Source organism: Bradyrhizobium sp. UFLA05-109 (assembly GCF_054185165.1).
Genome location: NZ_JBBIAR010000025.1, coordinates 57,672 through 114,501, shown reverse-complemented (window position 1 = coordinate 114,501; position 56,830 = coordinate 57,672). Strand labels below are relative to the sequence as shown.

Genomic DNA, 56,830 nt, shown 5'->3' with positions numbered 1-56,830 from the left:
CTTGCCCTGTTCGGCGAAGGCCGTGACCTGGTGCTCGTTGAGACGGCCGTCCTCGAACAGTGATTTCACCAGCGCGCGCGCCATTTCGGTCTGCCGCGTCATGGTCGCCGCGCGGACGCGCTGGGCCGCCTCGTGGACCGCGCCGAGCACAGCGTCGGACTGACCAGGATTGGCGGCTTCGAGCTTCCTGCGCACGCTCAAGGAGGCCTTCGCGATCAGTTTCAGATAATGATGGCGCGGCAGGTCCGGGCGCAGGCCCACGCAAGTTGCGAGGTCGTCGTCGCGTTCGGCGCGCCGGACGAGCTCGGTGAGGCTCATTTCCGTGAATTGCGCGCCGGGATTCTTGACCGTCGACTGCACCACCTCGTCGTTGCCGCGCGCCAACAGCACATCGGTGAGGACATCGGACAGCACGCGGCGCATCGAGATGGCCTTGAGATGTGCCTGGCTCTTGCTGCGCGCGATCTCGAGCAGGGTCGCCTCGTCCAGTCGCTCCGACTTCGAGAGTACAGGGCCGGCGACATCGATCACGTCGTCGAGTGCGAGCGTGCGGATGGTCATGGCCGGGGCTGCGTGGATCGGTGCCAGGCGCTCGGCGAGCAGCACCTTGGCCGAGGTCTCGATATGGTCGATCAGGCACTGGAAGACGTCGTCGAACACGGCGACCTGGTCATCGGAATAGTCCACCACGCCGCCGATGAAGAGGTCTGTGACGCGGCGCAGCGTCTCGACACGACGCGCAACCGTGCCGTGGGACAGCGTCGCTTGCAATTCGTCGAGCAGGTTTTCGGAAACCTTGGCGGATTCTTTGGCGGGTTTCGATCTCATGGCCCTGTCCTGGAGCGTTCGGTCCGGCGGTCTTTCCGCCGGGCTAAATGGATTGATCAGCTGGTCGCAATGCGGTTGCGTCCTTGCGCCTTGGCGGAATAGAGCGCGCTGTCGGCGCGCGCGAGAAATGTGTCGGCACTATCATTGTCGCGCAGCGCCGCAACGCCCGCGGAAATCGTCACATGCATGCTGGACGCGAACGCGCTCCAGTCGAGCTCGGCCACGATCATGCGCAGGCGGTCGAGCATGCGCATGGCTGCCTCGCCCGACGTGTCCGGCATCAAGAGCAGGAACTCCTCGCCGCCGTAGCGACCGAAGCGGTCGTTGGGGCGGATATTGGCGAAGATGGTGATGGCGAAGGTGCGCAGCACCTCGTCGCCGGTCGGATGGCCGTGGGCGTCGTTGATGCGCTTGAACCAGTCGAGATCGATGAGTGCGGCTGAGCAGGGGACGTTTGCCTCGCGCGCACCTGCGATCTCCTCCTCGAGCGCGCGCATGATCGAGCGGCGGTTGAGGGAGCCGGTGAGCTCGTCGAGCTCGGCAAGCTCCTCGATGCGCCGATAGGCCGCCTTCAGCTCGATGCTGCGCCGATACAGGATCTTGCGGAGCGTGCTGCCGAACAGGCCGAGGAAGGCGCACTGGCCGATCACCAGGACGAAGCACAGCATCGATGCGAGCCGCTCGAGCCGGCTCGTCACTGGCAAGCCGATCGGCAGGTCGGAGATCAGAAAGACGAAGGCGAGCCCTGTGGTCGCGAGTGCCCAGGTCAGCATCGCCTGCTGCGAGGTCATGCGCAGCGTGCCGAAGGCGAAGATCAGGAACAGCACGCTGATGAAAGCGATCCCGATCGTTGGCACCGCCAGCAGGAAGACGAGCTGGAGCGCCATATGCGCCGAGATCTGGAAGACGGTGAGGTAGTGGTCCCTGAATCGCTCGCCGACGCCGGCCTCCGACAGCACCGCGAAGCTTCCGATGATCATCAGCCCGACGAGCCAGAATAGCGACGGCACGATCATCGAGATCGCCCCGCCATAGGCGTAGAGCAACAGGACGGACGCGCCGAGCGAGTAGCTGGCGGCCTGGCCGATATACATCTGGCGCCGCTGCCGCATGCGGCGCGCGACGACCTCCGGCGTGGCCTGGTCGGCAGACAGGACGAGCTCCGCGACCTCTGCGGCATTCCGCTCCGGGATGGATATGGATGTCGCGGTCGTGCTCATGAACCTGCCATTGGTGAATGTCAGTCCAAAAATCTACGTGGCAAGCCTTTAGGTTTGGTATCCTCGCGGTGCGAATCCGGGCCCGCCGCCCGGGTAAGTGCTTTGATCCGACACTGAAATTAGCGAGCGATTAGGGATTGTCGGCGATAGGCCAGAGAATGGGCCACGGATAAGGTCAACGGTAAGGTCCAGAGATACAGTCAATTAGCTGGCGAATGCCCTGCTCAAGGCTGCGTTATGGATCGAGGCTTGGTAAGATCGGGCCGCGCCCGCGGGCGCTCCGCAAGGAAAAGTTATAGTATTATGTTACCGTCTTTGGCTGGCCCCCTAGGGCTGCAAGAATGCGCGCGTATGTGGGGTACATCACACATGTCCCCGTACGACTGCGGTAGGTTGAAGAATCTTGCTCCACCCGTCGAACCGCTTGCCGTTTCGACCCGACCAACTTTGCGAGACGGCCTTTGAGCGTGACACAGGCGGCTTCGGACGAAGTCCTGATCGCCCGGATCGCTCAAGGCGACCGGCTCGCTATGCAGGTGCTGTACGGGCGGCACCATGTCAGGGTCTATCGCTTCGGGCTTAGGCTCGTGCGCGATGAGCAGGTCGCTGAGGACCTGATCAGTGAGGTGTTTCTCGACGTTTGGCGTCAGGCCGGAAAGTTCGAGGGCCGATCCGCTGTTTCCACCTGGCTGCTGGCAATCACCCGATTCAAGGCCCTGTCTGCGCTTCGGCGCAGGAAGGATTTTGAGTTGGACGAAGAGGCCGCCAACGCGATCGAGGATACGTCCGACGATCCGGAAACGGCGGTGCAGAAGAAGGATACCAGTGAAGCGTTGCGAGAGTGTTTGACGTCACTGTCGCCGGAACATCGGGAAATCGTCGATCTCGTCTACTACCACGAGAAGTCCGTGGAAGAGGTGGCCGAAATCGTCGGAATACCGGAGAACACCGTGAAGACGCGCTTGTTCTATGCGCGCAAGAAACTAGCCGAGCTGCTCAAGGCAGCCGGTGTTGAACGAGGCTGGCCATGATGGCATTGAGCAAGAAGATGCTGGAGCAAGAGCCCAGTGAAATTGAGATGCTGCTGCCATGGCATGCTGCCGGCACGCTGAACTCGCGCGACGCACGCCGGGTCGAGGACGCGATCGCCCGCGATCCCGAATTGGCGAGGCAGTACGCCGCGATCCGCGCCGAGTACGAAGAGACCATCCATCTCAACGAGAGCCTCGGTGCTCCGTCCGCCCGCGCGATGCAGAAGCTGTTCGCCGCGATCGAGGCGGAGCCCGTACGCGAGGCCGGGGGGCTGTCGCTCTCGACACGCATCTCGACGTTCTTCGCGAGCCTGTCGCCACGCACGCTGGCCTGGTCGGCGAGCCTCGGCGCGGTCGCGCTGTTGCTCCAGGCCGGTGTCATCGGGGCCGTGCTGGTGAAGAACCAGAGCTCGACCTTCCAGACTGCCTCGCTCTCTACGGACGCGCCGATTACGCGCGAGCTTGGGGCCTCGCCTGTGGCGCCGGCGCCGGCCCATGCGCTGGTGCGCTTCACGCCGGATGCGCGGGTTGCCGACATCACCGCGTTGCTCGACAGCTACCAGGCCTCGATCGTCGATGGCGCCAGGGGCGGCATGTTCCGTCTCCAGTTCAACAAGGCGATGAGCAACGACGAGCTCGCCTCGCTGCTCGGCAGAATGCAGCGCGAAAAGGTCGTCAACCTCGCCGTGGCGGCGCCTTAAGCATCCGCGAGTCATGAAGCGTAAGTCCGAAAGCTTGTTGAGTGCGGGCGCCTGCGCCTCGTCGGTGGGCGCGGTTCTCTTGCTCGGTGCTTTCGGCGGCGAGGTCGCCCACGCGCAGGCGGTCATGCGGACGCCGACAATCAGCGTTCCCTCGCGCACGCCGACCATCAGCGCGACGGTGACGGGGCGCGGCAGTCCCGTCGTTACCGGGCGGGCGGTAGGCCGCGTCGATCGCGGACCCAGAGTGGTGCCCCGGCTGACGGCGCGCATGGCCCACACTGCGGTGCTGCCTTACGTGCGCTATTCGCCCAATCTCTATCCGGCCTGTAGCGCGCCCTCGGGCGACGCTGGCGGCGAATGCCAGGCGGATGCAGCCGGCGGCGGTTCGGGTAAATCGGGCAAGAAGGGCCCCTCCGGCAACTCGCGCCGCAATACGGTGCAGACCGTGACCACGTCGCGCAGTTTCGCCAACGAGTTCGTGGCCGAGCTCGACAGTAACCTTTCCACGGCCGATGCCGACGCGCTTGCGCGCAGCCACGGCCTAGCCCGCATTACGTCGGAGAGCTTTCCGCTGATCGGCGCCACCATCGGGCTGTTCCGTATCACCGATGGCCGGCCCTACGACACCGTGCGCCGCGAATTCGCTGCTGCGAATGGCGTGCGCTCGCTGCAGCCGAATTTCCGTTATATGCTCCAGGACCAAAAGGCGGGGGTGCCGGCGGAAGGCGACCCCGCGCAATATGCGCTGGCAAAGCTCCGCCTGCCGGTGGCGCATATGCTTGTGCATGGCGCCAACGTCACGGTCGCGGTGATCGATTCCGGGATCGACACCAGCCATCCCGAGCTTGCCAACTCGATCGCAGACAATTTCGACGCGCTCGGCAGCAAGGAAGGGCCGCACGTCCACGGCACCGGTATCGCCGGTGCGATCGTGTCGCATGCACGTCTGATGGGGAGCGCGCCCGAGGCGCGCATCATTGCGATCCGCGCCTTCGGCGGCACCACGGGGGGCGCCGAGAGCTCTTCCTACGTGATCCTGAGATCGCTGAACTACGCCGCCGAGCACGGCGCGCAGATCGTCAATATGAGCTTTGCCGGTCCGAAGGACGCGGTGATCGAGCGCGCCATCGCGGCGACCGCCGCGCGCGGGCTGGTGCTGATCGCCGCGGCCGGCAATGCCGGCGCGAAATCGCCGCCGCTTTATCCTGCGGCCAATCCCAACGTGATCGCGGTCAGCGCCACTGATGCGCAGGACAAGCTGTTCTCCGCGTCCAATCGCGGCAGCTACATCGCGCTCGCCGCGCCCGGCGTCGACATCTTCCTTCCGGCGCCGGATGGCAAATACCAGATGACGTCGGGCACCTCGTTCTCGGCGGCCTATGTTTCCGGCGTCGCGGCGCTGCTTCTGGAGCGCAATCACGCTTTGAAGCCGGAGGCGCTGCGCCTTACGCTTGGAAACACCGCCCGCGATTTGGGAACGCCGGGCCGCGACGATCTGTTCGGCGACGGCGAGCCCGATGCTTACGCCGCGGTCATGGCGGTTGCCGTCGATGGTGCGACGCCGGTCGCGGCGGCGCCGGGGACAACAAAACGTGAAGATGCGTCGGAACGTCGCGAAGAGCCTGGAACGCGCGCGCTGGAGCAACCCTCGCTTTCCAGTGCCGGCGATAAATCCACGCTTTCTCAAGCGGATAGACCTGCCGCACGATAGTTGCCCGCAAGCGCGCGCGGACTGCAAAGGTTAAAAAATCACGCGATGGGTTTTGAACGTTCGGCCCTGTGCCACGACCAAATGATGTGGGAGCGGTCATCCCTCCCCATCAGTCATATCAGGCGCGAGCGCCCATCCACCCCAAGCGCCCATATGGCTTGACCCGTCCGGTTGTCCCCCCGGACGGGTCTTTTCTTTTTGGGGCTCTCGAACTTCCGAAGCGCTTCGCCCTTCACCTCCGGGTTGAGACCGCGCGGATGATCGTTTGCGAATCGCCCCGCGCGTTGCACCGCAAGACCGTCATGCTTGCACGGGGCTTGACGATGAAAGCCTGCGAAAACTCCGCTCAAATACGGAGTCCGGCCTCGAAATTTTGTGTCGTAGCTGGACAAGTCAAAACTTTTCCACAAAATAATCCCGTCACGTCTAAATTGATTCGTCTGCGTTGCGTCCCGCGTCCGTTGTTCTCTCCTGACGGGCTGATTCATGACACATCGCCAAGGCGTGGCTTGCGGTCGCGATATCGCGGAGCGCTGGTGCGCACTCGCCGAGCAGCGGCTGGAACATCTCACTGAAATGTTCGAGACCGGACGCTGGCGTCGCTATCACTCCGAAGTCGCCTTTCTCGAAAACATCCAGGAAGCTAAACGCGCCGTGCAGACGTGGCGGGCGCTCGCCGACGGCGCTGATGTGCCCGCGATGAGCCCCGTCGGGACGTTTGCATTGGGCTGGTCGCCGGCGGCCTTGTCGCGCGAAACGGTGCGGCACGAGCGCGCCCAGACCGTGCAGCCGAAGGCCGTGCACATCGTACCGGAGACGGTCGTGCCGGTCGGCCGAGCCAGCATGCCCGAACGGCTCGCCAAGATCGCCGAACCCTCGATCGCCCCCGAGCTACCGCCCGCAATCCCCGAGCGCGTGGTCGAATTCATCTTCAGCCTCGACGGCATCGAAGCGAAGTATCCGCTGCTGCGGAATGCGTTTTAGGTCCGCATCCTCCGTCATCGCGAGCGCAGCGAAGCCATCCAGATTGTCTCCGCGGAAAGACTTTGGATTGCTTCGCTGCGCTCGCAATTACGGTGTGGCTCGCACCTCAGGATGACGGCAGTGTGCGTGTTGTCAACAGTCCAAGAACTACAGCAGTGCCTACCGCCTCACCGCATTCCCACCCACTACCACCTGCGCAAACCGCTGCGCACTGTCAGCCGACAAATCCGTCGTCACCGTTCGCGCGTGGTCGAGCCCTACGACCGCGCCGAGCGGAGTTTCCGAGATCATGTTATTGTTGACGAGCGCAGTGCCGGCGCCCGGCACCACGGACACGCCGACGCCGGCGAGGGCCTTGCGGATCACGTTGCCCGAGATCGCGACGTCGCGCAGATACTTTCCCCAGCCGGCGACGATGCCGTAGGACGGCGCGTTCTCGATTACGTTGCCGGTGACGGAGGTGTCAGCCTCGACATAGATGCCGATTCCGGCATCGTCATCCGGCGCGGTGCCGATCGGCCGTTTCGGGATCAGGTTGCGGATGATGTTGCCCTGGACAACCGCGATGCGGCCGCCTTCGTTGAAATTGCAGACGGAGACGCCGATGGCGGCGCCATCGACCGTGTTGTTGGCGACCACCGCGGCCTCGAACGAGAACTCCGAATAGAGCGCGACCTCGCGCACGTCGCTGATGCTGTTGCCTGATATCTGGATGTTGGAAGCAGAATTGCCGCGCACTGCCGAGTAGTCGCAATTTTTTATGCGGTTGCCGCGGACGATGACGTTGCCCGCGCGGAATGCGTTGATGGCGTTGCCGTATTGTCCGGAGCCGCCGGGGCCGGCCTTGATGTCCTCGATGCGGTTGTCGGCGACCAGCGTGCCGTCGTCGCCAATGGCGGTGCGCAGGATCTCGATGCCGTTGTCGTTGGTGCCGAGAATCGTGTTGCGCGAGACGATGAGTCCCTTGGCATCAAACGAGACCACGGCCGTCACGGCGATGTTGGTGAAGATATTGCCCGAGATGTCGCCGGCGATCTGCTCGAGCCAGATGCCGCTCCCGCCGGAGCCCGTGATCTCGCAATCGAGAATGCGGACGTCGCGTCCGCCGAGACAGTGGATGAGGCCGCGGCGCGTCGGCAGCGCTATGCCGCTGCCGTCGAAGGTGATGCCGGTGAGGCCGATCGAACCGGCGCCTTCACTGAGGACCATCGAAGCACCACCGGTGAAGATCAATTTCGTGGCGCCACGCACGCCAACGAGTTGCGAGCCGTTTTGCAGCCGCAGCGCACCGGTGCGGTAGATGCCGGGCGGCAGTGCCAGCGGCACCTGCGTACGCGCAGCGTCATCGATGGCGCGCTGGAGTGCGCGCGTCTGGTCCTCGCTGCTACCGGGCCGCACGCCATATTGCGTGGCGTCGCGCCCCAGGACAGACGTCAAGGGTGCTGCGCGCGCCGCATCGACAGGCATGGCGAGCGCACCGGCAATGCCGACTGTGGAAGCTCCGATGAGATGACGGCGATCGAGGTCCACAACGCGTCCTCCGGCGGACGCGGGACGCATCCGCGAGCGTTAGGTAGCGCAGAAATGGGGCAGGGCGGGCGGTCGTGCAGCGATTGTTGCTGGTAGGGTTAAATGTTTACGCAAACGCGGTGCGGTAGGGTGGGTTAGCCGAAGGCGTAACCCACAATAATCTCACCGCGAGTACGGAGCGCGTGGAAGCCAAGATGGTGGGTTACGCTGCGCTAACCCACCCTACGCAGCCATATCGCGGCGCGCCAACTTCACCATTTCCAACAGCATCGCTTCGCTTGCATCGACCAGCTCCTCCAGCGTGATGCGCGGCGCTCCCTTGCGCCGTGCTGCGCCACTGCGCGCCAGCAGCGGGATGTGGATGAATGCGGCAAGCTTCGGCCCGCCGGCGTTCACGCTCTCGATCGCGCGCCAGCTCAGGTAGTTGCAGAGATAGGCGCCGGCATCGCGCGAGGCCCGCGCGTCGATTCCGGTCAATCGTGCGGCCCGCAGGAGCTTTGCAGTGTGTGCGCCGAACATCATCGCGTCCGCGTTCGCCGCGATTGCCCCTTTGCGGGAACGGGTATTGGCGGCATCGGGCCATAGCATGGTGACGGCGTTGCGCGCGCGAGTCTCGATGCGCAGGTATGATGTGCGTGCGGCGAGGCCAAACATCAGAAGCGCATCGGGTCTGACCTTCGCGAGGACCTCCGGCAATTGCCGGTCGACCGCGGCATAGGTCACCGGAAAGATGTGGGTCGCAAGCTCGACGCTGTCGAACGCGGGACGGCGCAGCCGTGACAGCCGCGCGACCAGCGGCTGGGTCGGATTGTAGGGTGCGCCGGGGAACGGACCGAAGCCGGTGAGGAGGACGCGGAGCTTGCCGCTCATTGCAGGAGCTCCATGATGTGCTCGGCGGCGAGTGCCGGCGTGACGCGGCCATCGGCCACCTCGGCCTCGATCTTCTTCACCTTGGTGCGGACGGAGGCCTCGGTGCGCAGCCGCGACAGCATGCGCTGCTCCAGCATCGACCACATCCATTTCACCTGCTGCTCGCGCCGGCGCGCGGCGAAATCGCCCGACGCGTTCATCGCCTTGCGATGATCGAGGATCTTTTGCCAGAGCTCTGCGATGCCGTTGCCGGTCAGCGCCGAATAGGTCACGACCGGCGGATGCCAATGTTCGGAGCGCGGCGCTAGAATGTGTAGTGCGCTGCGATAGTCCGCGGCAGTCATATTGGCACGCTTGAGGTTGTCGCCATCGGCCTTGTTGATCGCGATCATGTCGGCGAGCTCGACCAGACCCTTCTTGATGCCCTGCAATTCGTCGCCGCCGCCCGGCAGCATCAACGCGAGAAAGAAATCGGTCATGTCGCAAACGGCCGTCTCGGACTGGCCGATGCCGACGGTCTCGACCAGCACGACGTCGAAGCCGGCCGCCTCGCAGAGCAGCATGGCCTCGCGCGTCTTGGCGGCGACGCCGCCAAGCGTGCCCGAGGACGGCGATGGGCGAATATAAGCGTGATCGGACGCGGATAGGTGCGCCATCCGGGTCTTGTCACCGAGGATCGAGCCGCCGCTGCGCGCCGAGGACGGATCGACCGCGAGCACCGCGACCTTATGGCCTTGCGCGATCAGATAAGTGCCGAGCGCATCGATGGTGGTCGACTTGCCGACGCCCGGCGAGCCGGTGATGCCGACGCGAACCGCCTTGCCGGTATCCGGCAGTAGCTGCTGCACCAGCTCGCGCGCAGCTGCCTGATGGTCGCCGCGCCGGCTCTCCACCAGCGTGATGGCGCGGGCGAGCGCCGCACGGCTGCCGGAACGGAGGTCCCGGGCGAGGGCTTTGACGTCGAGCGAAGCCTTCTTCTGAATCATGCCCTGCTTTACAACGCCCGGGCGGGACAGGCGAGGGTCGGGCCGGGATCAACGCGGCCGGCTTCACCCTGCTCGACACGTCACGTCTTGGCGAGGCCTGCGGCTTTCATCGCGGCGCCCATCTGGATGTCGGCCTTGTCCATGAAGTCGGCGAACTGGCCGGCATCGCGCCACGCCATGCCGAAGCCGCGATTGGCGACGAAGGCCCTGAACTCCGCGGAATCGAAGATCCTCTTTGCCGTCGTCGTGAGCTTGGCAGCGATCTCCGGAGGCAGGCCCTTCGGTCCGCCGATGCCGCGCCAGCCGCCGGTCGAATAGTCGATCCCCATCGCTTCCTTCAGGGTCGGCACGTCGGGGAAGACGGGGTTGCGGGCAGGTGCCATGATGGCGAGGCTGCGCGCTTTCCCGGCTTCGATCGTCGCGCGGGCCTCGGGCACCGAGCAGGTGGCGAGATCGATGTTGCCAGCTGCGAGATCCTGCATCGCGGGTGCGGCACCGTTCGAAGGCACCCAGGCGACCTGGTTGGCCGGCAGTCCCATCGCCTGCATCCAGCCGACCAGTGCGAGATGCCAGATGCCGCCCTGACCGGTACCTGACGCAATGAACTTGCCGGGCGGCGCGTCCTTGATGGCCACGGCCAATTCCTTGGCCGTCCTGTAGGGCGAGGAAGAGGAAACCTGGATGCCTGGCGCGTCCTCGTTCATCATGGCGAGCGGCGTGAAGCTTCGCGGCGTCAGGTCCGTGAGCCCCTGCCAGTGCATCATGGTGAGCTCCACGGTCAGCATGCCGATCGTGTAGCCGTCCGGGGCTGCGGTCGCGATTGCGGTGTGGCCGACGACGCCTGAGCCGCCCACCCGATTGACCACGTTGAAAGGCTGGCCGAGTTCCTTCTCCAGCATTGCCGCGAGAACGCGCGCAGTCGCATCCGTGGCGCCGCCCGCGCCCCACGGCACGATCATTGTCACGGGCCGCGCCGCATAGGTCTGCGCGCGCGCGGACCTCAGTCCAAGAGCGGCGGCAGCGACAGACGATGCCGCAAAAGCGCGGCGCGTGATGGCAGACATGAGCACCTTCCAGCGGCGCCTGTAACGTCGGACGCCCTGTCTATAGCGCCAGTTTTGGCAGCTTTACAGCAGCGCGGCAAGCCGGCCGGACCAGTTGCGCTGTGAGCAATGCGTCGTTCATGCCGCGACGAATCACTGGCCGTCGTCTTCGTCGCCTTTCGGTCGCGCGCCGCCGAAAATCCGCGCGCCTTCCGGCGTCAAGTAAGGTTTCAGCGTCTCCCACGACGCGAAGGCGACATATTCGCCCTCGGCGTAGGGGCCGACCGCATAGGGCGGATAGTGGAAGGTGAGACCGGAGCTCTTGCCCGCTTCAGTCGAAGGCGCGAGCGTCACGGCGCCGATCTTGAGCAGGCTAGGCTCGACGCCCTTGAACCACTCGTTGGTGGCCGTCTCGCCCGCATCGCGCTTCTTCTTCTCGATTCGCAGCGAGGCGATTACGGCCTTCTGCATCGCCTTCATCGTTGCTCCGTTGTCGGCGGTCTCGGTGAAGAACGGGCGGATCGATATGCGCTTGGCTTGCGCCTTGTCCCACAGGATGGTGTCGACGTCGGAATTCGGATGCGCGCCGTGGGTGTCCATGTAGTCGGCGCGGATCAGGCTGACGTAGCGGTCGGCAACAACCGAGCGGATCGTGTATTTGCGCTCGAAATCCCAGCCGCCGTTCTGGAAGAATTGCGGATCCTGCTTGCGCGAGGTGGCGGCATCGGCCGCATTCTTCTCGAGCCACTTCTTGCCCTCGACGAGGCAATCGGCGGCGAGCGCGGGATCGGCCTTGATCTGGTCGTCGAGCAGCACGCGGGCTTCGATGGTCCTGTTCTTGATGATCGCATCGGGCTTGGGATCAGCCGCATGGGAGGGGGTGGCCATGGAGACCGCCGCGACGGCCGAGAGGATTGCGATGGTCCGCATGAGCAGCCCCGCGCGCGTTGTTGCACGATAGTATGTCACGTCAATACCCATGAATTCATGTTCTCTTCCGGGGCCGCCGGAATGGTCGAGCCCGGACACCTTCGACGGCATAGACTCGGTAAGATGAACCGGTGCGGAACGCTTGATCGATACACCGGATCGTGAAGGCTGGTCGCGGCAAGGCGCCTGCAGGTTCTCGGCCCGAAAGCGCCTGATTGTGCCGAACTACTCCGCCGCCTCGTTGTGCCCCAGCCGGGCGTTGAGCTTGTGGATCAGCTCCTCGGCGGCATCAGCGATCACGGTGCCGGGTGGGAAGATCGCCTCCGCACCTGCTGCATGGAGAGCCTCGTAATCCTGCGGCGGGACCACGCCGCCGACGATGATCATGATGTCCTCGCGACCGTGCTTCTTCAGCGCCGCCTTCAGTTCCGGCACAGCGGTGAGGTGGGCGGCGGCCAGTGAGGAGACGCCGAGGATGTGCACGTCGTTCTCGACTGCCTGGCGCGCGGCTTCATCGGCGGTGGCAAATAGCGGCCCGATGTCGACGTCGAAGCCGATATCGGCGAAGGCCGACGCAATCACCTTCTGCCCGCGGTCGTGGCCATCCTGGCCGATCTTGGCGACGAGAATGCGCGGACGGCGGCCTTCCGCCTCCTCGAAGGCGTCGATCAGCGCCTGCACCTTTTCAACCTGGCTGCCCATGGCGGACGCCTCCCGCTTGTAGACGCCGGTGATGGACTTGATCTCGGCGCGGTGGCGACCGAACACCTTTTCCATCGCGTCGGAAATTTCGCCGACCGTTGCTTTCGCGCGGGCCGCGTCGATCGCGAGCGCGAGCAGATTGCCGTTGCCTGCGCCCGCCGAGCGCGTCAACGCGGCGAGCGCGGCTTCGACGTCCTTCTGGTTGCGCTCGGATTTGAGTCGCGTCAGCTTGTCGATCTGCAAGCGCCGGACATTGGTGTTGTCCACTTTAAGGATCTCGATCGGCGCTTCATCTGACGGCTTGTACTTGTTGACGCCGATCACCGCCTGCCTGCCCGCATCGATCCGGGCCTGTGTCTTGGCGGACGCCTCCTCGATGCGCAGCTTCGGCACGCCGGCCTCGATCGCCTTGGCCATGCCGCCGAGCGCCTCGACCTCCTGGATATGGCCCCAGGCCTTCGCAGCGAGATCGCGCGTCAGCCGCTCGACATAATAGGAACCGCCCCAGGGATCGATGATGCGCGCGGTGCCGCTTTCCTGTTGCAGGAAGAGCTGGGTATTGCGCGCGATGCGCGCGGAAAAGTCGGTCGGCAGCGCGAGCGCTTCGTCGAGGGCGTTGGTGTGCAGCGACTGGGTGTGGCCTTGCGTCGCGGCCATCGCCTCCACCGTCGTTCGCATCACGTTGTTGAAGACGTCCTGCGCAGTCAGCGACCAGCCGGAGGTCTGGCAATGCGTACGCAGCGAGAGCGAGCGCGGATCCTTCGGACCAAACGGCTTGAGCAGCTTCGCCCAGAGCAGGCGCGCGGCGCGCATCTTGGCGACTTCCATGAAGAAGTTCATGCCAATCGCCCAGAAGAACGACAGGCGCGGCGCGAAGCGGTCGACGTCGAGCCCTGCAGCGAGACCCGCACGCAGATATTCGACGCCGTCGGCGAGCGTATAGGCAAGCTCGAGGTCCTGGGTCGCGCCGGCCTCCTGCATGTGATAGCCGGAGATCGAGATCGAATTGAATTTCGGCATCTTCTGCGAAGTGTAGGCGAAGATGTCGGAGATGATCCGCATCGATGGGCTCGGCGGATAGATGTAGGTGTTGCGCACCATGAACTCTTTCAGGATGTCGTTCTGAATGGTGCCAGATAGTTTTTCCGGCGGCACGCCTTGTTCCTCGGCGGCCACCACGAACAGAGCAAGGATAGGCAGCACCGCGCCGTTCATGGTCATGGACACGCTCATCTGGTCGAGCGGGATGCCCGCGAACAGCGTGCGCATGTCGTAGATGGAATCGATCGCGACACCGGCCATGCCGACGTCGCCGCCGACGCGCGGATGGTCGGAATCATAACCGCGATGGGTCGCAAGATCGAAGGCGACCGAGAGGCCCTTCTGTCCCGCCGCGAGGTTGCGACGATAGAAGGCGTTGGAATCCTCCGCCGTGGAGAAGCCGGCATACTGCCTGACCGTCCAGGGCTGGTTGACATACATGGTCGGGTAGGGACCGCGCAGGTACGGCGCGATGCCCGGGAACGTCTCCAGAAAATCGACGCCGGCGAGATCGGCTTCGCCATAGGCGCTCTTCACCGGGATGCCCTCGGGGGTCAGCCATGGCTCGGCATTGCCGGTCGGAGCGGCGGTTGTAGCCCGCTCGAAGGCGACATCGGCGAAATTGGGAATGCGGCTCATCTCTTGGAGTCCTCAAAGCTGCGATGGTGCTCGATCAGCCTTTGCACATTTTTCTTGTAGACCGGATCGTCCAATCGGCTCTCAGTCATCACACCAGTTCCGCTCCAGAGCAGCCGCGCGAGCAGCTTTCCGAGCTTTAACTCGGCCAAACCTAGCAACGTCCCTCCGAACAATCGAAGCATGGTATAGCCTATCAGAGTTGCCGCCTCGACATTTCGCCCTCAATCATGATCCGGGTGCTGATAGCTGACGATGGTCGCCACCTTCTCCGGCCCGTAATTCTGCTGCGTGGTCTGGCTCGGCAGGTTCGCGATTCCGACGACCCAACCGAGCCGGGATTCAGTTCCGTATTGTCGCGTCGGCACCACGTGATCCGGGCGGTCGAACGCGCCGGTCATGATCTCGATCCGCTCGCCGTCGATGCGGCCGAAACTCAGCGGCGTGCCGCAGGCGGCACAGTAACCACGCTCGGCGATGGTGGATGAGCGGAAGAACGACGGCCGGCCCTTGGTCCAGGAAAAATCCGTCCTGTTGATCTCCGCGAAGGAGGCGAATGGCGCGCCGCTCGCCTTCTGGCACATCCGGCAATGGCAGATGCTGATCTTGTTCGGCGCGGCCGCCAGCGCAAAGCGGACCGCGCCGCATTGGCAGCCGCCGGTGAGAACGGGTCTGCTCGTCTCCTCGCTCATGCCTGCTCCATCCGTCGATAGGCGTCTTGCAGCATGGCCAGTGCATCGGCACCGGCGAAGATGAATCCACTGACGCCGGCTGCGCGCAACGCAGTCTCGTTCTCACCCGGCCGGCCTGCCAGATAGATATGCTTCGTATCAGCGCTTTGCAGGGCCTTGGCGGCGTCTTCTGCATGGGCCACGTAGACCTTGTCGCTGGAACAAACGCAGGCGAGCTCTGCGCCCGACGCCTTGAAGGCGGCAGCAAGCGCTGCCGGATCGGCAAAGCCCTCGCTATCGACGGCCAAGATGCCTCCCGCCTCGAAGAAGCTCTTCGCGAAGGTTGCGCGCGCGGTGAAATCGGCCGCCGTGCCGAGATTGGCCAGAAACACCTTTGGCCGCGCGCCGCCTGCCTTCAGCTTGGCGTCGGACTTGTCCCGCAGCGCCTCGAAAGGTTCCGCAAGGCGGATCGGCGCAAGCGGGTCGAATTTGAACTTTTGCGCGCCGTAAGGCGCAAGCGCGACCGGCGTCGCCGGCAGCACGGCCACATCGTTCTCCTGCAGGTTCGGAAACTCGCTCGCGCCTGTCAGCACGTCGCGGCGCTTTGCAATGTTGGCCGCGCGCGCCTTGCGCGTTGCGGCAACCTTGCCCTGGATCAGGCCTTGCTGAAGCGCGGCGAAGGCGCCGCCGGCTTTTTCGGTTTCCTGGAACAGCGCCCAGGCCGCCTCGCAAAGCTGCGCCGTGAGCTTCTCGATGCCGCCTGCGCCCGCGGCGGGATCGGAGACCTTTGCGAGATTGCTCTCCTCGAGCAGCACCAGCTGCGTGTTACGCGCCACGCGCCGCGCGAATGCGTCGGGAAGCCCAAGCGCCAGCGTGTGCGGCAGCACTGTGACCGCATTGGCGCCGGCAAGGCCTGCGGCGAACGTGGCCATCGTGGCGCGCAGCATGTTCACGTAGGGATCGCGCTGCGTCAGCATGCGCCATGCGGTATCGGCCGCGATGAACAGTGGCTTCGGCGTCAAGCCGCAGGCCTGCTCGATGCGCGCCCACAATAGCCGCAGCGCGCGCAACTTTGCCATGGTCAGGAACTGGTCGGCGTCGGCCGCGAGCCGCGCATAGACCATGCCCTGTGCCTGCTCCAAGGGAGTGCCGGCGCCTTCGATCGCGCGCAAATAGGCGACGCCGCAGGCGAGCACGAAGGCGAGCTCCTGCACCTCCGATCCGCCGGCGTCATGGATCACGCGTCCGTCGGCGGAGGCAAACGGTCCCTTGAAGCCGAGCGCTGCGAGGCCCTTGATCCCAGAGGTCACCGCGGGAACGATCTCCTCCCAGGCGTAGGGACTGTGACCCCAGACGGCGCAGGCCGCGAGTGGATCGAGCCCGAAGCGAATGTCGCAGGCCGCAGGATCGATGCCCTTGCTCTTCACGTATTCCGCAACATGGATCGCCGCCATCCGCGATTGCGGGCCGACCTGAAGCTCGATGCCGATGCCGGCATCGAGGTGAATGTCCTTGAGGACCTTCGCGACAGCATCCGCCGTCGGTTCCAGGCCAAAGCCATGGCTGCCGTTGCCGCCGGCAAATACCAGCGTCAGCCCCGTCGCGCCATTCTCCAGATCGGTGAGCGCCTGCGCATTCGCGAGGACCGCATTGGGATGGTCGATCCGCTGCATCACCTGCCAGGGCGCGGCCGCAGGCCGACCCGCCATGGGCGCGACATCCCTGGCGCGCGGATAGAGGGGATCGATCTTCAGCCCGTCGTAAGTCTTTCCGACGAGCTTTTCGAACGGCGCGCCCTTCAGCACGCCATCGACCAGCTTGCGCCAATCCTCGTAACTCGCCTTGGGGAAGTCCGCGGCCAGCAGCAGATCGTCAGTCACGGCGGTCATTCGGCAGGAAACTCCCGGACATGTTCGTTCGCGTCGTTGGGGGCGAAATTGCCACGGCCGGCAGCCCCTGCAAACGGTTGTTTTTGGTTAACCGGTATCCGAAAGCCGCTCGATTCCTTGTGTTGAGACGCTGGCGAGGCCGTCGCGCACGCGGATGCCGCCGATCACGCGGTCGGCTGCGATTTCGGCGAGCGGCACCAGCACGAAGGCGCGCTCGAACAGGCGCGGGTGCGGCAGCGTCAGCTCCGGCGTTTGCAAGGACACGTCGTCATAAGCGATCAGGTCGAGATCGAGCGTGCGCGGTCCCCAGCGCCGCTCCTTGGCTCGCGTGCGGCCAAAGCTCTGCTCGACCCTTTGCAGCACAGACAATAGCTCATGCGGATCGAGGCTCGTCTCGATCTCGATGCAGGCGTTGATGAAAGAGGCCTGGGCCTCGTCGCCCCAGGGCGGGGTGGAGTAGTCGGACGAGCGCGCGATCAGCCTTCCGGGCGCCGTGCCGCAGATATCCGAGATCGCGTCCTTGAACGTCTCGCGGACGTCGCCGACATTGCCGCCGAGCGCGATGATCGCGCTAGCCATGGTTTGGGTGCCGCGAGCGCGTCAGCACCACGCCGACGTCATCGAAGATGGCGGCGATCGGCGCATGCGGCTTGTGCACGGTGACCTTCACCGCACGGATGCGCGAAAAGTGCGACAGGATGGCATCGGCGACCGCGCCGGCCGCGCGCTCCAAAAGCTTGTAGTTGGTGTTCTTGAACGCAGCCGTCGTGGTCGCGACCACGTCGGCATAGGAGACGGTGTCGGCGAGCCGGTCGGTGCGCGAGGATTCCTGGAGATCGGCGTAGAGCTCGAGGTCGATGACGAAGCGCTGGCCGACCTCGGTCTCATGCTCCATCACGCCGTGGCGGGCATGGATCACGAGGCCGGTGACGAAGATCGTATCGGTCATTGCTTGCTCTCGATGGCGGTGGCGACCCGCAGGGCTTGCAGGGTCTCGGCGACGTCATGGGTGCGGATGATCCGTGCGCCGCGCTGCGCGGCGATGAGATGGGCAGCGATCGAACCGCCGAGCCGCTGCTGTGGCTCCGACGGCGATACGGATGCGATGAAGCGCTTGCGCGAGGCGCCGACCAGCACCGGCAGGCCGAGGACGCTGAGCTCGTTGAGGCGCGCCAGCGCCGTCATGCTCTGCTCCGGCGTCTTGCCGAAGCCTATGCCGGGGTCGAGCACGATGTGGTGCTCGGCGATGCCTGCCTTCGCCGCGATGGCGAGTGAGCGCTGGAAGAACGCGATCATGTCCTGCATGATGTCGATGGCGGGGTCGACACTATCGCGGTTGTGCATCACGATGACAGGGACTTTTTTCGTCGCTACTACCGCCGCCATGCCGGCATCGCGCTGCAGGCCCCAGACGTCGTTGGCGATCGCGACACCCTGGTCGAGTGCGAAAGCCACGACCTCCGACTTCATGCTGTCGATCGAGACCGGCACACCGAGTGCGACCACTTCCGCCAGTACCGGCGTCAGCCGCTGTAGTTCCTCCTCCGCCGTAACCGGCTGGGCGCCCTTGTAGGGTCGGGTGGATTCGGCGCCGATGTCGATGATGTCGGCGCCATCGGCGATCATGGTGCGCGCCCGCGCCAGGGCCTCGTCGGGTGCGATGAATTGCCCGCCGTCAGAGAAGGAATCCGGGGTGACGTTGAGCACGCCCATCACGGCCGGGACCGGCCTGGCCAGCAGCGTTCGCAGCCATGCGGCCGTGGACGGGGCAGGGTGCGAGGGCAAGGCGCTCATGCGGTCGCTTTGCGCGGTCGGGGCCGACGAGTCAAGACGGGAAGGGGAGCGCGGGCGTCCTGTCCCGGATGCCGCCACACTCTCAATGTCATCGCCCGACTCGATCGGGCGATCCAGTACGCCGCGGCGGCTGTGATGAATCTCGATGTCTCTGGAATACTAGATGCCCCGGTCAAGCCAGGGCATGACAACCGTGTGTAGCTGCGGCGGAGCTGAGCGCCTAATACGAAATCTTTGGCGGCAGCTTGCGGGCCTTGGCGATGAGGTCGCCGACGGACTTTTCCGACGGCAGCACGCGAACCAATTTCCGCTTCTCGTTCACCGCGCGCATGTTCTGCGCCAGCCGCGACGGGTTGCGATAGGCGAGCTCGCGGACGGTGGTGACGCCGGCGGCGCGGACGAGGTTGACCTTGGCCTTGCCCATGCCGGGAATGCGCATGTAGTCGGAGACGTTGGCCCATTCCAGGAGCTGCTGCTCGCTGATGCCGGTCCTGGCGGAGAGTGCCTTGCGGCCCTTCAAGGTGCTGGCGGCTTCGAGCAGCGCGACGGTGGTGCGAATGCCCTGCGCCTTCAGCTTGCTGGCGGCGAAGGCCGATAGGCCGTCAATCTCGGAGATGGGATATGTCATGGTACTCGATATGAAGTGCGAAAGCCTCAGGCGAACTGGCCGAGGCCCGGCGTCCCCGCAATGATCTTGCCCATCTCATCCGCTCCGATTTTGTCTCGACCGAAGCGAAAAAGTTCACGAGCGATCATTTGAATGTCGGACATGCCAAGCCCAAGGCCCATCAGCCGGGTACCGACGGCCATCAGGCCGCCGCCCATCAGGCGTGACAGGCCGCCGCCGCTTTGCGACGCGGCAATCGCGGCTTCGGCACCGGGAATGTGGTCGATCAGAGCCTGGACGCCGTCGGAAGGACCTTCATTGCGCAGGAAGCCCAGGACAATGCCGATGGTTTTTTCAGCGACAGCACTATCGATGCCGGCGTTTGTCGCCAGCCGCCCGATCAGCTCGTCCATCTTGCCTGCCCCCCAGCCGGTTCAAGTCCGGAGTCTTGCTTCTCAAAATGATCTTGAGCCGGCGCGTTAAGAATTACAAGCGACGAACGCACGCGCGGCGACGAATCGCGCGGGGAGTGTTGCAGCCATGCAAGAGCAAATGATGGAATCCACGAAAAATTGCCGCGGTGCGAACGTATCGTTTCGACTTTTGGCGAAGAGACACACACACCTTATCTCTCACGATGTCGCATATGCGCGCCTCACGAGATGTGTTGACCCGTTCAATCGGCACCTAACTTACGTTAAGCTACGGAACCAAAAGTTCGCATTCCCTACCAAGGCAAACAGTAATGGCGACACAAGACATCGAGCCCGGCGATACCAGCGACAAGATCTTCGTCGGCAAGGGAGACGAGACTGCCTGGCTGACGCTTGCGCTGGCCAATCGCCACGGCCTCGTCACCGGTGCAACCGGAACCGGCAAGACGGTGTCGTTGCAAGTGATGGCGGAAGGATTTGCGCGTGCAGGTGTCCCGGTCTTCGCCGCCGATATCAAAGGCGACCTTTCGGGCATCTCCGAGGTGGGAGAGGCCAAGGATTTCATCGTCAAGCGCGCCGCTGACATGGGGCTGACGTTCCAGCCCGACCAGTTCTCGACGGTGTTCTGGGACGTGTTCGGCGAGCAAGGTCATCCCGTGCGTGCAACCGTCACCGAGATGGGCCCGCTTCTCTTGGCTCGCATGCTGGACCTCAATGACGTGCAGGAGGGCGTCCTCAACGTCGCCTTCCGCGTCGCCGACGACAACGGCCTGACCTTGATCGACATGAAGGACCTGCGGGCGCTGCTCGACGCCATCGTGCCCGACACCAGCAAGAAGGGGCCGGATGCCGGAGAAGATCCGCTGGCGCCAATCCGCAAAGCTGCCCAAGGTTTCGGCAACGTCACCAAGGCAACCGTCGGGACCATCCAGCGCCAGCTCCTGGTGTTGGAGAACCAGGGCGGCGCGAAATTCTTCGGCGAGCCGGCACTGACGCTGAAGGACTTCATGAAGACCGATCGCGACGGCCGCGGCATGATCAACATCCTGGTCGCCGACAAGCTGCTCCAAAGCCCGCGGCTTTACGCGACATTCCTGCTGTGGATGCTGTCGGAGCTGTTCGAGGAGCTGCCCGAGGCGGGCGATCTGCCCAAGCCAAAGCTGGTGTTCTTCTTCGACGAGGCGCACCTTCTGTTCAACGATGCGCCCAAGGCGCTGATGGACAAGATTGAGCAGGTGGTTCGCCTGATCCGCTCCAAGGGCGTCGGCGTCTATTTCGTCACGCAAAACCCGATCGACGTGCCCGATCGGGTGCTGGGGCAGCTCGGCAACCGCGTGCAGCACGCGCTGCGCGCCTTCACCCCGCGCGACCAGAAGGCGGTCGCGGCCGCCGCGCAGACCTTCCGGCCCAATCCGAAACTCGACACCGCCAAGGTGATCATGGAGCTTGGCAAGGGCGAGGCGCTAGTCTCCTTCCTCGAAGGCAATGGCACGCCGTCGATGGTCGAGCGCGTGATGATCCGTCCGCCCTCGGCGCGGATCGGGCCGATCACGCCGGAGGAGCGCAAGGCGATCATGGATGCAAGCCCGGTGAAGGGCAAATACGACACCGCGATCGATTCCGAATCCGCCTATGAGATCCTGCAAAAGCGCATTGCCGGCACCGCGGCGACCGCGGACGGTTCTGCGAACGGCGGTGGAGGCGGCATCCTCGGCCAGATCGGCTCGATCGTCGGCACCATCTTCGGCACCAATACAGGGCGCAGCCGGCTCACCACCGGCCAGCGCGTCGTGCGCGACGTGACGCGCTCGGTCACAAATCAGGTGGTCGGCGGCGTCGTCGCCGATCTCGGCAAGTCTGTCGGCGGCCAGCTCGGCGGCTCGGTCGGCCGCGCTTTGGTGCGCGGCGCGCTGGGCGGATTGCTGCGTCGGTAGGCAGGGACTTTTGTCGAAACGGTTTTCTGTGTAGCCGTAGCTCTCCTCGCCCAGTTTGCGGGGAGAGGAGGGAGCCTACTTGCAGCTGGAGTTTTCATCCACATCTATCGAACGTTTTTGTTTGGCTTCAGATTGAAGGCATTGTGACCGCCACCCATTCCCCCACCAAACCCGGCGCGCTCAGGTCTCCGTCGTTGCGCGCCCCGCTCGATTTGCTCTTCCTCTTCTGCTGCGTCCTCTTGACCGCCGACGTGCTCGTTCCCGAAATATTCGGTCACGGCAAGACCAAGGATTATGCGCTTTGGTACTGGGCGGGCGAGCAGGTACTACAGGGTGGGGCGCTCTATCCTGACGTCACACAGATGTTTGCTTATATCTACCCACCGCTGCCGGCGATCCTGCTCGCGATCCCGAGCTGGTTCGGCAAGATCCCACTCTATGTCGTGCTGTCGATCCTGAACGCGGTAGCGTGGTGGTACACAGGAATTCTCTCGAATGCCATGACCGGCTCCGGACACACGCCCGGTCGCTGGCTGGAGGCGCTGCCCGCCTTCGTCACCATCACCTTCGTGTTCGACATGTTCGACCTCGGCCAGCCGAACCTGCTTCTGCTGGCGATGATGCTCTACGGCTTCTGGAGCCTCCAGCACCAGCGGTCCTGGCTCGCCGGCTTCATGTTCGCGCTCGCCACCGCCATCAAGGTTTTTCCGGTTGCGGTGCTGCCTTATCTGGTTTGGCGCCGGCAGTGGGCGGCCGTCGCGAGCACGATCGCTTGCACCGGCATCCTTCTCTTCGTGGTGCCGGCGCCGATCCGCGGCTTCGACCACAACGTCAACGAGCTCAAGACCTGGTACCAGGCTATGGTCGGCTCGAGCTCGGAAAAGGGATTTGGCAAGCGCGACGAGCAGAACTGGTCGTGGGTCAACCAGTCGATCATTGCGGTGACGCACCGGCTGGTGCGGCCGGTCAACTGGAATCAGGACGATCCAAGCAAGCCGCCACGCACGATGAATGTGATCGACGTCGAATACCAAACTGCGAACTGGATCGTGCTCGCGGTGTCGGCGGCGCTCGGGCTCGGCTTCCTCGCTGTGATGCCTGCGCAGCGGCGGCGAACCGAACGGTCGGACGCCGAGGAGCTCGGCATCCTGTTCTGCCTGATGACGGTGGCCTCGCCCCTGGCGCGACAATATTACTTCATGTGGCTGTTCTTCCCGATAACGGTGCTGATGCATCGCGCCGCCTTCGACGAACGCCTCCGCGTGCGGCTGGGAACCTGGCTCGCGCTGGCGGCGGCAGGCATCCTCATGCTGCTGTCGCTGCCGCCGTTTCCCCTGGTTTTGCAGGCCTGGGGTAACAACCTCGCCGCTACCGCCGTTCTTGCGGGCGCGCTGGTCTGGCACATCAGGCATCCGCCAGATGCGTCTGGCTCGAAAGCTGCGGCGGAGCTAAAAGCAGCAGCGCCTTGAGTCATCGCAAGTCAGGAACGAGAACAATGTCCAATGCACAGCTCCAGCCCGTGCTCGATCACATCGACAAGGATTTCGACAACAGCCTGACGCGCCTGTTCGCGCTGCTGCGCATCAAGTCGATCTCGGCCGATCCGGCCTTTGCCAATGATTGCAAGGCGGCGGCCGAGCATCTCGCCAAGGATATCGCAAGCCTCGGCGTTGCAACCGAAGTCAGGCCGACCGCGGGCCATCCCGCCGTCGTCGGCAAGAGCAAGGCGAGCGGACGTCCGCACGTGCTGTTCTATGGACACTACGACGTGCAGCCGGTCGATCCGCTGGATCTCTGGCACCGCCCGCCATTCGAGCCCGTTGTCACCGATCATGCCGACGGCCGCAAGATCATCGTCGCGCGCGGCGCCGAGGACGACAAGGGGCAGGTGATGACCTTCGTCGAGGCCTGCCGCGCCTGGAAGGCGGTGACGGGCTCGCTGCCGATTGACGTCACCTTCCTCATCGAAGGCGAGGAGGAGGTGGGCTCGAAGAACTTCGTGCCGTTCATCGAAGCCAACAAGGACGAGTTCAAAGCCGACTATGTGCTGGTCTGCGACACTGGCATGTGGGATCGCAACACGCCGGCGATCACGACGTCACTGCGCGGCCTGCTCTATGAAGAGGTCAAGATCACCGCCGCCAACCGCGATCTGCATTCCGGCGTGTTCGGCGGCGCGGCGATGAACCCGATCCGCGTGCTCACCAAAATCCTCGGCGGGCTGTTCGACGATGACGGTCACATCACGATTCCCGGTTTCTATGACGGGGTGAAGGACCTGCCCGCCGATATCCTGGAGCAGTGGAAGAAGCTCAATCTGACGCCAGAGACGTTCCTCAAGCCGATTGGTCTGTCGATCCCGGCTGGCGAAAAGGGACGGCTGCTGATCGAGCAGGCCTCCTCGCGCCCGACCTGTGACGTCAACGGCATCTGGGGCGGCTACATTGGCGAAGGTTCCAAGACGGTGATCCCGTCACATGCATCCGCAAAAGTCTCGTTCCGACTGGTCGAAGGGCAGGATCCCGCGAGGATCCGCAAGGCCTTCCGTGACTATGTGTCGGCGCGCATTCCGGACGACTGCAAGGTCGAGTTCGGCGACCATTCGGCGGCCCCCGCGATCGCGCTCGACTGGAACATGAAGCCGCTCGCCGCCGCCAAGAAGGCGCTGACGGACGAATGGGGCAAGGAGACCGTGCTGATGGGCTCGGGCGCCTCGATCCCGATCGTCGCCGATTTCAAGCGCACGCTTGGGCTGGACTCGCTGCTCGTCGGCTTCGGCCTGGACGACGACAACATCCATTCGCCGAACGAGAAGTACGATCTGCAGAGCTTCCAGAAGGGCATCCGCTCCTGGGCCCGCATCCTCGCCGCGCTGGCGGAGGTGAAGTAGCTGCGGGGTGAGTAGCGCTGCGTAGGGTGGGCAAAGGCGCATTTGCGTCGTGCCCACCATCCCTCCAGAATTTGCGACAGAAGAGGTGGGCACGCTTCGCTTTGCCCACCCTACGAAGGCGTACCAAAATAAAAACGCCGCCCGGAATTGGGCGGCGTTTCATTCCAAAACGTGCAGAGGTCGTTCGCAGAAGATCCTACACGAATCCTCGCAAATCTCAAGTCCGGTAGCCCGGATTGACGCGGTCGAGCTTGCGCAGCAGAGGCGGCCACACCAGGTTGGTGGCGCGGAGCTCGGCGCGATCGCGGTTCGACAAGAGCTCGGTGTTCTTCTCGATCGCGATCTCCTCGACCGGGTAGACCGGCGTGCCGAGCGCACGGGTGCGCACCTGCATCGAGCAGGCGCGCTCGAGGTGATACATGCGCTCGAACGCGGAGGCGACCGAGCGGCCGACGGTCAGCGTGCCGTGATTGCGCAGTAGCATGTGGTTGTGGTCGCCGAGGTCCTTCTGGAGCCGCGGCCGTTCCTCGTGATCCAGCGCGATGCCTTCATAGTCGTGATAGGCGAGATCGTGCGTGACGAGCTGCGCGGTCTGGTTCAGCGGCAACAATCCTTCCGCGCTGCTCGACACCGCGGTGCCGTCGAGCGTGTGGAGATGCAGCACGCAGATCGCGTCCTCGCGCACCTCGTGGATCGCCGAATGGATGGTGAAGCCGGCGGGGTTGATGCTGTAGTCGCTCTCGGTAAGCTGGTTACCGTGCAGGTCGACCTTGACCAGGCTCGATGCGGTGATCTCGTCGAACATCAGCCCGTAGGGGTTGATGAGGAAGTGATGCTCGGGGCCAGGCACGCGGGCGGAGATGTGGGTGTCGACCAGGTCGTCCCAACCGTAGAGGGCGACGAGGCGATAGCAGGCGGCGAGATTGACCCGCTGTTGCCACTCGGCCTCCGTCATGTTCGACGGCACGTCCTTCAGGCGCGCTTCCGCTGGCGACATGGCAAAATCTCCGAACCTCGTTGTTGCGGGGCGGGAGCCTAGTCCTGCGAGGAAGTCGCAGCAAGGCGCGCGATGCGCAGCAGTCAAGCGTAACCCGCATGGAGCGACTTGTCCGCCGTAGCTCGAAGAGCGAAGGCGGAAGCGCAATGCGGGGAGTCGCCAATCCCGGATTTCGCTTCGCTCCGTCCGGGCTCAGGTCAGGAAAGAAATATCAAGGCGCCGGGATCGACAGCAGGCTTGAAATGCTGCGGCCGCGGATGTCGTAGACGCGGGCGAAGACCACGTCGTCGCGCTTGATCTCGACCATGACCGGCGCGGTGAGGCCCTTGCAGTAGAACTCGCCGAGCGTCATGGCGAAGTCTGCAGCGTTGGAATCCCAGCCGATGGTGAAGTCGGGACCGAGCGCCACTTGCGCCGGCCGCTGCGGGCCGCACACCGCGACCTTCCATTTGCGATTGCGCGGCGGGATTTCCTGGCGCTCGATGAGCTGCTCGCGCAACTCGTCGGAGGCCTGCTTCAGGGCAAGGCCCCAATAGTCCAGCATGAAGCGGTCGTCGGCGGCGCGCACGGTGCCGGCGATGTGGTTGAAGTGCGTGTATTGATAAGGATGCAGCCGGATCATCTCGGCGAGCGGCAGCGCGAGGCCGAAGCAGAAGGTAGCGAGCACGACGGGCTGCCAGGCGCGGTGGTTGGTCCGCAGACGCTCCATGGCCCAGGCAAGGGCGACGCCGCCCAGGACGGCCATTGGCGGAATGACGAAGACGAAGTGGCGGATGCCGTTGTAGAGCGCCGGCCGCTTTACCATCGCGATCACGAGCGGCAGCGTGGCTGCGAGCGTCAGCATCAACAGGATGGTCTTGCGTCGGGCCGGAACCTCGCGGCGTGGCAGGATGGTCATGGTGCCGGTGACGGCGCCGATCATCAGCACGAGCATCACTTCGGGCAGTTGCAGCGCGAACAACGTCGGCAGATAGGACCAGGGCATGTCGGGCACGGACACCAGCGCGCCGTCGAACATCTCCTTCCAGGGCTTCTCGAAGAAATGCGAGAAGTAGGTCAGCGCCTGGAACGGATTGCCGGGCTCCATGATCGACCACGGCCAGATCAGGCCCATGATCAGATAGCCGAGCACCAGGCCGGGCAGCAGCACGTAGACGACATGGGCGAAGCGGCGGATCGCTTCGCGGGGGCCTTCGACGCGCAGCTCTTCCAGAAACAGCGGCGTGAAACCGATCATCGCATAGACGAGCGAAAGGCCTCCGAGAATGCGCGTGCCGATCGAGAGGCCGGCGCCGAGGCCGACGATCAGAATGGTGCGCGGCGAGGGCTGCGGATATTCCTCGGCCAGTCGTACCAGGCCGAGCATCAGGATAATCATCGCCACCGCGAACGGCGCATCCTTCGGGTTCATGAACATGTGCCCGTAGAAGATCGGGCAGAGCGCGAGCAACAGGAGTGCTGCAAGGCCGGCGAGCGGTCCGCCGACGCGGCGAGCGAGCCGCCAGGTCACCGCAAGCCCGATCACGCCGACGACGGCGCCGACGAGACGGCGCGTCTCGAACAACTCGAGCGGCATGACCTTGTGCAGAAGCGCCGCGACCATGTCGAAGCCGCCGCCATACATGTAGAGATTGGCGAAGGAGAGCGCCGCGGTGTCCTTGAAGCCCGACCCGAACATGCGCAGCAAGAGGTCGGCATATTCGGCGTGGGTATAGTCGTCCCAGCCAAGCCCGTAGTCGCGGAAGGTCAGCCCCGCGATAACCGCGACTGCCGCCAGCACCAGCATGGCAAGGTCATCGCAAGTCCGCTCAATCGAGCGCCCCAGAGGCGTATCGATCGCCGAAGTGGTGATGGATGTCATGGCAGTCGGTGACCCGGAATCCCCTCTCGGCCGTGCCGGCGCGCATGGCCCTTTTTCCCGGGAACCCTATAGCGCAGTTCCATTTCCAAGTAATTGCGCATTATGGCTAAATTCCTGATGCAACGCAGCAATTTCGAATTCCTGGAGCTTTGCTAGAGCTAGCGAAGTATTGCTGAAGGGAATGTGAATAAGTCTCTGATTTCGCTATTTTAAGGAACGGCTATGGCAATTGGCCGTTGGCGAGGCGTGCGGTATGACGGTATCGTGGCGTAGGTGGTGTCGCGCGCTCATGCGCGGCCGGGGGTGAATTCGATGACGCTGGCAATGCTGATCGCGGGGATTTTCGCCTTTGTGGCGGGTCTCCTCACGGTCCTTTGGGGCATCTCGCTCAAGGAATTCAGTCTCGGTAGTACCCTCATACTCAGCGGGACCATCGGCGTCTGCTCCGGGATGTTACTGATGGCCCTGTACGCCGTCGTCCAGGAGCTGAAGGGCATCTCCCGCAGGCTCGCCGCAACGACAGCACTGTCCGAGGTTCGGGTCAGGCCGGTGCTGCCGCCCGGCCTTGCGACGGCGGGCGTGCCTGGGCCGGAAGCGGTTCCTGCCGAGGCCGGTAAGGTCGAGCCGCCGATGCCGGTGTCTCCGGCTGCGCCGCCCCCTTGGCTGGATGAAGCAGCGGCGCGTACGCGCGCCGAAGTGCCGCCGGTGCCGGAAGCGCCTGAAGCACCGCGCCGGCGCAATCTCTTGTTCGCTTCGACCTCGCGCAAGGAGCGCGAGCGCGCGCAGGCCAAGGCCTCCGAGGCCGCACCGGGTGAGGAGCATCCGACACCCGAGCCTGCCGAACCGCCGCCGGCAAGCTTCGACGATGCCTGGCCGAAGCCCGAACGGATGCGGCCGCCAGAGGCAACGCCGCCGCGCCGACCGCCGCGTGCAACCTCGACCTTTTCGGAAGCTGCGCCGCCGCCGGCACCTGAGCCGCGTCCGGCGCCACCGGCCGAGCAGCCGGCCGTCACCGTGCTCAAATCGGGCGTGGTCGACGGGATGGCTTATTCGCTCTATTCCGACGGCTCGATCGAGGCGCAGATGCCTGAAGGCATGATGCGCTTCGCCTCGATCGACGAGCTGCGCACGCATCTCGACCAGCGGTCCTGAGGTCCATCCGTGTCAGAAGCTGCGGGTAAAAACTTCATCGAGCTGACGGCGAACATCGTCTCGGCGTATGTCAGTAACAATCCGACGCCGGCGGCAGAGATTCCGAACCTGATCAGCCAGGTGCATGGCGCGCTGGTGCGGGTCTCTTCGGGGCGGAACGAGGCGCCGCTCGAGCCGGCAAAGCCCGCGGTATCGCTGAAGAAGTCGATCGCGCCGGACTATCTCGTGTGCCTCGAGGACGGCAAGCGCTTCAAGTCGCTGAAGCGCCATCTGCGCACCCAGTACAGCATGACGCCCGAGCAATATCGCGAGAAATGGGGTCTGCCGGCCGACTATCCCATGGTCGCGCCGAACTATGCGGTGGCGCGCTCGCAATTGGCGAAGAAGATGGGGTTGGGGCAGCAGCAGAGAAAGCGCAAATAGCGTTCCGTCACGAGGCTTCCGCGAGCGCCTCGCGCGCATCGGTGCGGATGCGTTCCACCATCGAGCGCAGGCCGTTGGAGCGCTGTGGCGTCAGATGGTCTCGAAAGCCGAACTCGTCGAACACCGCGAGCGCGTCGGTGGAAAGAATTTCCTGCGGCGTGCGGTTGGAATAGAGCGAAAGCAGGATCGCGACCAGCCCGCGCACGATATGGGCGTCGCTATCGCCGCGATACTTCAGGACCGGCGTGCCATTCCCGCGATCGATCCGCTTGGACAGCCAGACCTGGCTGACGCAGCCCTGCACCTTGTTGTCGGCGGAGTGTTCCGCCTCCGGCATCGGTTCCAGGGAGCGGCCGAGCTCGATGACGTACCGGTAGCGGTCGTCCCACTCGTCCAGAATCTCGAAATTATCCCTGATTTCGTCGATCGTCGTCATGATGGCCCGCGTGTGATCTCACGGCCAATATAGGGACGCAAGGACGCGAAATCGATAGGGTTTGGGCGCTAATTCGCCGTTTCCGGCCCGCGCCATTCGAGCGCCAGGTCGTCCTGGGTCAGGGTGTCGCGCTGTGCCGGAGTGGGGTCGAGATCGGCTTCAGCCATGCTGCCGATCGAGCCGGTGTGGTCCGGCGCCTTCTTGTCATTCTTGTTGTCATTCTTGCCGTTGGTGATCTGCTCCTTCTTGTCATTGATGATCTGGTAGAGCTTGCGCGCTCCGTCCTGCGCCCGCTGGCCGATGATGGTCGCGGCCTGTCCGCCGACTTCGCAGGCCGCCGGCTGCCGCTTGCAGAACTGGCTCATGTCGGAGACGGCCGCGGTCGCAGCCGAGACTGCCTCGGCGGCGCCGACCTGCGGCAGCTTCTCCGATTCGAGAGTCTTGTCTCGCGGCAGGAGTACCAGCACCAGCCCGAGCCAGAATGTGATGCGGAGCAGAAAGCGCATCTTGCGACCTGTGTGTTAGATCCAGCCGGCGGCACCCCCGCGGGCCTTCGACCTAGCAACTCTCGATAAATCGCAAGTGATTGCGTTGAGCTTAATTCGGCGAAAATATGTGTGGGATTTGAACGAATCGAAAGCCTCGTAAATTTTCGATTGATGCAGGCTCGCGATCGCCGGTTGGCGCCCTTGCACCAATTCGAAACCATAAGGCGGAGGATGCGGAAACCCCGCGTTCACCATCCGCGCGAATGAAACCGTCAAATCGCGTAAAATTCCTCGCAATCACACGGTGTTCTGCCGCATGCGCCACCGCCTTAGCGTTCGTTTAATGTCACTCTGACACGGTGGCTCAACGACAAGGAGGCGTTCCGGCGCGTCTTTTCGATGCATGAGCCGAAGCGCGAGACCCGTGACAGTTTTGAGTATCATCCGCGATTGTCTCGATGCGCTGCTACATCCCTCGGCGCGTTATGACGCGCTGACGCGGGCACGCCATCGGGCTTTCATGGCCCCCAGGCTCCTCGGCAGTCTCGCCGCCTTTGCCGCATTCCCGATTTATCTTGCCATGCGCGGCGCACCCAGCGCGATCGAGGTCGCGGCCTTCGCCTGGCTGATCGCGCCGATTCTTCTGTCGTGGTTCCTTTCGCGCACCGGCCGCTATGAAGGTGCCCATGTGCTGTCGTCGCTGGCGCTCGCCGGGCTGATCATGGCCGTGGCGGTGACCACGGGCGGCATCGAATCGTTTGCCGCAGTCTGGCTGGTCGTCGTTCCCTTGGAGGCTGCGCTGTCGGCCTCGCGCCGTGTCGCGGCCTTTGCTTCGGTGCTGGCGCTGTCCTGCGTGGCGCTCCTGATCCTGTTCGGTCATCTCGACTGGTTGCCGCTCGACCAGGCCAATGCGGCCGAACGCGGCATGTTCACCGCGTTCGGCGTTGCGTCCGCGACGCTTTATGCGACGGGTCTTGCTTTCGGCGCTGAATCGCTGGCGCGCACCAGCGTTGCGCTGTTGTCGCGCGAAGAGGAGCGCTATCGCCTGCTGGCGCGCAACATGAGCGACGTCATCTCGCGCCATCGGCGCAACGGCGCAGTCCAGTTCATCTCGCCGGCTGTCGAGGCCATGCTCGGCCTGCCGGTCGCCCAGCTCACTGGTCACGGCCTGTTCGACCGCGTTCACGTCGCCGACCGTCCGGCCTATCTCACCGCGCTGTCGGACGCCGCGCGCGGCGACGTGCGCAGCGTCGAGTTCCGGCTGCGGCGGGAGATCGGCGGCAGTGAGCGCGGCCAGGTCGATTTCATCTGGGTCGAGATGCGCTGCCGGCCGCTCGACCAGGACCTGGTTGACAAGGATTTGGTTGACCGGGATTTGGGCCGCGACCTGACGCGCGAGCCCGAGGTCGTCGCCGTGATGCGCGACATCACCGATCGCAAGATGCAGGAGCAGGCGCTCGATCAGGCCCGCAGCGCCGCGGAAGCGGCCGATGCTGCCAAGACACGCTTCCTCGCCACCATGAGCCACGAGTTGCGCACGCCGCTCAACGCCATCATCGGCTTCTCCGAGATGATCGCGCAGGAGCAGACCCTGATGCTCGGTGTGGCCCAGCGCAAGGAATACGCAGAGCTCATCAACGCTTCCGGTCAGCACCTGCTGTCGGTCGTCAACGGCATCCTCGACATGTCGAAGATGGAATCCGGCAAGTTCGAGATTTCGCCGGAACCGTTCGGGCCGCGCGCCGCGCTGTTGCATTGCTGCAATCTGCTCGCGCTGAAGGCGCGCGAGAACGGCATCGATCTCATCACCGATGCGCCGCAGGATTTGCCGGTGATGACCGGCGATCCGCGCGCCTTCAAGCAGATCGTGCTCAACCTCGTCTCGAACGCAATCAAGTTCACCGAGCGTGGAGGGCAGGTCACCGTCGCCGCCACGGTTTCGCCATCGCACCTGTTCCTTCGCATCAGCGACACCGGCGTCGGCATCGCGCCCGACGACCTGAAACGGATTGGCGCGCCGTTCTTCCAGGCCGGCAAGACCTATCAGCGTCGTCACGAGGGCACGGGTCTCGGATTGTCGATCGTGAAGAGCCTCGTCGCCTTGCATCTCGGCGAGTTGACGATACAAAGCAAGTTCGGCGAGGGGACGGCGGTCACCATCAAGCTGCCACTCGTCTGCACGCCGCCACAAGGACGGCTGAGCGAAAGCAAGATCGCGACGCTGATGCCGCCGCCGCGCCATGATGTTCAGGACCAACCGGCTTTGGTGAAGAAAAGTGCCTAGAAAATCTGCAAGGGATGGGGATGCTCCGCGCCGCCGTGGCGCCAAGGCGGCGGTCGTCGACGTCGAGACCGAGCGCAATCTCGCGATGCGGATCCTGCTGCACAGCCCCAAGGATACCCTCGCCGGTCTCGTTGCCTTCGCCGCGGTCAGCGCCATCGTCGCCAACGCGCTGTTCCTGCAAACCGGCCGCCATCCGGCGCCGATGTTCGGCACCGTGATCAATCTGCCGGCGCCATCGGCCGCTGCGTTGTCGAGCCCGCTGCCGCGGCCGCGCCCGCTCGGGGCCGATTCACTGCCGCTCGAGCCGAAGCCGATGGAGTTCCGCATCGCTGAGCCCAAGGCGGCGGAGAAGCTGCCGGTGCCCGAGAAGGCTGCCGAGGCAACGGCCTCGACCTCCAGATTCGCCGATCCCCTGACCAATCTCGTCAAGGCCACGGCGACAACGCCTCCGTCGCAGTCGGTCGTTGTCGCGCGCCCGCCGGCGCCGATCCCGGCGCAGCAAAGCCCCGCCATGCGTCGCGTCGCCGCCGTGCAGCGCGCGCTCTCCGAATATGGGTACGGGCAATTGAAGGTGACCGGGTCGATTTCCGGCGAAACCCAGGCCGCGATCCAGAAGTTCGAGCGCGAGCACAAGATGCCGGTGACCGGTCAGGTCTCCGACCGCCTGTTGCGTGAGCTTGCGGCCGTGATCGGACATCCAGTCGAATAATCGCCATTGCTTGGCGCGGACACTGGTGTGGTCTCCGCGGCTGGCCTATCGTCTTGTCCATGCGATTGAAATCGAACATATGGGTGGCGGCCTACTTGCGCCGCTGCCAGACTGAAGGCGTGTTCGGCGCGGTGCGCCGGCGCGGCGCCGAGGAGGCGGGGGCCGTCTTCGTCAAGGTGTCGCTGCTTGACGGAAACGCGATGCTGTACGTGCCCGCGCCGCAGACCGTCTATGACGACGGCCGGCCGGTCGACCGCTTCTTCGTGCCGATGGCGCCGCAGCCTTTGCCGGAGCCTGCGGTCGAGGAGCGGCTCACCAAGGAAATCCGTTTCGACCCCGACGCCTGGATCGTGGAGACCGAGGACCGCGCCGGGCGGCATTTTCTGGAGTTGGCGCGCGCCTGAGGATCTAAAGCGCGATGTGATTGGGATGAATCGTCATCGCGCTTTAGGTTGTTGTTTGAGCATGATCTCCGCGCAAACGCGTTCCGCGTTTGTCGCGAGGGAAAACCGCTGCACACTTTTCCGGACCATGCTCTAGCGCTCCGACCCGCCGGTGCCTGTCCGCATCGGCGGGATCGCGCCGGGCTGCACCAAAGGCCGCGGCTGGCTCGCGCCGCTACGCGCGCGCTGGCGTTCGCCGTCGTAGAGCGACGACTGATATTTTGCGCGCGTCAAGGCGAGCGTCGAGCCGCGCCAGGCGGCGAGCATCACCAGCGCCGAGCGATCGCTGAGCCGGTCATAGAGCCGCGACAGCCGGTAGACGGTGTTCACGGACATTCCGATCTCCGGCTTGAAGAACAGGAGGATGCGCTGGAAGTTGGGACTCGGCATGTCGAGCGCGCGCGCGGCAACCGCAAGCGCTTCCCCACCGGCATCATCCACGATCTGCGAGGCCACGCGCGAGGGCAGGATCAGGCTCTCGCCGAGCTCCAGCGTGAAACTCTCGGTGTCCTCGGCATAGGCCGCCCACTCCAGCGTCTGGATCGCGCGCGTGGCGCGGGCGGTCGGAATGCGAGGCGCGGCCTTCAGGGGAGTCTGGGCGAGATTGTGCAGGATCAGCGCGCGCTCCGAGGCCGTCGCACGGAAGAACATGTCGTGGATCTCGGCGGCATCCTTTGGCTGCATCGCCATGTTCGCGGACATGCGCAGTTCCGCATCGGTCGGCGTGCGAGCCGGCGCGGCCGCTTCGGGCGGAGCGGGGATCTCGCGCGCCAGCGGAATCCGGCGGCCCTCATCCACGGGCAGCAGCCCCAGCCTCTGCATGATCGGCGCAGGGGTTGCAGGATAGATCGCAAGACGAGCCTTCACTGCGGCGCGCGTCGCATCGTCGACCTGCTCGATCAGCCGCGAGGCGAGCTCGACGAATTGCCGCTCCTCGTCGCCGCTATGGCTCTTCGCCTGCACGTAAAGATCGGTCAGCACGCGCAAAAGCGTGGGTCGAATATCGACGCCTTCGCGACGGGACAGGGTAATGAGCCCGTCGAATGCTGGAAATAGCGGCTTGGTCATGAGGCGTACGCAACTCGGGAAAATCGTCTGCATCAGCCTATCGCGGGTTGTTTTAAAGGCTCGTTAAGGAAAACGAGGCGTGAAGCCGGTGCTGCGGTTTCAGCTGTTGTCGTGCCGCAACGGGACGGCGCGTCTGACCCGTGAGGTTACGGTCCGGCTGGCGCGTTTACACCCCGTTAACCATGTGCTGATCTTAATGGCACCCATGTTGTGAGGACCGTTCGGTCGCGCGGCAATAGAAGAGAGCTGACATGGGGACCATCATTGAATTTCCGGCCGGTCGCCGGCTGGACTCATCGGGGGATGTCGCTCCGCTCGCAGAGACGGGGAGGGTGTTGATCCTTCCCGTGATCCGCATCGAGCGTGAATCGGACGAGACCAGCGGCGGTCGTGGACCGGCAGAGGGCACCGCGCCGGGACGCCGCCGCAGGCGTCGCTAAAAGTCCGGCCTTCGTGCAAATGCCGAACCCACATCACAAGATCCGGTGTTTCGCATCGGCCCTGTTGCTCGCGCTGACCGGCGCGACGCTCGGTGCCTGTAGCGGCGGCGATTTCGGTCGCACCCGCGAGGACATGCGCAGCGACGACATGCACCGCTGGCTGGGTCTTGAGGTGACGGGCAGCCTTGGTCTCAGGGCTTCGCAATTCCAGCTCACCGACGACGAGCGCCAGCTTCGCGACCTCGCCTATCCCATGATCGAGCCGCCGCTGTCGCGTCCCGCCTGGAAGAGCGTGTTCGGCGACTACAAGGCGTTGCCGTCGCCCTGGCAGCAGAAGGTGGTGTTCGACCGCACCATGTACGGCCGCACCCTGATTGACGAGCCACACCGCTCGCATTCCTCGCGCTATGCGCAGCTCATCGAGGACGTGCGCAACGACATCACGCGGTTCGAGCCGTTCTTCGCCAGTGCGATCCGCGTCATCGATCTCGACAAGAAGCGCGATGCCAGCATGGCGCGCGTCTCCGAGCTGTCGCCGAGAGAGAAGGCGGATGCGGTCGCGCGCATGCAGGAGAACTCGCTGATCGTTCAGTGGGTGCAGCAATGCCTGGAGCAGCGCGTCTCGTCCTATCGCTGGGCGCTGGAGCGGCTGGTGATCCAGGCGCCCGACGGCATGGCGGCGGACGCCGACCGCCTGATCGGCGAGCTCGCTGCGCAGACCGCCAATCCGCCGGTCGCGGCCCAGCCGCCTTACGGCCGCGCAGTCGCCGTGCGCGGCTGAGCAGGTCGTGCACCGTGATCAGGGGGCCCGGGTCACGCCTGATGTGTGCTGATCCGCCAATAGCGGCACGATAGCAGACCTCGCCGGGGGGCACGGAAGGCCACGAGGAGACATGGCGTGCTCGAGAGCGCTTGCGCCTCAGAAATTCGCTTCGAGTCGGCCGACCACAGCTCAATTTAGGCCAGCGAGAATTGCGCGGATGAACGGCTCTTTGGCGGCGAGATACTGTTGAATGCCGCTGGTATTCTCACGTTCCAGCTTAAGCTTGAGTTCTTGGTACCTCATCCGATCCGCTGGGTGCTGTCGCAAATGGTCTCGAAATCGCAGCATTCTCGCGATTTGCGCGTGACCTTCCCGGCAGATATGAAGCTTGTGTGTCCGGATACCGGCAACATCGCGTTTGAAGAAATGATGGCCCTGGGACAGATCGCCACCGCGTCGATAGCCCATCTCTTCAAACGATCGGGTCCAATCTTCGATCGCATCGGTGAGATTGATCACCGCAAGTATGTCGATTTCGCCTTTCGCAGCTAGTTCGGGCACGGCGGTGCTCCCAACGTGATGGATCGCCACCAAAGCTGGCCCGAAGATAGGCCGCAGGCGCGCCTCCTCGTTTGCATATTCTTGCGGCCACCTGGGATCGTAAGGCCTTATCGGGCTCGTGAGCAGCATGCGCAAACGTTAGCCGAGATGTGGACCCGGAGAAAGGATAAGAGTTAGCGGCTTCCCGCTTCGGGTCAGGACACGGAAGTCGTGGCCAGTCCGAGCTATGTCTTGTTTACTCTTAGAAACGGCGGAAAAGCGGACGTGCCAAAATCGACGCTCTGGGCCAACAGCGGAAGTCGACGGCTTGCTATTGCTCGGTCGGCCGCAGCCTCAATAACTGACGTGCCCCGCTGGCGAACAGTTTTACCAGCAACGGGCACGGAAGCGATCGACTCGAACCTCGTCGACGTGGAATTGGCCCCAGGGAGTTCCTTTGTGACGCCGCGCGCTTGGGTCTGGGTCTGTCAGTCGAGGCTCCGGCGCCAGGCGCCGGGACTGTTGCCGATCATGCGCGTAAAGACGCGTGTAAAATGACTTTGATCAACAAAACCGCAGGTCAAACCCACCTCCGAAAGCGAAAGAGTTCGGTCGCGCATCAGGCGCTTTGCTTCATCGATCCGGCGCCGCAACAACCATTGATGGGGCGACAACCCTATTGACCGGCGGAATGCTCGGGCAAAATGACTAACCGACACTCCGCAATCGGCTGCAAGGTCCGCCAATGATAAGTTAGCGTCAAGATTGGCCGCCAGCTTTTCTTCCGCTCGCTTGATCTGCCACGGAGCCAGCCCGCCTCGTTGCGGGCGGACCACCAATTGCATGCCGCCATAGGTCTTGGCGACGTGAATGCCCACTGCCGTCGTCACTTGCTCGACAAAAATGCGGCAGGTCTCTTGAGGCGATTGAAAGGCTGGCAGGAGCGAAGAAACCAAAGCCTGCATCACATTGTCATTCACGCCAACACCCGGTTGGTAATGCAGTTCTTTGATGCGCGGTGCCTCGACATGATCCGCGATGGCGTTCAAAGCGGTGCGCGGGAAGTAAAAGTGGACGCAATGAATGGACTTGTTGATATTAAATCGTGGGTCACGCTTTAGATCGTACAAGGTCGTCTGTCCAGCTCTCAACGCTTTCATTGGAGTGGCGCGTTCATCCTCAAAATATTCATGGATCGGATAATCGACGAGGTGATATCCAACGAGATAGGCGTCTTCACGAGCAAGCTCCGCCGATATGCCGTGCTCTGGATTGTCGGAACGGAGCTCGGTGACTGCGATGTTACCATTTTTAAGCGAGCGCGAAACAAATGCGGTCGCTTCTGAGCGCAAGGCCTCGCCGAACCGCTTTCCGAAGGCAGTGCTTTCCTGCATTGTTCGTCTCGGCTGATCCGAAAGATGCTGCGGCTTGTTGCGTGTCGTTCAGTACGAACTCGCAACATCCGCAATACCCCCGCGGCTACTGTGCAACAACCGAAACTATTGAAACTCATCGTTTCCAATTATTACAGGTGCGGCTGAACTCGCTCACTCTTGGCTAGGTCCATCCCAAGGAAAGTATGATCGTACAAGTGGCGTGCGGCGACGTAAGGCTAATCAGGGCGACGGGGCTTACATGAATGCATGCAACGTGGCCCATCCCTCACGATTGCTCCTCTTTAGCCAAACCTCAGCCAATCAAACAGCGTCCACCATGCCAACTGCTCAAACGAGAGCCTGCGCGATCCTTGTGGAGTTCGAAAGGGCTCAAACCGAGCTTGTTGGCAAAGCGATAACTCTGACTAACGGAACGGCTGGAACAGTGGACAGGCTTTGGCTTGATGAACTCCACGGCCTTCGAGTTTCTATCCGAAGCCAGTGTGGCAACTGGCCGGTCTCCACAATAAAACTTGCGGAGAAGTAGGGAGGTTCTGGCGGATCGCGCAACCGTCCTGCTGCGACCCAAGCAAGACAGCTCCGGGTCAGAATGCGAAGAACTCACGAGAGCAAATCTCGTCCGCTGTGCCTCGCTAAGCGGACCTCGACGAGGCATATGCCACTTCGCTCATGTGCTGATTCGGACATTGTCCTAACTCGCTTGGTGCTAGGATCAACCATAGAATCCGGAGAATACCTTTTGCCTTGAGTGGATCAGCCAGGGGAGGTTCCGACGGTGCTTACCCTAACCGAAGCAGCAATCGCCAGGGTTTTGAAATACGAACAACTCATACCCGCAATGGAAGAGGCGCTGTCAGCCTTTTCAGGCGGGCGCGTCATTCAGCCAGTGCGCAACATGCTCACGATCGAGGAAGGGAAACGCTTCCTGGGCATCATGCCCGCCGTGGCGGAAGTTGGGATGGGCGCCAAGTTAGTCTGCTTCTTTCCGAAGAACGCTGGTACGAACGTGCCGACACATCTGGCCGTGATCATGTTGTTTGAACCAGAAACAGGGAAGCCACTGGCGTTTTTGGATGGGCGGCTCATTACCGAAATGCGAACAGCGGCTGTCTCGGCAGCGGTGACAAAATATCTCGCTCCCGATGGCAGTAAGGTTCTGACGCTGCTCGGAAGCGGAGTGCAGGCGCACGCGCATCTGCACGCTCTACGGCACGTAGGTAATTTTGAAGAAGTGAGAGTATGGAGCCGGACGATGGATCATGCGCGTCGCTTTGCCGAACTGCATAATGCAGTAGCGATGGACCTCGAACCGGCTGTGCGAGGTGCAGATGTCCTGGTGACCGCAACAAACGCTGTAGAACCCTTCTTGAAGGGCGAGTGGCTGAAGCAAGGTGCACACGTGAACGCGGTCGGTTCTCCGCGGCCAACCTGGCGAGAACTCGACGATGCAGCCATGCATAATACGCTGGTTGTGGATTCCCGCGAAGCCGCCCTCAAGGAATCCGGCGACGTAATTCTGTCTAAAGCCGCTATCTTCGCAGAGGCAGGGGAGCTCTTTGCCGGCTCGAAGAAATTGCAGCGGTCAGAGACGACCATCTTCAAGTCGGTGGGACTCGCCGTCGAGGATATCGCTACTGCGCGGATCGTCTATGATGCGATTGAGGGTAGCTCAGCGCGAGAGGATGTGACCGAGAGCCCCTGGTAGAAGCACGGCCCTGTGCAGGAGGACCCGCTGATCGTCCAGTGGGTGCAGCAACGCCTGGAGCAGCCCGTCTCGTCCTATCGCTGGGCGCTGGAGCGGCAGGTGATCCAGGCGCCCGACGGCATGGCGGCGAATGCCGACCGCCTGATCGGCAAGCTCGCCGCGCGGGCCACCAACTCGCCGGTCGCTGCCGAGCCGCCTTACGGCCGGGCGGTGGCCGTCCGCGGCTGACCTTTAGGGGTAACCCCCTGTCAGTTCCGTCTGGAGGGCGGCGAGTGGCTGTGCGGCGCAGCGGCCGCGACCAGGGTCTTCTCGAACCTTCGTCGGATAGATTTGTGCTTGTCCCGCGAGCGCCGATATCGATAGATTGGGTGCGTTACATGCCTTGATTTTTGATCAATCCTTTCAACATGCGATCAGGGGCTCCGGCCATGTTCGAAAGCTATTTCATTCGCGCATTGTCTCACGGCGTTCGCCGTTTGCTTCCAGCCGCTCTCCTCCTGGCGTCAACGGGAGCGACCTACGCTCTCACCCAGGAAGCGGCGGTCGAGAACTGCCGGATGACGGTCGGCAAGCCGATCGTGCAGGCATGCATGCGTGCGGGTGGTGGGCCCGCGGGCGGAGCCAATCTCGAAGCTTGTCGCGCCAAGGCTAAACCGCAGGTCCATGCTTGCGTGCTCGCCGCCCTCAATGCCGCGAATGGCCGCGCCAATGTCGCGGTCGCGGCGCCGAAGGAAGAGGCGCCCAAGCTGGCGCCCGGGACGACACTGCCCAAAGGCTTTGTGGCGCCGCCTCGTACGATTGCCGACATCACCGCAATCCTCGATAGCGAAAAGCCGGACGAAAAGCTGATCGCGGAGCTGAAGGCGGACGCGGATTCGACGCCCACGGGCAAAGAGTCCCGCGAAGATCTCGCCCAGTTCTATTTCGACCGCGCCAATGCCCGCTCCCAGCTCGGGCGTCTCGCCGAATCCACTGCCGATGCCAACAAGGCCGTGGAAGTGGGCCGCGGGGCCGTCAGCCCGGGGATGATGGGGCGATTGTTGCAGTTGCAGTCGCTGCAATACGCCCTCGCAGGCGATCCCAAGCGCGCGCTGGAGATCATGCAAAGACTGTTGCACGAGACGATCAATGTGCCGGGCGCCAAAGGATATCAGTTCAATGCAAACCGTTCGGTTGTGTCCATTCTCCTCCAGATGGGCGATGTCGCGCAGGCCGAAGCCTATTTGCGTCGCAGCCTGACTGCGATTCAGGAACCGCGTACCAGTGGGCTTCCTGGCTGGCGAACGTCCTATGCAAAGTTCGGCCAGACCTGGGAGGGCGAAATCGAGATGACCCGCGGGTTGATTTTCGAGGCACGGGGGCAGTTTGCCGAAGCCGAGGCCGCATATCGTGCGGCGGAGGTGCGCAAGCGAGCCGGTAACAAGGCAGTGTTGGAGTCGGACAACCCGCCTGCAGAGACGCTCCTGCTGCAAGTCGTCGACAGCATGGTGTTGAATCAGGCGCGCATGAAGGCGAGGCAGGGCAGACTGGCTGAAGCCGAGGTCGATGCGCGCCGGGCGCTCTTGTCCCGGCTGAAGGACACTGGCAAATACAATCCGGTCACGCCTCGCTATGTGATGGGCCTCGCTGGCATCCTGGTCGAGGAAGGCCGCTACGAGGAGGCCGAGCAACTCGGCCGCGTCGCCATCGAGATCAACACGACGGTCGGCGTGCCCGAGGAGTCCCAAGCCACCGTGCAGTTGCTCTCGCAGCTTGCCGGCATGCTGACGCTGCGGCGCAAGACGCCTGAAGCCAACGAGATGTATGCGAGGATCGACAAGGCGGTCGCCAACTGGGATCCGCAGCGCCGCCAGGTGTTCGAGCTCAATCCGTCGCGCATCCTGTCGCTCTATGCCGCCGGCCAGATTGATGCCGGCATCGCCGCGGCCGAGCAATTGGTGAAGAAACAGGTGGGCCGGGTCGGCGAGGACCATTTCGACGCCGCCTCGGCGCGTGGAACGCTGGCGATCGGCTTGATGAGGGCGCGCCGCGATGCCGAGGCGATCCGCGAGTTCAAGGCCGCGATTCCGATCATGATGGCGAATGCGCGGGAGAACGCCGACGACGAGAACACGACTGTCGTTGCCGCGCGCAGCCAGCGGCTGCAAGGGACCGTCGAAAATTATTTCCTCCTGCTCGCACGCGCCGAGGGGATGAGCAACGAGGTCGGCGAAGAGACCTTTGCCCTTGCCGATGCGATCCGCGGTCGCTCGGTCCAGCAGGCGCTGGCAGCTTCCAGCGCCCGCGCGGCGGCGAAAGATCCGGCGCTCGCCGATCTCGTGCGCAAGGAGCAGGACCTGACCAAGCAGGTCAATGCGCAACTTGGCACGCTCAACAACGTGCTCGCCATTCCCTCGACCGATCGCGACGAGAAGGGAGTTCAGCAAATCCAGGCCTCGATCGCGGCGTTGCGCGGCGAGCGCGACAAGGCGCGGCAGGAGATCAAGCAGAAGTTTCCATCTTACGCCGATCTGGTCTCCCCGAAGCCGCCGAGCGTCGCCGAAATCCGCGCGACGCTGGCCGACAACGAGGCGATGCTGTCGTTCTATTTCGGCCAGAACGGCAGCTTCGTCTGGGCAGTCCCCAAGTCGGGTCCGGTGGCCTTCGCGGCGGTCAACGCCAGGATCGGCGACATCGAGAGCAAGATCCGCAAGCTGCGCGAGGCGCTCGAGCCGCAGGCGGCGATGATCTCGGACATTCCTCCGTTCGACCTCAAGCTCGCCTATGAGCTTTACGAGCTCCTGCTGAAGCCGGTTGAAGGCGGCTGGAAGCCGGCGAAGAACCTGATCGTCGTCACGAACGGTGCGCTCGGCCTGCTGCCGCTTTCATTGCTGCCGACGGCGCCGGCGGAGGTGACGCAGGATGACGACCCGCTGTTCGTCAGCTATCGCAACGTGCCTTGGCTTGCGCGCACCCACGCGGTGACCACGGTGCCGTCGGCGGCTGCCTTGCTGACGCTGCGACAGTTGCCGCCTGGCAAGCCTGGACGCAGCGAGCTGGTGGCGTTCGGCGATCCCTATTTCAACAGGGATCAGCAGGCCGAGGCCGAAGCTACCGATGCCAAGGTCCAGGTTGCGGATAACGGCGGCAACGTGACGCGCGGCATGCCTTTGAAGCGGCGCAACAGTCCGAAGCTCGATGGCGTCGACAGCGCCGAGCTCGCGCTGCTGCCCCGGCTGCCCGACACAGCGGACGAGTTGAAGTCGATCGCGATCGCCTTGCAGGCCGACCCGTCGAAGGTCTTGTTCCTCGGCAGCAAGGCAACGGAGAGCGCGGTCAAGACCATGAATCTCTCCGGCTTCAAGATCCTCGCCTTCGCGACCCATGGCCTCGTGCCGGGCGAGCTCAACGGTCTGACCCAGCCGGCACTCGCACTGTCCTCTCCGGCGGTGACGGGCGAGGAGGGGGATGGCCTCTTGACCATGGAAGAGATTCTCGGCCTCAAGCTCGATGCGGACTGGGTCATCCTGTCGGCGTGCAACACCGGCGCCGGAGCAGGGGCCGGTGCCGAGGCGGCCTCGGGGCTTGGCCGCGCCTTTTTCTACGCCGGAACGCGCGCGCTTCTAGTCACGAACTGGTCGGTGCATTCGCAATCGGCGCGGCAACTGGTGACGGACCTGTTCAAGCGACAGGCGGACGATCCGAAGATCGGACGAAGCGAGGCGCTGCGCCAGGCGATGATGGCTCTCGTCGACGGCCCGGGCTATCTTAACGGCGAGGGCAAGACCGAATTCGCCTACGCGCATCCGCTGTTCTGGGCGCCGTACTCGATCATCGGCGACGGCGGGGTGCGCTAGCGGGAAGTGGTGCGTGGGAAGGATTGAATGAGGATGATGCGGAAGACGTTGCTCGGGCTTGTCGCGGCTGGCCTCTTGAGTTCGGGGGTCGCGCAGGCGACGCAGTTGATCACGGAAGACGAAGCCAAGCTGCCGCCGCCAAGGGGCGCCATCGCGACCGATCGGCGCGGCATCTTGCGCGGCCCGAAGGTTGAAGTGGTTTCGCCCAGCGATGCCGCCAGCTCGCCGCTGCGGTTGCAACTCAAGTTCGAGTCGTTTGGCGGCGCGAAGATCGACCCCGACTCGGTCAAGGTGATCTTCCTGCGCTCGCCCAATGTCGACCTGACCGCGCGGGTCAAGCCGTTCATCCAGGCCGACGGCATCAACATGCAGGACGCCGAGTTGCCGCCGGGCGAGTATATCGTGCGGGTCGACATCAAGGACAGCGACGGCCGCCCCGGCACCGCCAGCTTCACCCTGAAAGTCGCGCCGAAATGAAGCGATGAAGTGTCCCTATTGCCAGTCGGACAATGTCGAGGTTGCGCTGGTCTGCGCCTCCTGTGCGCGCGATATCGCCATTCCCGCCACGCTGATCGCCGAACGCGACGATCTGTTGCGCAAGCGGGAGCTGCTTCGTGACGAGTTGCGACGCGCCAGAGCCGAGATCGAGGCGATCATGACCCGCAGGAAGTCGCGCTGACGATGGAGTGCCCGTTCTGCGCCGAGACCATCAAGGATGAAGCGATCGCGTGCAAGCACTGCTCGCGCGACTTGCGCGTCGTGCGCCCGATGCTCGCCGAGATCGATGAGATCGTCGCTGATCTCGACCGGCTCAGGCGCGATCTCGACCGGGTCGGTGCCAGGCTCGAGCGCTACAACAACCCCCTGCGGTACTTTGCGACCCACGCGGTTCTCTATGTCGTGATTCCCGCGCTGCTGCTCGTCACCGCGCACGTCCTCGTCACCATCACCTTCAACATCTCGCCGCTGCCGCTTCGGCTGGCGTCGATCGTCATACCTCTGCTGTTCGGCCTCGTCGCCTATCCGCTGCACCGGGTCTCCCTGATCGGCGCGCTGGTGCTGGGGGTGCTGTGCGCGGCCCTCAGCATCCAGTTGATGCTGACGGTGACGGGCATTCACGACCGCGTACCGATCCTTCCCGAAGTGTGGGTCGAGTGGCGCGAGGTCTTCGAATACGGCGCGAGCATCCTGCTCGCCTTCCTGTCCGGCAATATCCTGGGCGTCGTGATCTTCCAGGTGTTGCCGCGGGTGCTGACGCAAGGCGGCAAGCCCAACGCTTTCGCCTTCAGGATAGCGCGTCTTCTCGGCCAGCACGTCGGCGAGGAGCAACTGCGCCGCAGGGCGCGCCTGATCCAGGACCTCATGCAGACCGTCGGCCCCCTCGTCGGCGTCGCCGCCACCGCGGTCGGCTCGATCTATGCCGGATTGAAGGGCATCCTCGGGTAGGGCGGCCGGCGGCATCATTGCGCCAGGCGCGGCACAGCCCGAAGCGCCATTTACTCGGGCAGCCCCGCCTTGCGGAGACCTTCGAGCGCCAGCTTTGCGTTTGTTTGTCCGCCCCGGGCCATCCACGTGGATATCGTGAAGGCGGGATCAAGCTCGAGCAGACGCCCCGCAGCCTCATGCGCTTCCGCGTCACGTCCGAGATGGGCAAAAGCGGACGCGAGACACCAGTAAGTCGCCGAAAACGAGGGGTTGAACCGGAAGGCTTTCTTGCCCGCGGCGATGGCCTCGTCAAAGCGACGGAGTTCGATGAAGGCCAACCCCATGCCGACGGATAACCGGTCCAGCATCGGGTCGATCGGGCTCATGCGCGTTGCATGTTCGAAGCTGCGGACCGCTTCCTCTGGAATCCCCGCAGTGTGATAGACCCAGCCTCTGTCGAGCCATACCCAGTATGAATTGGGGTTGAGTACAACCGCCCGGTCGACCATCTCAATACCACGTGCGCAATCGCCGACCATGAACGCCAGGACCAAGGCAGACGTTGCCAAGGTTTGCGGATCTCCATCATCGATCCTCGACGCCAGCTGCACGAACCGTACTGCTTCATTCCTGTCGGATTGAGGATCAGTCGAGAAGCCCCACAGGACCTTGACCATGTGACAGAGGCCCGCCAGCGCCGCGACAAAGCCGAATCCCGGATCGAGCTCGAGGGCGCGATTGGCCAGCCTTAACGCCTCGGCCACACCCTTGCGGGTCGCCCGGGAATACTGAGCCATGGCTCGGAGTTGAAGATCATAGGCGGTGAGGTTTTCGGGCCGCCGCCGCGTCGCCGCCGCAATTTCCGTTCGAAGCAATGTTGGCAGGATCGCGCCGACGACGGCGGTCGTTATCTCATCCTGAAGCACGAAAATATCGCTCAGGTCTCGCTCAAAGCTATTGGCCCAGACATGTGCGCCAGTTGCCGCGTCGATCAATTGTCCTGCTATGCGAACTTTCCCCGACGCCTTGCGCACGGACCCCTCGAGGACATAGCGCACGCCCAGGCTGCGTCCGACTTCCTTGATATCGATCGCCTTGCCCTTGAAGACGAAACTCGAATTGCGAGCGATCACGAACAGCCAATGAAACCGCGAAAGCGCTGTCGTGATTTCCTCGACCATTCCGTCCGCGAAGTATTCCTGCTCGGGATCGCCGCTCATGTTGCTGAAGGGCAGTACGGCAATCGAGATCCGCTCCGGATAAGGTAGCGTCTGTTCGGACCGCTCCGCAGCCCCGGCAATCAGATGCGCTGGCTCTCGTTCTTCGTGCACGGCCCCGACGAAGCGGATGCCCTTGCGCGGTAGCGTCCTGATGAGCCGCTGCTCTTCGCCGCTATCACCGATAGCGCATCGGACCCCATTGATGCGGGTCGTCAGCGCAGAGTCCGAAACGATACGGCCCTTCCAGATCGCAGCAATGAGGTCGTCCTTGCTGACCACATGTTCGCGATTACAGATCAGGTACTCGAGTAGATCGAAGACTTGCGGCGCGACGACAACGAGGTCGCCGTTACGGCGGAGCTCACGCTGATCCGTGTTGAGAGTGCAGTCCGCGAAAGAGTAAAACAAACGCCGCTCCTCCAGGTACGATAACACCTTGGATCGCGTTAAAAGGTAACGGTAAGAAAAAAGAAAGCTGCTTGTAAAGTGTATCGGAGGACATGCTGGCATCCTCCGAATACGTCGAACAAGAACAGCATGCGCCGCATGCCGATCTCGCGTTGCGAGGGAAGTCATCATGAGGGGCTTGATTGAGCGGATCGGCGCCCCATGGTTGCGACAGACCACCGCATCTTGGCGGCGTAGCCTCGACTACGTTACCTCTCAGCGAAGCATCGCGAGCTCACGTCGTTCGAATGGCTGGCGCGACGGCACTGCGCTGTTGTTGCTCTGTACCGCGGTTGTCCTCGGACCAACGAACGACGCCAAGGCTCAATGCACCGCACGCGACGTGTTGCAGAGACAATTGACGTTCAAGACGGCTCCCGCTGTCCCGAAACCGCAGAAGCCGGTGACATCGGCTTCGGACATTGCGGTGTGGAAGACGATAACCATCGGTACGTTCTCGGATTCGTTCGCTCTTCTCAACGCCATGAGCGCGATCGGTTGCGGCGTCGGCGACTCGGCTGCGGCGGCTCTCGCCCGGCCGGCCTTTACCGTCAGCGCCGCGAAGACGGTGGTCGAGCTTCTGACGGTGTCGGCGGCCGAACTGGGCTTTCAGGGCGAGACCGTGTCGATGCGGCAAATCTACGCGCGCGCCCAGCAACTGGGCTTCGAGCTTGCGCCAGCTGAAATTGCCCCGCAGCTCAGACTTCAATATTTGGACCAGCCCGTCGGCGAGTTTCTCATCATTGGAATGGCGCCGATCCGGACGTGGACAGGTGAAGCGATCATCCTGACCGTGGCAAATGGCGGAGCAGGCCTGATCCTCATCGGTCAGGACGGTCGCGCGGATGCGGAAATACCGGTGACCTCTCGGTTCGTGTTCGTGCGCATCCTGCCTGTGGCACCTGCGGCACTGGTTCAACAATGATCTTTCAGGACCGCCCGCGAAGGGGCAGAGCCGTTGCCCCTTGCGAGCCTGAACCAACTACGAGTCGATGAAGACAAATGTTCATCGAGGTCGCATTGGAGACTCGTTCTCAAACGTCGCTCGATACACGCCTCTTGGATATTTCACATCACAATGGAGGTAGCCCCATGCCGGTCGTTCAATTCACTCGCTTCAAAACCGACAAGCCCGAGGAAATGACCAAGATCGTCAGGCAGGCGAAGAAGATCTTCGAAAAACACGGTGCCGAATTTCTCCGGCTGTCCCGTTTCCACACTGGCCACTGGGCAGGAGAGCTGCTGGTGACGACGCGCTACGCTAATTGGGAAGTCTACGGCAAAGTGCAGGAGGCCGTGGCAAAGGACCCGGAGTTCGCGCAAGTGCAGGCTGACGGAATGAAGATTGCCGAACTGCAAGGCCGCAACATCGCTGTCAGCATCGATCTCTAGTCGGGGCGTCGCCCAGCGAACCCCACGTCGGGGCGAAGGCCGCTGGACCAGTGCCGGCGGCCTTTTTCCATCTCGGAATCAATGTCGATGAAATGAACTTGCATTGTTGCAAGGCAAGTGAGCATGAACCTTGTGAGCTCGTCGCCGACCGGAGACGAGTGCGTTCGCGGCGATGAAGCAGGAGAGTAAAACAGACTGTTTCGTGGATCGATTGGCTTGATTTGTCCGCGCTTGAGTACGTGAAGCGGTCATTCGGACGGCAATCGTCGCAATTGTTTCGCAACCGCTCGCGGCGCGCGTCCTTTCGCGGATCGGATCCATTCAGTCGACCTGCCGATACGCCGCCGATACTCAACCGGAGTGGTGGCCGCTCCTGGGTATAAGGCGGACATTGGTAGCCAGATAAAAACTGACAGACGGCGCACAAATTCGCCCGCAGTCACTCGGTGCGCGCCGCTGAATTCATGCCCGCATCTCGCTTGGCGCCAGAATGAATCCACCGCATCGCCGGATTTAGGTCGCATTGCGACCTAGGTCGCGGCCAAAGCTCGTACGGGTGGGGGCGCAACACCGGGGTTTTTCATGTCCGGTCATTTGCGATTTTGTTTCGCCGCTTTTGTGCTTCTTGCTGGTCTCTCGACGTCGCCTGCGTCTTCGAACCCTTTCGCCGGCTTATTCGACGCCGCTCCCGCAACAGCCCCCGTGCCCACTCCCGCGGAAGAGGAGTGCCTGCTGCGACCCGGCAAGTCGGTCGCCGAGGGGCAACACTGGGTTTATCGGTTTGAGGGCCGCCGCAAATGCTGGTTCCAGGCTGCCGAAGGGACCGCGACGGTGAAGAAGCCGGCTCAGCATGGCGCTGCCAAACCACGTGTCGCCGCACCCGAGGAGAAAGAGACTGCGGCGCGCAAGCGGCAGGCGGTGGCGGATGCGCGTGCGGAGCTGCAGCGCTCCGTACCGCCGGATACGTCTCGTCCGAGCCCGTCCGCCCCCGAGCAGGTGGCAGATGCCAGTCCCGTCCTCGCTGCCGGGATCGCGCCGCCCCTCGTGTCGCCGGTGCGGGCTCCCAACCGCGAGGAGGACCGGCTCACGCCCGACCACACCACGCCGCGTCAGGTCGACGTCGAGGCGCTTCTGGCGGCCGCGCCGGTCGCCGGGGACTTGATTGCCGCCTCTGCGCCTTTGGCGATGCCGGTCGCCTTTCCGACGACAGAGGCGGGCGATGATGGGCGGGTCTGGACCTGGCTTGGCACGCTGCTGATGGCGCTGGGGCTGGTCTCCGTCTTGAGTGCGAGCCGAACCATTCGGTGGGCCGTACTTTTGCACCAGTTGAGGTGATCTTTCAGTTGCCAGGGGCTGCGGCCTGAACCATACGTCTCGGATCGGCTCCGGCGGCGAGCTGAACTCGCTGAGACGACCTTTGATTTAGGTCAAGCTTTCCGAACAAGAGTCAGGGCCCTAGGTTGGCGAGACGAGCCGTTGTCGTGCGCACATACTGACGGGTGTTCAGATGATCACGATTCCAGAACTGTTGGCGCAGACTTTATCATCGTTCCTGACGTCTGATACGCGAGACAGGTTTGGTTCCTCGCATGCCCGCTTGACCGAAGTGCTTCCGTTTGCAGCCAGACTTACATTGGAATGCATCGGCAACAGCGACGCCCTGTATCACGACATTGAGCACACCATGCTCGTTACCCTTGCGGGGCACGATATCCTCATGGGACGAATGTTGTTGCTGCCGACGACAGCCGTGGACTACGCAAGTTTCATCCTGGCCTGCCTCACCCACGATATCGGATACGTCCGCGGGATCGTTCAAGGAGATAGCGAAGACTCCTATGTCGCAGATCTGACCGGCCGTACAATTCGTCTCCCAAGAGGAGCATCGGACGCCTCGCTCGCACCCTATCATGTGGACCGCTCAAAGTTATTCGCCTCCGAGCGCTTCGACGGTATCGAGGAGGTCGATGCAAGCCGAATTGCGCGAGCCATTGAATTCACGCGCTTTCCATACACGGAGTCTTCTTCAAACGACGAACTGATCGAAGAGGAAGGTATGCTCCTGCGCGCTGCCGATCTTATCGGTCAGCTTGGCGATCCCAACTATCTGAGAAAATCGAATGCACTGTTCTACGAGTTTGAGGAAGCCGGGCTGAACAAGAAGCTCGGCTACGAAACACCTGCCGATGTCGTTTACAAGTACCCGCAGTTCTATTGGAACAATGTCGCCCCGCAAATTCAGAGCGCCATCCGCTATCTCAATATCACCTCGAGCGGACGGCAATGGATAGCGAATCTCTATAGCAACGTCTTCCGAGCTGAACGCGAACCGGGTTTATCCGGGCCACAGCTGTGACTGCGCTGTCGTCCAAATTTTAGGAAGCTGAGCCTTTCGGGCAAGACCGGGCCAATGAATCGATGTCTTGGTACGTTCGCGATGCGCGATACCGCTGGGATGCGTGTCGGCCCGCAGTAACCATCATCAGCGAGGGCCGGCAGGATCTGTACAAGCGATGATATCGCGGGGAGATTTTCGACTCACTCCTTGCGGCGGAACGAACACCGCCAGGTAGCCGCCATCGCCTGCAAGCTGATATGTGGCCACCTCGCCATAGCCAACGGCGGTCAGTTCGCAACGCAACAGCTCAATCGGCGTGCCATGTCTTGAGGTCGGACGTTCGAAATCGACAATTCCGATCCGCGCCCCCGGCTTCAAGGCCGGCGCGAGATTGAAGAGGAAAGCGTAAGGTTGGGCTATCTCGTGATACATGTGCCCGAGGATGGCGGCATCCAGCGAGGAAGCGGGCAGGCGGGGGTCGTGTGGTTCGCCCAGCGCAAATGTGACGTTTGTCAGCCCCAGTCGGGCCGTGCGCCTGCTGAGCTCCATGAGGTAATCCCGCGTGACGTCCTGGGCGACGACCGAACCCTTGGGGCTGACGAGGTATGAGAGGCGGATCGTGTAGTAGCCGCTGCCTGCACCAATATCGCCGACCGTCATGCCTGGTTTCAGCTCAAGAAGACGGGCGACCTCACCGGCCTCGTCCAGGGAGTCGCGGTGCTCCTCGGCAGCGCGGCTTGGGCTGGCGATCGGCGCAACCGGACGCCAAGGTGAGGGAAACTCCTTCGCAGGAATTCCGGGCGAGCTCAGATAACCAATGTCAGCGGCGCATGCGTGAGTGATGCCCAGCGCCACGAGGAGCGTCACTATGCGGACCAGCGTGATTGTGGGTCTGCCAGGTGTGAGGTACGGCCCTCCACCTTGCCAAAGAGGAGCCAGGGTCATCTCTTCAACCACATGCCGGAAACGTCGGGAACGGAGTTTAATGCAATTTCGACCAAGGTCGTGACCGGAAATGATCTATTCGATGACCTCGCCGCGATAGACGGCAAGAGACCGCCCGAAGGCGGTCTCGCATTCAGGAGAGAGGGAGTTCAGTCAGATATCAACTTGGATGGACATGTTGGAGCGTACCCAATCCGATTGCCCAGCCTTCAGCCGCTTGGATTGAAATTCTGCGAAAGCTGGATCGGCACCAAGTGAAGCCAAGGTGCGGCCATAAGCCTCTATACTATCGAAGCGAGCGACGAAGGCGTAGTTCCCAACCTCGCCACCTATCACTGACCAATAGCTAACCTCGGCCCCGTGCTTTCTCCAAAGCACTGCACCGTCCTTTGCAAGCTGTAAGACTGTCGCAAGATCGCTACCGGGCTTTGGATGTGAAACGAACTGCATAACAACTGCAGGCATTTTCCTCTCCATTGATAAATTATGATGGCTCATCTAACGACGAGGAGAATTCCAAACAGGGCAGCCTCAGGCTTGATCTGGATCAATCCCTGTTCCCAGCTTGGCGGCGGTGTGCATGCCCTTGAATTGCGACACTGCAAGGGGTCCTCTGAGGGAGCAGCGCCATCGAGTTGTTCAAGTCAGCCGCTTCGCTGATGCCGAGTGAATAGAGGTCGTCGACGCTCCTCTGCCGACCGCCGGCCGGGGCGAGGCGCGGGTCCGCGTTCTCGCGTCGAGCCTCAACTACACCGAGGTGGCCGCTTACATTCGATGACTTCGTCTGCACGCGCAAACAGCGTTGGCGGAACGTCGAGCCCGAGCGTCCTGGCCAGCCTGAGATTGATGATGAGATCCCAAACCGGGCAGATCAGGACCGTTCTCCGGCCCTCCGCTACTGTGCATGGGGTTGTTTTCCGGTTTTTTGGATCAGCCCCCGAAACGGGCCGCTCAACGCCGCCCGCGCGGGGCCTCGGCCTTGGCGGGCGCGTCGGTCTGCGGCGCGCAGGTCGCAGCCGCCAGCGAGGCCTGTGCCTGCGGCATCAGGCCGGGCTCGGCGGCGAGCGCCTTCATCACGATCAGGCCGGTCGCGCTCGGTGAATCGATGATCAGCCGGTCGGCCGCCGTGACCTCCTCGTCCTCGGGCAGCGCGTCGTGCTGGGCTTCCGTCATCAGGTCGAGCTCGATCACCTTCTTGCCGGCGGAGCGGTCGTTGATCGCGTAATAGGCGATTTCGTTGCGGGTGTAGAAGGACACCGAGGTGTAGGACTGGCTCACCGGCACCTTCAGCTTCAAGGGGCCGCCGGAGAGATCGTAGCGGCAGATCGCCAGCGCAAAGGCCGGATCCATGAACGGCATCGGCGATGTATTGGGATCGGCGAGCGGTAGCTGCGTGACGGAGTTTTCCTGGGTCACGGGCGTCAGCCGCGAATAGGCGTCCTGGGTCGCGATGCGCGGCAGCGCAAGCACGCTGACGAGGTGAACGATGAGGCCGAGCAGGATGCCCGCGAGAATGGTGAAAGCGAGCCGGATCATGGGCAACCCGCCGTCGCGATCTGTGGCATCGGCGCGTCGCGCTGGGTGCGGGTCGCAACCCCGACCGGCGTGTCGTAGAGGCGGAGCATCAGCGCGTAGCGCTCGATGCCGCCGGTCGGCAGCCAGTTGCCGGAGCGGGAACGCGAGGCGATGTGGATCTCGAACGTGCCGTCCGACTGCCGCACGATCTCCTGGCTGGTGAAGCCGTAGCGCTGCAGCGAGTTGGCGACGAGGTGGCCCTTGCGGTCGTAGAGCGTCAGCGTCCAGAACCGCGCCGGCGGAGTCACGCCGGAGACGATCACGTCGCAGCGGCCGTCGAGCGCCTTCTTCTTGTCGTCGGTAGTCGCGGTGAACGCGACGCCGTCGCCGGTGCCGATCGGCAGCTCGCCATTGCGCACGATGGTGGCGCGCGAATAGGGGTCGACGTCAGCCGTGCCGGTGCGCGGACGCGCAGTCCAGGCGCCGATGGTGAGTGCGCCGATGTCGGTGCCGCGCGTCGTCGTCATCCAGGTCGCGCCGACGCCGACCGCGGTCGCGAGCAAAAGGGCCGTCAATGTGATGATGATCAGCCGCACGGGATCAGGTCAGTTCTTGCGCGGGCCGGACGAGGTCGCGTTCTCCTCCGCCGCATAGTTCTGCGGGAAAGCGAGCGCGCTGGACGGCGAGGCGGGCTTGGCCGGCTTCGCCGTGTCGTCGGACGTCGTCTTGGTGGTCGTTTTAGCGGCGTCGTCGAGCAGCTTCTCCACCCGCACCAGGATATCGGCGCCACGCTTGGTCAGGACCGGCGGCGGACCGGGCTTGGTCTCCAGCACCTTCGGCGCTGCATTGGCCTGGGCGTTGGCTTCCTTCGGCTGCGGCGGCAGTTTCTGGCCCATGCCGATGCCGGGAATTTCCCGGACCTCGACGCCCTGATGGGCCGCGACCATGATGTCGTGCCAGGTCTGCGCCGGCAGCGAGCCGCCGGTCATGCGGTTGGTCGGCGAGTAATCGTCATTGCCGTACCAGACCGCGCAGGTGAAGTTGCCGGTGTAACCGACGAACCAGGCGTCGCGATAGGCATTGGTGGTGCCGGTCTTGCCTGCGGTCGGAATGCCGTCGAGCGCGGCGCGCCGCGCGGTGCCCTCGCTGACGACGTGGCTCATCATGCCGGCCATGTCGGCGGCGATGTTCGCCGGAATTGCCTGCCGCGGCTTCGGACCGTCGCGGTCCCAGCGCCAGACCAGATCGCCGGCACCGGTGCGCACTTCAAGCACGGAATGCGGCGTCACGGCCTTGCCCTTATTGGGGAAGGTCGCATACGCCACGGCGTGCTCGATCACAGTGACTTCGTCGGAGCCGATCGGCAACGACGGCGTGTCGGGCAGCGGCGCCTTGATGCCGAAGCGGCGGGCGACCTCCACGATCTTGGCGCGGCCCGCCTTCGGACCTTCCTTGCCGCCCATCGCGATCGAGAGCTTCACTGGCACGACGTTGATCGAGCGGGTGATCGCCTGCGTCAGCGTCACCGAGCCGGAATAGGAGTGGCCATAGTTCTGCGGACACCAATTGCCGATGCAGACCGGGCCGTCGACCACTTTCGAGTTCGGCGTGAACCCGTTCAGCAGCGCCGTCGTGTAGACATAGGGTTTGAACGATGAGCCGGGCTGCCGATAGGCGTCGGTCGCGCGGTTGAACTGGCTCGCGCCATAGTCGCGGCCGCCGACCATGGCGCGGATGCCGCCGTCGAGATCGGCGACCACGGTCGCGGCCTGCGTGGCGTGATAATCGCGGCCGAACTGGCGAAGCTGGTTCTCGATGGCTTCTTCCGCGGCCTTCTGCACATTGGTGTCGATCGCGGTGCGGACCACGAAGACGCGCTCGGTGTAGGATTTCGGGAAGGTGTCGACGAGCTTGCGCATCTCGTCGAAGGCGTAGTCGAGATAGTAGTTCGGCGAGGCCTCGTCGCGGCGGTCGACCGCGAAAGCCGGGTTGCGGCGGGCGCCGAACACCTGGCCCTCGGTCATGAAGCCGGCATCGACGAGGTTGTCGAGCACCACGTTGGCGCGGGCGCGGGCGGCGGGCAGGTTGATGTGGGGCGCGTATTTTGTTGGGGCCTTGAACAGGCCGGCGAGCATCGCGGCTTCCGCGAGGGTCACGTCGCGGGCGGACTTGTTGAAATAGAAATGCGCCGCGCCGTCGACGCCGAAGGTGCCGCCGCCCATATAGGCGCGGTCCAGATACAGCTTTAAAATCTCGTTCTTGGTCAGCCGCCATTCCAGCCAGACCGCGAGGAAGGCCTCGTTGATCTTGCGCTCGATGGTGCGCTCGTTGCTCAAAAACAGGTTCTTGGCGAGCTGCTGGGTGATCGAGGAGCCACCCTGGCGGACGCCGCCGGCCTGGGCGTTGGTGACGAGCGCGCGCGCGGTGCCGGCGATGTCGATGCCGAAATGGTCGTAGAAGCGGCGGTCTTCGGTGGCGAGCGTCGCCTTGATCAGCACGTCAGGAAAGTCTTCCAGCGGGATCGAGTCGTTGTGCTTGATGCCGCGGCTGCCGATCGGGTTGCCGTAGCGGTCGAGGAAGGTCACCGCGAGGTCGGACTTCTTCAGCCAGTCCTCATCCGCTGTCTCGCGGAAGGCCGGGATGGCGAGGGTGAGCAGCAGCACGAGCCCGCCGAGGCCGAGCGTGGCGGCCTCCGACAGTGGCTCGATGAACACCCAGCGCTTCCACCGCCCGACATAGAAGCGGTCCATGAAGGTCGAGTAGCGCTCGTAGAGCTCGCGCAGGCCCTTGGCCGAGGAGAACAGCGAGGAATCGATGCGCGCATCGAGATCCAGGAAGAAATTCCGGACCTTGCTCTTCCAATGCGGTGGTATGATCTGGCGCACCTAGAACCCTTGAGGCTCGGTTCGAAAGCGTTCAAGCACCCGGCCGGGGCGGCATCGAGACGTCTTGAGGGAGTGTTGCGGCAAACCCAAGGCGCCCAATTGCGTCCTTCGGGGGACTCGCAGGTTGTTCTAGCCGAGCGGGGGCCATAAACCAATGGTCAGGCTCGCGATTTTGAACGACAGGCCTAATTGGCCCCGCATCTTTACGGAACCTCCACGGCGCTGCTTGCAGCGCCATCGGCTCGCGCCCTAGATGGCATTGGCCGATTGTTTTATGAAACCAGTTGAAGACGCAATGACCGCAGCTCCCAAGCGACCTTCAGACCAAGAAGGATTCTTCTGGAAAACCAAGACGTTGGAGCAGATGTCGGAGGCTGAATGGGAAAGCCTTTGCGACGGCTGCGGACGCTGCTGCCTCAACAAGCTCGAGGACGAGGACACCGGCGACATCTATTTCACCCATGTCGGCTGCAAGCTGCTCGATGCGGGCACCTGCGCCTGCAAGGACTACCCGAATCGGTCCGAGAAGGTGCCGGACTGCGTGCGCCTGACGCCGGCCAACGTCCGAACCCTCAACTGGCTGCCGCCGAGCTGCGGCTACAGGCTCGTCGCCGAAGGGCGCGACCTCTATTGGTGGCATCCACTGATCTCAGGTGATCCGAATACCGTGCATGAGGCTGGTGTCTCCGTGCGCGGCCGGGTCGAAGGCAGCGAGGACGAGATCCCGGACGAGGAGCTCGAGGACCACATCGTCGAGTGGCCGGCGCTGCTGCCGAAGCGGGCGCGGCTACGGCGGCCGCCCAAGGCTTGACAAGGCCTGACATGACCTGACGACGGTTCCCGACTCCGAACCGATCACGTCTTCGGGATGACCCCGGGGCGGGATGCTCCCATGCGTCGAGGTGCCTGCCTCGATGAGGATTTGCTGCTTACATTGCCATTCATAGAACGATTCCATCGCGGCGTTGCGCTGCAACCAAGAACTACGTCCGAAATGAACAAGTTTGCACGGCAGAGCCATCAACCTGCCGACATCGGGCCATTGCCTGATGACATCGCTGAAGAGCTATCCCGCCTTCCGACCGAGGTCTTGAGCGTCGACGACGCCCCCTCCATCGCTCCGCCGGCGCCGCTGACCAAGGACGAGGTCCGCACCATCGTCATCAGCCTGATGCTGACGATGTTTCTGGCGGCACTCGACCAGACCATCGTGGCGACCGCGCTGCCGACCATCGGGCGCCAGTTCCGCGATGTCTCCAACCTTTCCTGGGTGATCACGGCCTATCTGCTGGCCGGCACCGCGGTGGCGCCGGTGTTCGGCACGCTCAGCGACATCTACGGTCGCCGCGCCATGCTGATCACCTCTCTCAGCCTGTTCGTGGCGGGATCGATCCTGTGCGCGGTCGCGCCGAACATGCCGATTCTGATCTTGGCGCGCGGCCTCCAGGGCCTTGGCGGCGGCGGTATCATGCCGGTGGTACAGACCGTGATCTCCGACGTGGTCTCACCGCGCGAGCGCGGCCAGTACCAGGCCTATTTCTCCAGCGTCTGGCTGGTGGGCGGAATCCTCGGTCCCGTGATCGGCGGCGTGTTCGCCGAGCATCTGCACTGGTCGATGATCTTCTGGATCAACCTGCCGCTCGCAGCCGCTGCGCTGGCGCTGCTGCTGCCGAAGATGGGCAAGATCCC

At 63.5% G+C, this 56,830-nt stretch carries 54 protein-coding genes and 1 pseudogene (2 of these 55 only partly in view); 27 read left to right on the top strand and 28 right to left on the bottom strand.

The genetic code is table 11. The annotated features are described in order from the left end of the window. Both Q3C01_RS19950 and Q3C01_RS19945 read right to left on the bottom strand, forming a co-directional pair. On the bottom strand, positions 1-828 hold the 5' portion of the coding sequence (locus Q3C01_RS19950; RefSeq protein WP_458147009.1) for a DUF2336 domain-containing protein. Its footprint begins 285 nt before the window's first position; 828 of the gene's 1,113 nt are visible here — the first part of the coding sequence; its start codon is at positions 826-828; its stop codon lies beyond the left edge, outside the window. A gap of 56 nt (positions 829-884) precedes the next feature. Then, positions 885-2,048 carry a GGDEF domain-containing protein gene (locus Q3C01_RS19945; RefSeq protein WP_458147008.1) on the bottom strand — a complete coding sequence of 388 codons (1,164 nt, stop codon included), beginning with the start codon at positions 2,046-2,048 and terminating at the stop codon, positions 885-887. Positions 2,049-2,509: 461 nt separating this feature from the next. On the opposite strand from Q3C01_RS19945, the gene Q3C01_RS19940 reads away from it, so the two are divergent. The 4 genes from Q3C01_RS19940 to Q3C01_RS19925 all read left to right on the top strand — a co-directional run bounded on the left by Q3C01_RS19940 (position 2,510) and on the right by Q3C01_RS19925 (position 6,475). Beyond that, positions 2,510-3,079: a sigma-70 family RNA polymerase sigma factor gene (locus Q3C01_RS19940; protein ID WP_458147007.1), complete on the top strand. Its 570-nt coding sequence runs from the start codon at positions 2,510-2,512 to the stop codon at positions 3,077-3,079. Then, the gene (locus Q3C01_RS19935; RefSeq protein ID WP_458147006.1) at positions 3,076-3,780 is read left to right on the top strand and encodes a hypothetical protein; all 705 of its coding nucleotides are present in this window, start codon (positions 3,076-3,078) and stop codon (positions 3,778-3,780) included. The genes Q3C01_RS19940 and Q3C01_RS19935 overlap by 4 nt, the downstream gene beginning before the upstream one ends. Before the next feature lie 13 nt (positions 3,781-3,793). Continuing rightward, positions 3,794-5,491 carry a S8 family serine peptidase gene (locus Q3C01_RS19930; protein ID WP_458147005.1) on the top strand — a complete coding sequence of 566 codons (1,698 nt, stop codon included), beginning with the start codon at positions 3,794-3,796 and terminating at the stop codon, positions 5,489-5,491. Positions 5,492-5,995: 504 nt separating this feature from the next. Beyond that, positions 5,996-6,475 carry a TIGR03809 family protein gene (locus tag Q3C01_RS19925; RefSeq protein WP_458147024.1) on the top strand — a complete coding sequence of 160 codons (480 nt, stop codon included), beginning with the start codon at positions 5,996-5,998 and terminating at the stop codon, positions 6,473-6,475. A 159-nt stretch (positions 6,476-6,634) separates the two neighbouring features. Here Q3C01_RS19925 and Q3C01_RS19920 read toward each other — a convergent pair whose 3' ends face one another. From Q3C01_RS19920 to Q3C01_RS19860, 13 genes are all read right to left on the bottom strand, one after another. Further along, on the bottom strand, positions 6,635-8,005 hold the full coding sequence (locus tag Q3C01_RS19920; protein ID WP_458147004.1) for a TIGR03808 family TAT-translocated repetitive protein: 1,371 nt from the start codon (positions 8,003-8,005) through the stop codon (positions 6,635-6,637). A 222-nt stretch (positions 8,006-8,227) separates the two neighbouring features. Then, complete coding sequence (locus tag Q3C01_RS19915) at positions 8,228-8,875, bottom strand: pyroglutamyl-peptidase I (protein WP_458147003.1); 648 nt, start codon at positions 8,873-8,875, stop codon at positions 8,228-8,230. Beyond that, positions 8,872-9,861, bottom strand: coding sequence for a methylmalonyl Co-A mutase-associated GTPase MeaB (gene meaB, locus Q3C01_RS19910; RefSeq protein WP_458147002.1), 990 nt, complete (start codon positions 9,859-9,861; stop codon positions 8,872-8,874). Before meaB ends, Q3C01_RS19915 begins: the two co-directional genes overlap by 4 nt. Before the next feature lie 80 nt (positions 9,862-9,941). Beyond that, positions 9,942-10,925, bottom strand: coding sequence for a tripartite tricarboxylate transporter substrate binding protein (locus Q3C01_RS19905; RefSeq protein ID WP_458147001.1), 984 nt, complete (start codon positions 10,923-10,925; stop codon positions 9,942-9,944). A 132-nt stretch (positions 10,926-11,057) separates the two neighbouring features. Then, positions 11,058-11,834, bottom strand: coding sequence for an RsiV family protein (locus Q3C01_RS19900; RefSeq protein WP_458147000.1), 777 nt, complete (start codon positions 11,832-11,834; stop codon positions 11,058-11,060). Positions 11,835-12,059: 225 nt separating this feature from the next. Continuing rightward, positions 12,060-14,216, bottom strand: coding sequence for a methylmalonyl-CoA mutase (scpA, locus tag Q3C01_RS19895; protein ID WP_458146999.1), 2,157 nt, complete (start codon positions 14,214-14,216; stop codon positions 12,060-12,062). Between the two features lie 221 nt (positions 14,217-14,437). Continuing rightward, positions 14,438-14,905 (bottom strand): GFA family protein, encoded by a 468-nt coding sequence (locus Q3C01_RS19890; RefSeq protein ID WP_458146998.1) that lies wholly within the window; start codon positions 14,903-14,905, stop codon positions 14,438-14,440. Further along, positions 14,902-16,773 carry a methylmalonyl-CoA mutase family protein gene (locus Q3C01_RS19885; protein WP_458146997.1) on the bottom strand — a complete coding sequence of 624 codons (1,872 nt, stop codon included), beginning with the start codon at positions 16,771-16,773 and terminating at the stop codon, positions 14,902-14,904. Before Q3C01_RS19885 ends, Q3C01_RS19890 begins: the two co-directional genes overlap by 4 nt. A gap of 87 nt (positions 16,774-16,860) precedes the next feature. Continuing rightward, a complete protein-coding gene (gene folK / locus Q3C01_RS19880) occupies positions 16,861-17,352 on the bottom strand; it encodes a 2-amino-4-hydroxy-6-hydroxymethyldihydropteridine diphosphokinase (RefSeq protein ID WP_458146996.1) in 492 nt (163 codons plus the stop codon). Beyond that, the gene (folB, locus tag Q3C01_RS19875) at positions 17,345-17,722 is read right to left on the bottom strand and encodes a dihydroneopterin aldolase (protein ID WP_458146995.1); all 378 of its coding nucleotides are present in this window, start codon (positions 17,720-17,722) and stop codon (positions 17,345-17,347) included. The genes folK and folB overlap by 8 nt, the downstream gene beginning before the upstream one ends. Next, a complete protein-coding gene (gene folP, locus Q3C01_RS19870) occupies positions 17,719-18,567 on the bottom strand; it encodes a dihydropteroate synthase (RefSeq protein WP_458146994.1) in 849 nt (282 codons plus the stop codon). Before folP ends, folB begins: the two co-directional genes overlap by 4 nt. A gap of 220 nt (positions 18,568-18,787) precedes the next feature. After that, positions 18,788-19,195: a DUF4332 domain-containing protein gene (locus Q3C01_RS19865; protein WP_458146993.1), complete on the bottom strand. Its 408-nt coding sequence runs from the start codon at positions 19,193-19,195 to the stop codon at positions 18,788-18,790. 26 nt (positions 19,196-19,221) lie between these two features. After that, entirely contained in the window at positions 19,222-19,587 is a 366-nt protein-coding gene (locus Q3C01_RS19860; protein ID WP_458146992.1) for a DUF2267 domain-containing protein, read from the bottom strand. A gap of 332 nt (positions 19,588-19,919) precedes the next feature. On the opposite strand from Q3C01_RS19860, the gene Q3C01_RS19855 reads away from it, so the two are divergent. From Q3C01_RS19855 to Q3C01_RS19845, 3 genes are all read left to right on the top strand, one after another. Beyond that, complete coding sequence (locus tag Q3C01_RS19855; RefSeq protein WP_458146991.1) at positions 19,920-21,542, top strand: helicase HerA-like domain-containing protein; 1,623 nt, start codon at positions 19,920-19,922, stop codon at positions 21,540-21,542. Between the two features lie 143 nt (positions 21,543-21,685). Continuing rightward, on the top strand, positions 21,686-23,011 hold the full coding sequence (locus Q3C01_RS19850; RefSeq protein WP_458146990.1) for a glycosyltransferase family 87 protein: 1,326 nt from the start codon (positions 21,686-21,688) through the stop codon (positions 23,009-23,011). A 26-nt stretch (positions 23,012-23,037) separates the two neighbouring features. Beyond that, complete coding sequence (locus Q3C01_RS19845) at positions 23,038-24,432, top strand: M20/M25/M40 family metallo-hydrolase (RefSeq protein ID WP_458146989.1); 1,395 nt, start codon at positions 23,038-23,040, stop codon at positions 24,430-24,432. Positions 24,433-24,649: 217 nt separating this feature from the next. On the opposite strand, the gene Q3C01_RS19840 is transcribed toward Q3C01_RS19845, so the two are convergent. Together Q3C01_RS19840 and Q3C01_RS19835 are read right to left on the bottom strand one after the other, a co-directional pair. After that, positions 24,650-25,429 carry a class II aldolase/adducin family protein gene (locus tag Q3C01_RS19840; RefSeq protein WP_458146988.1) on the bottom strand — a complete coding sequence of 260 codons (780 nt, stop codon included), beginning with the start codon at positions 25,427-25,429 and terminating at the stop codon, positions 24,650-24,652. A 211-nt stretch (positions 25,430-25,640) separates the two neighbouring features. Continuing rightward, positions 25,641-27,290 carry a glycosyltransferase family 39 protein gene (locus tag Q3C01_RS19835; protein WP_458146987.1) on the bottom strand — a complete coding sequence of 550 codons (1,650 nt, stop codon included), beginning with the start codon at positions 27,288-27,290 and terminating at the stop codon, positions 25,641-25,643. A 312-nt stretch (positions 27,291-27,602) separates the two neighbouring features. On the opposite strand from Q3C01_RS19835, the gene Q3C01_RS19830 reads away from it, so the two are divergent. Together Q3C01_RS19830 and Q3C01_RS19825 are read left to right on the top strand one after the other, a co-directional pair. Further along, on the top strand, positions 27,603-28,442 hold the full coding sequence (locus Q3C01_RS19830; protein ID WP_458146986.1) for a DUF308 domain-containing protein: 840 nt from the start codon (positions 27,603-27,605) through the stop codon (positions 28,440-28,442). Positions 28,443-28,451: 9 nt separating this feature from the next. After that, positions 28,452-28,865, top strand: a complete 414-nt coding sequence (locus tag Q3C01_RS19825) for a Ros/MucR family transcriptional regulator (RefSeq protein WP_458146985.1) — start codon at positions 28,452-28,454, stop codon at positions 28,863-28,865. A 7-nt stretch (positions 28,866-28,872) separates the two neighbouring features. On the opposite strand, the gene Q3C01_RS19820 is transcribed toward Q3C01_RS19825, so the two are convergent. Beyond that, positions 28,873-29,301, bottom strand: coding sequence for a SufE family protein (locus Q3C01_RS19820; protein ID WP_458146984.1), 429 nt, complete (start codon positions 29,299-29,301; stop codon positions 28,873-28,875). Positions 29,302-29,369: 68 nt separating this feature from the next. Next, positions 29,370-29,807, bottom strand: coding sequence for a DUF5330 domain-containing protein (locus Q3C01_RS19815; protein WP_458146983.1), 438 nt, complete (start codon positions 29,805-29,807; stop codon positions 29,370-29,372). 385 nt (positions 29,808-30,192) lie between these two features. Between Q3C01_RS19815 and Q3C01_RS19810 the strand changes: the two genes are divergently transcribed. The 3 genes from Q3C01_RS19810 to Q3C01_RS19800 are packed head-to-tail and all read left to right on the top strand — an operon-like array spanning position 30,193 to position 33,186. Beyond that, positions 30,193-32,073, top strand: coding sequence for an ATP-binding protein (locus tag Q3C01_RS19810; protein ID WP_458146982.1), 1,881 nt, complete (start codon positions 30,193-30,195; stop codon positions 32,071-32,073). Further along, the gene (locus Q3C01_RS19805) at positions 32,066-32,782 is read left to right on the top strand and encodes a peptidoglycan-binding domain-containing protein (RefSeq protein WP_458146981.1); all 717 of its coding nucleotides are present in this window, start codon (positions 32,066-32,068) and stop codon (positions 32,780-32,782) included. Before Q3C01_RS19810 ends, Q3C01_RS19805 begins: the two co-directional genes overlap by 8 nt. 59 nt (positions 32,783-32,841) lie before the next feature. Then, a complete protein-coding gene (locus Q3C01_RS19800; protein WP_458146980.1) occupies positions 32,842-33,186 on the top strand; it encodes a DUF1491 family protein in 345 nt (114 codons plus the stop codon). A gap of 132 nt (positions 33,187-33,318) precedes the next feature. Here Q3C01_RS19800 and Q3C01_RS19795 read toward each other — a convergent pair whose 3' ends face one another. Continuing rightward, complete coding sequence (locus tag Q3C01_RS19795; RefSeq protein ID WP_458147023.1) at positions 33,319-34,293, bottom strand: DUF2336 domain-containing protein; 975 nt, start codon at positions 34,291-34,293, stop codon at positions 33,319-33,321. Positions 34,294-34,544: 251 nt separating this feature from the next. On the opposite strand from Q3C01_RS19795, the gene Q3C01_RS19790 reads away from it, so the two are divergent. Beyond that, a complete protein-coding gene (locus Q3C01_RS19790; RefSeq protein ID WP_458146979.1) occupies positions 34,545-34,733 on the top strand; it encodes a hypothetical protein in 189 nt (62 codons plus the stop codon). 19 nt (positions 34,734-34,752) lie between these two features. Next, complete coding sequence (locus tag Q3C01_RS19785; protein WP_458146978.1) at positions 34,753-35,514, top strand: hypothetical protein; 762 nt, start codon at positions 34,753-34,755, stop codon at positions 35,512-35,514. 171 nt (positions 35,515-35,685) lie between these two features. Here the strand turns inward: Q3C01_RS19785 and Q3C01_RS19780 are convergent, their stop codons facing one another. Continuing rightward, positions 35,686-36,186 carry a GrpB family protein gene (locus Q3C01_RS19780; RefSeq protein ID WP_458146977.1) on the bottom strand — a complete coding sequence of 167 codons (501 nt, stop codon included), beginning with the start codon at positions 36,184-36,186 and terminating at the stop codon, positions 35,686-35,688. A 338-nt stretch (positions 36,187-36,524) separates the two neighbouring features. Further along, entirely contained in the window at positions 36,525-37,430 is a 906-nt protein-coding gene (locus tag Q3C01_RS19775) for an AraC family transcriptional regulator (RefSeq protein WP_458146976.1), read from the bottom strand. Between the two features lie 319 nt (positions 37,431-37,749). Here Q3C01_RS19775 and Q3C01_RS19770 point away from each other — a divergent pair, with 319 nt between their 5' ends. From Q3C01_RS19770 to Q3C01_RS19740, 7 genes and pseudogenes are all read left to right on the top strand, one after another. Beyond that, positions 37,750-37,959: a PRC-barrel domain containing protein gene (locus Q3C01_RS19770; RefSeq protein ID WP_458146975.1), complete on the top strand. Its 210-nt coding sequence runs from the start codon at positions 37,750-37,752 to the stop codon at positions 37,957-37,959. Positions 37,960-38,208: 249 nt separating this feature from the next. Next, positions 38,209-39,138, top strand: a complete 930-nt coding sequence (locus Q3C01_RS19765; RefSeq protein WP_458146974.1) for an ornithine cyclodeaminase family protein — start codon at positions 38,209-38,211, stop codon at positions 39,136-39,138. A 12-nt stretch (positions 39,139-39,150) separates the two neighbouring features. Continuing rightward, positions 39,151-39,366, top strand: a pseudogene (locus tag Q3C01_RS19760) (hypothetical protein); the annotation flags it as partial. Positions 39,367-39,566: 200 nt separating this feature from the next. Next, positions 39,567-42,974: a CHAT domain-containing tetratricopeptide repeat protein gene (locus Q3C01_RS19755; protein ID WP_458146973.1), complete on the top strand. Its 3,408-nt coding sequence runs from the start codon at positions 39,567-39,569 to the stop codon at positions 42,972-42,974. 48 nt (positions 42,975-43,022) lie between these two features. Beyond that, positions 43,023-43,451 carry a hypothetical protein gene (locus Q3C01_RS19750; RefSeq protein WP_458146972.1) on the top strand — a complete coding sequence of 143 codons (429 nt, stop codon included), beginning with the start codon at positions 43,023-43,025 and terminating at the stop codon, positions 43,449-43,451. Between the two features lie 4 nt (positions 43,452-43,455). Continuing rightward, positions 43,456-43,653, top strand: a complete 198-nt coding sequence (locus Q3C01_RS19745; RefSeq protein WP_458146971.1) for a hypothetical protein — start codon at positions 43,456-43,458, stop codon at positions 43,651-43,653. A gap of 2 nt (positions 43,654-43,655) precedes the next feature. Then, complete coding sequence (locus tag Q3C01_RS19740) at positions 43,656-44,420, top strand: hypothetical protein (RefSeq protein WP_458146970.1); 765 nt, start codon at positions 43,656-43,658, stop codon at positions 44,418-44,420. Positions 44,421-44,470: 50 nt separating this feature from the next. On the opposite strand, the gene Q3C01_RS19735 is transcribed toward Q3C01_RS19740, so the two are convergent. After that, complete coding sequence (locus Q3C01_RS19735) at positions 44,471-46,054, bottom strand: winged helix-turn-helix domain-containing tetratricopeptide repeat protein (protein ID WP_458146969.1); 1,584 nt, start codon at positions 46,052-46,054, stop codon at positions 44,471-44,473. A gap of 283 nt (positions 46,055-46,337) precedes the next feature. On the opposite strand from Q3C01_RS19735, the gene Q3C01_RS19730 reads away from it, so the two are divergent. The 4 genes from Q3C01_RS19730 to Q3C01_RS19715 all read left to right on the top strand — a co-directional run bounded on the left by Q3C01_RS19730 (position 46,338) and on the right by Q3C01_RS19715 (position 49,814). After that, the gene (locus tag Q3C01_RS19730; protein WP_458147022.1) at positions 46,338-46,991 is read left to right on the top strand and encodes a hypothetical protein; all 654 of its coding nucleotides are present in this window, start codon (positions 46,338-46,340) and stop codon (positions 46,989-46,991) included. Between the two features lie 167 nt (positions 46,992-47,158). Further along, positions 47,159-47,458: a hypothetical protein gene (locus Q3C01_RS19725; protein ID WP_458146968.1), complete on the top strand. Its 300-nt coding sequence runs from the start codon at positions 47,159-47,161 to the stop codon at positions 47,456-47,458. Positions 47,459-48,160: 702 nt separating this feature from the next. Further along, positions 48,161-48,793 (top strand): hypothetical protein, encoded by a 633-nt coding sequence (locus Q3C01_RS19720; RefSeq protein WP_458146967.1) that lies wholly within the window; start codon positions 48,161-48,163, stop codon positions 48,791-48,793. Positions 48,794-48,965: 172 nt separating this feature from the next. Beyond that, complete coding sequence (locus Q3C01_RS19715; protein WP_458146966.1) at positions 48,966-49,814, top strand: metal-dependent phosphohydrolase; 849 nt, start codon at positions 48,966-48,968, stop codon at positions 49,812-49,814. 126 nt (positions 49,815-49,940) lie between these two features. Here Q3C01_RS19715 and Q3C01_RS19710 read toward each other — a convergent pair whose 3' ends face one another. The 5 genes from Q3C01_RS19710 to Q3C01_RS19690 form a co-directional block, all read right to left on the bottom strand. Beyond that, positions 49,941-50,675 (bottom strand): class I SAM-dependent methyltransferase, encoded by a 735-nt coding sequence (locus Q3C01_RS19710; protein ID WP_458147021.1) that lies wholly within the window; start codon positions 50,673-50,675, stop codon positions 49,941-49,943. Between the two features lie 219 nt (positions 50,676-50,894). Beyond that, complete coding sequence (locus Q3C01_RS19705) at positions 50,895-51,206, bottom strand: hypothetical protein (protein WP_458146965.1); 312 nt, start codon at positions 51,204-51,206, stop codon at positions 50,895-50,897. A 486-nt stretch (positions 51,207-51,692) separates the two neighbouring features. Continuing rightward, a complete protein-coding gene (locus Q3C01_RS19700) occupies positions 51,693-52,277 on the bottom strand; it encodes a DUF1254 domain-containing protein (RefSeq protein ID WP_458146964.1) in 585 nt (194 codons plus the stop codon). Beyond that, positions 52,274-52,852, bottom strand: coding sequence for a DUF1214 domain-containing protein (locus tag Q3C01_RS19695; RefSeq protein WP_458146963.1), 579 nt, complete (start codon positions 52,850-52,852; stop codon positions 52,274-52,276). The genes Q3C01_RS19700 and Q3C01_RS19695 overlap by 4 nt, the downstream gene beginning before the upstream one ends. A gap of 9 nt (positions 52,853-52,861) precedes the next feature. Continuing rightward, positions 52,862-55,141 carry a transglycosylase domain-containing protein gene (locus tag Q3C01_RS19690; RefSeq protein ID WP_458146962.1) on the bottom strand — a complete coding sequence of 760 codons (2,280 nt, stop codon included), beginning with the start codon at positions 55,139-55,141 and terminating at the stop codon, positions 52,862-52,864. A 295-nt stretch (positions 55,142-55,436) separates the two neighbouring features. Here Q3C01_RS19690 and Q3C01_RS19685 point away from each other — a divergent pair, with 295 nt between their 5' ends. Both Q3C01_RS19685 and Q3C01_RS19680 read left to right on the top strand, forming a co-directional pair. Continuing rightward, complete coding sequence (locus Q3C01_RS19685; protein WP_458146961.1) at positions 55,437-55,952, top strand: YcgN family cysteine cluster protein; 516 nt, start codon at positions 55,437-55,439, stop codon at positions 55,950-55,952. A 183-nt stretch (positions 55,953-56,135) separates the two neighbouring features. After that, positions 56,136-56,830, top strand: the 5' portion of a protein-coding gene (locus tag Q3C01_RS19680) for an MDR family MFS transporter (protein WP_458146960.1). The gene runs 889 nt beyond the window's last position; the window shows 695 of its 1,584 coding nt (coding positions 1-695); its start codon is at positions 56,136-56,138; its stop codon lies off the right edge, out of view.

Bases quoted from the DNA above. Each gene is read 5' to 3' on its own strand.
- Q3C01_RS19890 (WP_458146998.1), bottom strand. From the start codon at position 14,905: ATGAGCGAGGAGACGAGCAGACCCGTTCTCACCGGCGGCTGCCAATGC.
- Q3C01_RS19800 (WP_458146980.1), top strand. From the start codon at position 32,842: ATGCGATTGAAATCGAACATATGGGTGGCGGCCTACTTGCGCCGCTGC.
- Q3C01_RS19945 (WP_458147008.1), bottom strand. From the start codon at position 2,048: ATGAGCACGACCGCGACATCCATATCCATCCCGGAGCGGAATGCCGCA.
- Q3C01_RS19865 (WP_458146993.1), bottom strand. From the start codon at position 19,195: ATGACATATCCCATCTCCGAGATTGACGGCCTATCGGCCTTCGCCGCC.
- scpA (WP_458146999.1), bottom strand. From the start codon at position 14,216: ATGAGCCGCATTCCCAATTTCGCCGATGTCGCCTTCGAGCGGGCTACA.
- Q3C01_RS19790 (WP_458146979.1), top strand. From the start codon at position 34,545: ATGGGGACCATCATTGAATTTCCGGCCGGTCGCCGGCTGGACTCATCG.
- Q3C01_RS19915 (WP_458147003.1), bottom strand. From the start codon at position 8,875: ATGAGCGGCAAGCTCCGCGTCCTCCTCACCGGCTTCGGTCCGTTCCCC.
- Q3C01_RS19700 (WP_458146964.1), bottom strand. From the start codon at position 52,277: ATGATCCGGCTCGCTTTCACCATTCTCGCGGGCATCCTGCTCGGCCTC.
- Q3C01_RS19840 (WP_458146988.1), bottom strand. From the start codon at position 25,429: ATGTCGCCAGCGGAAGCGCGCCTGAAGGACGTGCCGTCGAACATGACG.
- Q3C01_RS19905 (WP_458147001.1), bottom strand. From the start codon at position 10,925: ATGTCTGCCATCACGCGCCGCGCTTTTGCGGCATCGTCTGTCGCTGCC.
- Q3C01_RS19775 (WP_458146976.1), bottom strand. From the start codon at position 37,430: ATGCAGGAAAGCACTGCCTTCGGAAAGCGGTTCGGCGAGGCCTTGCGC.
- Q3C01_RS19810 (WP_458146982.1), top strand. From the start codon at position 30,193: ATGAGCCGAAGCGCGAGACCCGTGACAGTTTTGAGTATCATCCGCGAT.
- Q3C01_RS19755 (WP_458146973.1), top strand. From the start codon at position 39,567: ATGTTCGAAAGCTATTTCATTCGCGCATTGTCTCACGGCGTTCGCCGT.
- Q3C01_RS19685 (WP_458146961.1), top strand. From the start codon at position 55,437: ATGACCGCAGCTCCCAAGCGACCTTCAGACCAAGAAGGATTCTTCTGG.
- Q3C01_RS19855 (WP_458146991.1), top strand. From the start codon at position 19,920: ATGGCGACACAAGACATCGAGCCCGGCGATACCAGCGACAAGATCTTC.
- Q3C01_RS19885 (WP_458146997.1), bottom strand. From the start codon at position 16,773: ATGACCGCCGTGACTGACGATCTGCTGCTGGCCGCGGACTTCCCCAAG.
- Q3C01_RS19770 (WP_458146975.1), top strand. From the start codon at position 37,750: ATGCCAACTGCTCAAACGAGAGCCTGCGCGATCCTTGTGGAGTTCGAA.
- Q3C01_RS19845 (WP_458146989.1), top strand. From the start codon at position 23,038: ATGTCCAATGCACAGCTCCAGCCCGTGCTCGATCACATCGACAAGGAT.
- Q3C01_RS19830 (WP_458146986.1), top strand. From the start codon at position 27,603: ATGACGCTGGCAATGCTGATCGCGGGGATTTTCGCCTTTGTGGCGGGT.
- Q3C01_RS19780 (WP_458146977.1), bottom strand. From the start codon at position 36,186: ATGCTGCTCACGAGCCCGATAAGGCCTTACGATCCCAGGTGGCCGCAA.
- Q3C01_RS19815 (WP_458146983.1), bottom strand. From the start codon at position 29,807: ATGCGCTTTCTGCTCCGCATCACATTCTGGCTCGGGCTGGTGCTGGTA.
- Q3C01_RS19900 (WP_458147000.1), bottom strand. From the start codon at position 11,834: ATGCGGACCATCGCAATCCTCTCGGCCGTCGCGGCGGTCTCCATGGCC.
- folB (WP_458146995.1), bottom strand. From the start codon at position 17,722: ATGACCGATACGATCTTCGTCACCGGCCTCGTGATCCATGCCCGCCAC.
- Q3C01_RS19785 (WP_458146978.1), top strand. From the start codon at position 34,753: ATGCCGAACCCACATCACAAGATCCGGTGTTTCGCATCGGCCCTGTTG.
- meaB (WP_458147002.1), bottom strand. From the start codon at position 9,861: ATGATTCAGAAGAAGGCTTCGCTCGACGTCAAAGCCCTCGCCCGGGAC.
- folK (WP_458146996.1), bottom strand. From the start codon at position 17,352: ATGGCTAGCGCGATCATCGCGCTCGGCGGCAATGTCGGCGACGTCCGC.
- Q3C01_RS19725 (WP_458146968.1), top strand. From the start codon at position 47,159: ATGCCGGTCGTTCAATTCACTCGCTTCAAAACCGACAAGCCCGAGGAA.
- Q3C01_RS19715 (WP_458146966.1), top strand. From the start codon at position 48,966: ATGATCACGATTCCAGAACTGTTGGCGCAGACTTTATCATCGTTCCTG.
- Q3C01_RS19935 (WP_458147006.1), top strand. From the start codon at position 3,076: ATGATGGCATTGAGCAAGAAGATGCTGGAGCAAGAGCCCAGTGAAATT.
- Q3C01_RS19860 (WP_458146992.1), bottom strand. From the start codon at position 19,587: ATGGACGAGCTGATCGGGCGGCTGGCGACAAACGCCGGCATCGATAGT.
- Q3C01_RS19745 (WP_458146971.1), top strand. From the start codon at position 43,456: ATGAAGTGTCCCTATTGCCAGTCGGACAATGTCGAGGTTGCGCTGGTC.
- folP (WP_458146994.1), bottom strand. From the start codon at position 18,567: ATGAGCGCCTTGCCCTCGCACCCTGCCCCGTCCACGGCCGCATGGCTG.
- Q3C01_RS19705 (WP_458146965.1), bottom strand. From the start codon at position 51,206: ATGCCTGCAGTTGTTATGCAGTTCGTTTCACATCCAAAGCCCGGTAGC.
- Q3C01_RS19835 (WP_458146987.1), bottom strand. From the start codon at position 27,290: ATGACATCCATCACCACTTCGGCGATCGATACGCCTCTGGGGCGCTCG.
- Q3C01_RS19740 (WP_458146970.1), top strand. From the start codon at position 43,656: ATGGAGTGCCCGTTCTGCGCCGAGACCATCAAGGATGAAGCGATCGCG.
- Q3C01_RS19795 (WP_458147023.1), bottom strand. From the start codon at position 34,293: ATGACCAAGCCGCTATTTCCAGCATTCGACGGGCTCATTACCCTGTCC.
- Q3C01_RS19820 (WP_458146984.1), bottom strand. From the start codon at position 29,301: ATGACGACGATCGACGAAATCAGGGATAATTTCGAGATTCTGGACGAG.
- Q3C01_RS19930 (WP_458147005.1), top strand. From the start codon at position 3,794: ATGAAGCGTAAGTCCGAAAGCTTGTTGAGTGCGGGCGCCTGCGCCTCG.